Below are 56,674 nucleotides of genomic sequence, written 5' to 3' on the forward strand. Positions count from 1 at the left end.
CCGGCAACCATGCCCAGGGCGTCGCCCTGGCGGCCCGCGAGCTGGGCGTGAAAGCGACCATCGTGATGCCGCGCACCACGCCGGAGCTGAAAGTGCAGGGCGTGCGTGCCCGCGGCGGCAAGGTGGTGCTGCATGGCGACGCCTTCCCCGAAGCCCTGGCCCACTCGCTGAAGCTGGTGGAAGAGAAGGGCTACGTCTACATCCACCCCTACGATGATCCGGAAGTGATCGCCGGCCAGGGCACCGTGGCGATGGAAATCCTTCGCCAGCACCCTGGACGCCTGGACGCCATCTTCGTGCCGGTGGGTGGTGGCGGCCTGGTCGCGGGCATCGCCGCCTTCGTCAAATACCTGCGCCCCGAGGTGAAGGTAATCGGCGTCGAGCCTGACGATTCCAACTGCCTGCAGGCCGCCATGGCCGCGGGCGAGCGCGTGGTGCTGGGGCAGGTCGGACTGTTCGCCGACGGCGTTGCCGTGGCGCAGATCGGCCAGCACACCTTCGATATCTGCAAGCAACATGTGGATGAAGTGATCACCGTCAGCACCGACGAAATCTGTGCGGCGATCAAGGATATCTACGACGACACCCGCTCCATCACCGAACCTGCCGGCGCCCTCGCCGTGGCCGGGATCAAGAAGTACGTCGAGCGCGAAGGCGTGCGCGACCATACCCTGGTGGCCATCGACTCCGGCGCCAACATCAACTTCGACCGCCTGCGCCACGTCGCCGAGCGTGCCGAGCTGGGGGAGAAGCGCGAGGCGATCATCGCGGTGACCATCCCGGAGCGCCCGGGCAGCTTCAAGGCCTTCTGCGAGGCCATCGGCAAGCGCCAGATCACCGAGTTCAACTACCGCTACAACACCGACGCCGAAGCGCACATCTTCGTCGGCGTGCAGACCCACCCGGAAACCGACCCGCGCGCGGTCCTGGTGGAAAACCTGCGCAGCCAGGGCTTCCCGGTGCTGGACCTCACCGATAACGAATTGGCCAAGCTGCATATCCGTCACATGGTTGGCGGCCACGCAGTGCGCATCAGCGATGAAATGGTATTCCGTTTCGAATTCCCCGAACGTCCGGGAGCGCTGTTCAACTTCCTCAACAAGCTCGGCGGCCGCTGGAACATCACCATGTTCCACTACCGCAACCACGGCGCCGCCGATGGCCGCGTCGTCGCCGGCCTCCAGGTGCCGGCCGAGGAGCGCGCGCTGGTACATGCCGCCCTCGACGAGATCGGCTATCCCTACTGGGACGAAAGCGACAACCCGGCGTACCAGCTCTTCCTGGGCTGACGCAGGCCGGGGCGCTGGATCGGGCGGCTGCTAGGCTTGGACTCAGCCGCCCCCGCAGACAAGGACCTGCTTCATGGAAAACTACCTCGTATTCCGCATCCTCCACGGCCTGGCCACCCTGCTGTTCTTCGGCGGGCTGGCAGGGCTGGCGTGGTACGGCTGGCGCAATTTCCGTTCCGGCGATGCCGCGCTGATCGGCCCCAGCCTGCGGCGCATCCTGCTGATCGGCGTGCCGCTGCTGATTCTCGTCGCCGTGTCGCTGCCGATCAGCGGCTGGTGGATGGTGAACCTCGCTGGCCTGCCGCTGGGCCAGACCTGGCTCCTCGGCGGAGCCATCCTCTACCTGTTCGGTTGCATTGCCTGGTTGCTGCTGTTCCGCCGTGTCGGGCGACTGCGGGAGCAGGCACTGGTCGAGGGCGGACCGGCTTCCGCGCCTGTTCGCCGCAGCCTCAAGTTCGGTGGCGCTTATGGTCTCGTCGGCCTGCTGCTATTTCTTTCCGTGCTGGCGCTGATGCTGGCCAAACCGCTCTGATGCGGCGTCTGCACCAGGCATGACCCTCTATTTCCTGTTCAAGACAGTCCATGGCCTGCTGGCCGCTGTGCTTTTGGGCGCGGCGCTGGCCGGGCTGTTCTTTGCCCGCCGGGCCTGGAAAGAGGCTGATCCGCAGCAGATGGCGGCCACCTTCGCCTCTTTGGTGAGGCTGGAATGCTGGTTGATCGCAAGTTCCGCCGTGCTGCTGCCCTTGAGTGGTCTGGCGCTGGCGAAGGTCGGCGGTTGGCCGTTGGGACAGCGTTGGCTGTTGTGGAGTGTAGGAATCTACCTGCTGGCAGCGCTCTGCTGGCTGCCTTTGCTCTGGCTGCAGCTGCGCATCCGTAATCTGGCGCGCCAGGCGTTTCGGGATGGCACGGCGCTAGCGCCGCAGGTGGCCAGCCATGTGGCTGCACGCACCTGGCTGGCGGTTATCGCACTGGTCTTGCTGGCGGTGGTGTACGCGCTGATGGTGATCAAACCGCTCTGACAGCGTGGTCGAAGCGCACTCAGCGCAGGGTAATCACAGGCCAGCCGCGTTGCAGGGCTTCGGCCCGCAGTTTCAGATCGGGGTCCACTGCCACCGGATGGCTCACTTGCTCGAGCAGCGGCAGATCGTTCAGCGAATCGCTATAGAAGCTGCTGCCCTCGAGGCTGAAGCCGGTTTCCTCCAGCCAGCGCGCCAGGCGCGTTACCTTGCCTTCGCGGAAGCAGGGGACATCGGTGGTGCGGCCGGTGTAGCGGCCATCGGCCATTTCACATTCGGTGGCCAGCAGGGTTTCGACGCCCAGACGTTTGGCGATCGGCGCGGTGACGAAGCGATTGGTGGCGGTGATGATCAGCAGCTTGTCGCCGGCGGCGCGGTGCTCGGCCAGCAGGGCTTCGGCCTTCGGCAGGATGATCGGTTCGACGCAGTCGCGCATGAACTCGCGGTGCCACTGGTCGAGCTGCACCATTTCGGTGCGGCTGAGGATCTCCAGGCTGAAGTTCAGGTAGTCCTGGATGTTCAGTCGACCGGCCAGGTAGTCCTGATAGAACTCGTCGTTGCGCGCCTTGTAGGCGATCCCGTCAAGGATGCCGCGTTCGCACAGGTAGTCGCCCCAGGCGTGATCGCTATCGCCGGCCAGCAGGGTGTTGTCGAGGTCGAAAAGAGCCAAACGCACGTCGTTTTTCCTTGCATCGAGGCTTCGAAGGGCGGCCAGAATAGCCGCTTTGAGCGGAGCTGCCCATCGCGAGAAAGGCTCGCATTGCTGCGTTTAAGGCCTTTATGGAACAATGCCGAAACATGCGTTTGCGAGGTTGAGTGCCGTGATCGATTCCGATGGTTTTCGCCCGAATGTCGGCATCATTCTCGCCAATGATGTCGGGCAGGTGCTTTGGGCCCGGCGTATCAATCAGGATGCCTGGCAGTTCCCGCAGGGTGGTATCAATCCACGCGAGACGCCCGAAGAGGCACTTTTCCGGGAGTTGAACGAAGAAGTCGGCCTGGAAGAGCGGGATGTGAAGATTCTTGCCTGCACTCGCGGCTGGTTGCGCTATCGTCTGCCGCAGCGCCTTGTGCGTACCAATAGCCAGCCGCTGTGCATTGGACAGAAGCAGAAGTGGTTCCTGCTGCGTTTGCAGTCGGACGAGAACAAGGTACGGATGGACCTGACCGGCAAGCCCGAATTCGACGGCTGGCGCTGGGTCAGTTACTGGTACCCGTTGGGCCAGGTGGTGACCTTCAAGCGTGAAGTCTATCGCCGGGCCCTCAAGGAACTAGCACCGCGCCTCCTGGCGCAAGACTGACCCGGAGAAAGGCTGACTAGCCATGCTCAACACGCTGCGCAAGATCGTCCAGGAAGTGAACGCCGCCAAGGATCTGAAGGCGGCGTTGGCGATCATCGTGCAGCGGGTCAAGGAGGCCATGGGCAGCCAGGTCTGCTCGGTCTACCTGCTGGACCCGGAGTCCAACCGGTTCGTGCTCATGGCCACCGAAGGCCTGAACAAGCGCTCCATCGGCAAGGTCAGCATGGCCCCCAACGAAGGCCTGGTAGGCCTGGTGGGCACCCGCGAGGAACCGCTGAACCTCGAACACGCCGCCGATCACCCCCGTTACCGCTACTTCGCCGAGACCGGTGAAGAGCGATTCGCCTCCTTCCTCGGTGCCCCGATCATCCACCACCGTCGGGTGATGGGCGTACTGGTGGTGCAGCAAAAGGAGCGCCGTCAGTTCGACGAGGGCGAGGAAGCCTTCCTCGTCACCATGAGCGCGCAACTCGCGGGCGTAATCGCCCATGCCGAGGCGACCGGCTCCATTCGCGGTCTGGGCCGCCAGGGCAAGGGAATCCAGGAAACCAAGTTCGTCGGTGTGCCGGGCGCCCCCGGTGCCGCGGTGGGTACTGCAGTGGTGGTGCTGCCGCCGGCCGATCTGGACGTGGTGCCCGATCGCACGGTCGATGACATCGAGGCCGAAGTAGAACGCTTCAAGCAGGCCCTGGAAGCGGTGCGCGAAGACATGCGCCGGCTCTCCAGCAAGCTAGAAACCCAACTGCGCCCCGAAGAGCGTGCCCTCTTCGATGTGTACTTGATGATGCTCGACGACGCCTCCATCGGTATGGAGGTCAAGCGCGTGATCCGCACCGGCCAGTGGGCCCAGGGTGCGTTGCGCCAGGTCGTGCTGGAGCACGTCACCCGCTTCGAACTGATGGACGACGCCTACCTGCGCGAACGCGCCTCCGACGTGAAGGATCTCGGTCGTCGCCTGCTCGCCTACCTGCAGGAAGAGCGCAAGCAGAACCTCGTCTACCAGGAAAACACCATCCTCGTCAGCGAGGAGCTGTCCCCGGCGATGCTCGGCGAGGTGCCTGAAGGCAAGCTCGTTGGCCTGGTTTCGGTACTCGGCTCGGGCAACTCCCACGTCGCCATCCTCGCGCGTGCCATGGGCATCCCGACGGTGATGGGCGTGGTCGACCTGCCATATTCCAAGGTCGACGGCATCGAGCTGATCGTCGACGGTTACCACGGCGAAGTCTTCACCAACCCCTCGGCGCAACTGCGCAAGCAGTACAGCGAAGTGGTGGAAGAGGAACGCCAGCTGGTCAAGGGGCTGGACGCACTGCGCAGCCTGCCCTGCGAGACCCTGGACGGCCAACGCATGCCGCTCTGGGTGAACACCGGCCTGCTCGCTGACGTGACCCGCGCCCAGGAGCGCGGCGCCGAGGGCGTCGGCCTGTATCGCACCGAAGTGCCGTTCATGATCAACGAGCGCTTCCCCAGCGAAAAAGAGCAGCTCGCCATCTACCGCGAGCAGCTCGCCGCCTTCCATCCGCTGCCGGTGACCATGCGCACGCTGGATATCGGTGGCGACAAGGCGCTGTCGTATTTCCCGATCAAGGAAAGCAACCCCTTCCTCGGCTGGCGCGGCATCCGCGTCACCCTCGACCACCCGGAGATCTTCCTGGTCCAGGTGCGCGCCATGCTCAAGGCCAGTGAGGGCCTGGACAACCTGCGTATCCTGCTGCCGATGATTTCCGGCACCCACGAGCTGGAAGAGGCGCTGCACCTGATCCATCGCGCCTGGGGCGAGGTGCGTGACGAAGGCGTGGACATCCCCATGCCGCCGGTAGGGGTGATGATCGAGATCCCCGCTGCCGTCTACCAGACCAAGGAGCTGTCGCGCCAGGTGGACTTCCTCTCGGTGGGGTCCAACGACCTCACCCAGTACCTGCTGGCGGTGGACCGCAACAACCCGCGCGTGGCGGACCTTTACGACTACCTGCACCCGGCGGTGCTGCAAGCGCTGAAGAAAGTGGTGGACGACGCCCACGCCGAAGGCAAGCCGGTGAGCATCTGCGGCGAGATGGCGGGTGATCCCGCTGCTGCCGTACTGCTGCTGGCCATGGGCTTCGACAGCTTGTCGATGAACGCCACCAACCTGCCCAAGGTGAAGTGGTTGCTGCGCCAGGTCACCATGACGAAAGCCAGGGAGCTCCTGGACCAGCTGCTTGCCATCGACAACCCGCAGGTTATCCACAGCTCGCTGCATCTCGCCCTGCGCAACCTGGGTCTCGGCCGGGTGATCAATCCGGCGGCGACCATCCAGGCCTGAGGCTGGAAGCAAGTTTTGTAACGCCCGGGTAGCGCCCGGGCGTAGCGGTCTCAATCGGGTTTCGGCCCGCAGGAAGCTTATGGACAAGCTTGCGCCCCTCGACCATTGCTACGGCACCACCCTCGAAGAAGTCGAGCGCACGCTGCGCTTCGCCCTGGACATCGTCAGTGACGGTATCTGGGACTGGAACATCCGCACCAATCACGTCAAGCGCAGCCCCGGCTGGTACTCCATGCTCGGCTACGCGCTGGATAGCCTGCCGGAAGACGTCGATACCTGGAAATCGGTGATCCATCCCGGCGATATCGAGCGGGTGATGCGCAACTTCCAGGCTTACCTGGACGGCGAAAGCCTGATCTATGCCGAGGACTACCGCTGCCGCTGCCGCGACGGCAGTTACCTGTGGATCAGCGACCATGGCCGTTTCGTCGAGTTCGACGAGGCCGGCACGCCGACGCGGATGATCGGCGCGCACCGCAATATCCACCAGCGCAAGATGGCCAGCCTCGAATTGCAGCGAAAGAACGAGGAGCTGCTGGCCCTCAATCGCAAGCTGGAGGCGCTGGTGGACGCCCGCACCGAGGCCCTGCGCCAGGCCAACGAGGCGCTGGCCCAGCAGGTTGCAAGCGCGATGCGCCTCAGCGAGACCGACCCGCTGACCCAGGTTTCCAACCGCCGCCATTTCGAGCGCAACCTGCACAGCGAGTGGCAGCGCTTCCAGCGTCATGGGCATGTGACGTCGCTGTTGATGTTCGATCTCGATCATTTCAAGCGCATCAATGACAGCCACGGCCACCAGATCGGTGATCGTGCCCTCGTGGCTGTCAGCCGCACCGTCCGTGCGGCGCTCAGGGATGAGGATTGCTTCGCCCGTTGGGGCGGCGAGGAATTCATCGCCCTGCTGCCGGAGACCGGGCAGGACGCCGCCTTGCAGCTGGCAGAGCGTTTGCGCCTGGTGGTCCCCCAGGCCGATCCCGGCCTGCCACTGGGGTTGACGGCCAGTTTCTCTGTGGCGGGAATGCAGGCTGGCGAAGGGGTCGAGTCCCTGCTCAAACGCCTGGACGACGGCCTCTATCGTGCCAAGCAGCGACGCAACTGCATCGAAGCCTGCTGATCCTCGCGTCCCCTGAAATGAAAAGCCCGCCGAATGGCGGGCTTTTTTATGCAGCGGCTTCAGGCCTGGAAAATGATCCTGCCGTCCACCAGCGTGTAGCGGACCTTGCCGGGCAGGCAGTGACCGATGAAGGGGCAGTTGTCGCCTTTGGACTTCCAGGTTTCACCGGCCAGGGTCGATGCCTGCGGGTCGAACAGCACCAGATCCGCGGGTGCGCCGACGGCCAGGCGACCAGCGGGCAGGCGCAGGGCGCGAGCCGGGCCGGCGGTGAGGCGGGCGAGCAGGGTCGGCAGGTCGAGCAGGCCGTCCTGGACCAGAGTCATGGCCAGCGGAAGCAGCAACTCCACGCTGCTGATGCCGGGCTCGGTAGCGCCGAAGGGCGCGAGCTTGGCATCGGGCTCGTGGGGCTGATGGTGGCTGGAAATAGCCGAGATCACGCCGCTTTTCACAGCTTCGCGCAGGCCGTCGCGGTCGGCGCGGGTGCGCAGCGGCGGTTGCACGTGGTAGAGGCTGGAGAAGTCGATCAGCGCCGCGTCGGTGAGGATCAACTGGTACATGGCCACGTCAGCGGTAACCGGCAAGCCACGGGCCTGGGCCTGGGCAATCAGCTCGGCGCCACGGGCGCTGGTGATCTGGCTGAAGTGGGCGCGCACGCCGCTCTGCTCGACCAGCAGCAGGTCACGGGCGAGCGCCACGGTCTCGGCAGTCTCCGGAATACCGGCCAGGCCGAGGAAGCTGGCGGTCGGGCCTTCGTGGGCCAGTCCGCCTTCGGCCAGAGATGCATCCTGAGAGTGGAAGACCACGGTCAGGTCGAAGGTGGCGGCATATTCCAGGGAGCGGCGCTGCACGCGGTTGCTGGCGAAGCTGGCGAGGCCATTGCCGAAGGCCACGCAGCCCACGTCGCGCAGGGCGACCAGCTCGGACAGCTGCTCACCGGCCAGGCCCTTGGTCAGGGCGCCGATGGGGAAGACCTTGGCATGACCGGCTTCCTGGGCGCGATCGAGGATCAGCTCGGCCACGGCCGGTGTATCCAGGATCGGGCGGGTCAGGGGCGGGCAGCAGAGGCTGGTGACGCCACCGCTCACGGCGGCGAGGGTCTCGCTGGCGATATTGCCCTTGCGGCTGTAGCCGGGTTCGCGCAGGGCGACGGACAGGTCCACCAGACCGGGTGCGGCCACCAGGCCCTTGGCATCGAGGGTCTTGTCCGCTTCGAAGCCGGCCGGTGCCTTGCCGATGGCAGCGACCTTGCCACTTTCGAGGAAGAGATCGGTGACCTGGTCCTGGCCGCTGGCCGGGTCGATCAGTCGGGCACCGAGGATATGGGTACGCATCAGTTCAGCTCCTCGGCTTCCTGGTTCAGTTGGCGTTGCGCGGTCTGGCCGCTCATGGCCATTGAGAGCACCGCCATGCGCACGGCGATGCCGTAGGTGACCTGGTTGAGGATCACCGACTGCGCACCGTCGGCCACCGCGGACTCGATTTCAACGCCACGGTTGATCGGCCCCGGGTGCATGACGATTGCATCCGGCTTGGCCAGTGTCAGGCGCTGGGAATTCAGGCCGTAGAGCTTGTAGAACTCGCCCTCGCTGGGCAGCAGGCCGCCCTGCATGCGTTCGCGTTGCAGGCGCAGCATGATTACTACGTCCACATCCTTGAGGCCTTCGGCGAGGTCGGTGTAGACCTTCACGCCGTACTGCTCGACGCCCACCGGAATCAGGGTCTTCGGCCCGATCACGCGAATGTCCGGGCAGCCCAGGGTGCGCAGGGCAAGCATGTTCGAGCGGGCCACGCGCGAGTGCAGGATGTCGCCGACGATGGCTACCGAGAGGTTCTCGAAGCTGCCTTTGTGGCGGCGAATGGTGAGCATGTCGAGCATGCCCTGGGTCGGGTGCGCATGGCGGCCGTCACCGCCGTTGATGATGGCCACGTCGGGGCAGACGTGCTCGGCGATGAAGTGGGCCGCGCCGGAATCGGCATGGCGCACCACGAACATGTCGGCGGCCATCGCCTCCAGGTTGCGCAAGGTGTCGAACAGCGTCTCGCCCTTGCTGGTGGAGGAGGTGGAAACGTTGAGGGTGATGACGTCGGCGGACAGGCGCTGGGCCGCCAGCTCGAAGGTCGTGCGGGTGCGGGTGGAGTTCTCGAAGAACACGTTGCACACCGTCTTGCCGCGCAGCAGCGGGACTTTCTTCACGGCGCGGGCGCCGACTTCGAGGAAGGAGTCGGCGGTGTCGAGGATTTCCGTCAGCAGCTCGCGGGGCAGACCGTCGAGCGAGAGGAAGTGGCGCAGCTGGCCCTGGTCGTTGAGCTGCAGCGGGCGCTTGGCGTCTGTCGGCATGGGGCAGGCCCTGAAAAGTTACGGGAAATCGGGAGGTCAGGCGGGTGAAGCGAGGTCCTGACGCTCGAGGGTGAGCGGCGCGGGGCCGAGCAATTTTACCCGTTCCGTGGCGCCCAGGGACAGGGTTGCACCGACCACGTCCGGACGGATCGGCAGCTCGCGGGCATTGAGGTCGAGCAGGCACACCAACGTCACGCTGGCAGGGCGGCCGTAGTCGAAGAGCTCGTTGAGCGCTGCACGTACGGTGCGGCCGCTCATGAGCACGTCATCGATCAGTACCAGATGCTGGCCCTCGACCTCGAAGGGCAGCTCGGAAGGGCGCACCTGCGGGTGCAGCCCGCTCTGGGTGAAGTCGTCGCGATAGAAGGACACGTCCAGGGTACCCATCGGGCTCGACACGCCCAGTTGCTCCAGCAAGGCCTGGGCGACCCACACGCCGCCGGTACGAATGCCGATGTAGCGGGGCTCGTCGATCTTGCGGGACTTCAGGTGAGCTTTCAGGTCGCTGGCCATCCTCGGCAGCAGTTCGGCGGGGTTGGGCAGGGTCATCGGCGGTCCTCGCGTTCTGGAGTCAGGAAGTTGCGGAGTTTTCGGCCAGCCAGCCTTCCAGCAGCAGCGCAGCGGCCAGGGCATCCACCGGACGCTCGCGGTAGCCGTCGCGCTGACCCTGGGCCAGTCGCTGGCCCTTGGCCTCGAAGGTGGTCAGGCGCTCGTCGTGGGTGAATACCGGCAGGTTGAAGCGGCCGTTCAGGCGCCGGGCGAATTTCTCCGCTCGCGCGCTCATGTCGCTGGGCGTGCCGTCCATGTTCAGCGGCAGGCCAACGACGATGGCATCGGGCTGCCATTCGCGGATCAGGGCTTCGACCTGCTGCCAGTCCGGTACGCCGTTCTGGGCTTTGAGGATTTTCAGCTCACGGGCCTGGCCGGTGACCGCCTGGCCGACGGCCACGCCGATCTGTCGGGTGCCATAGTCAAAGCCGAGCAGCAGGCGCAGGGGTTTCGAGTCGGCCATCAGGCGTGCCCGGCCTGGGCGGTGAGCAGGCTGAGGTTCACCCCCAGTCGCTTTGCGGCGGCCGCCAGGCGCTGCTCGGACGGCGTGTCGAAGAGAATGGCGAGGTCGGCCGGGCAGGTCAGCCAGGCATTGTCGCTGAGTTCGGTTTCCAGCTGGCCGGCGTCCCATCCGGCATAGCCGAGTGCGACCAGGCTCTTCTGCGGGCCACCACCATCGGCGATGGCGAAGAGCACGTCCTGGGAGGTGGAGAGCGCGAGCTCGCCGAGTTCCAGGGTGGCCTGGAAGCTGTGGCCGCTCGGATGCAAGACGAAGCCGCGGTCGGTCTGTACCGGGCCGCCGGCGAAGATAGGCAGCCCCTGGCAGCGCGCCGGCGGGGTGAACTCCGGACGCAACTGCTCGAGTACGTCGCTCAGGCTGAGGCCGTTGGGGCGGTTGATTACCAGGCCCATCGCCCCCTGCTCGTTGTGCTCCACCAGGTAGGTGACGGTCTGGGCGAAGTTCGGATCGGCCATGTGTGGCATGGCGATCAGGAAGTGGTGCTTGAGGTAGCTCGGTGCGCTTTTCATGTCGGCTAGTTTCAGGCTTAAGACGGCAGGCTTCAAGCGGCAAGACTGAGGCATGAGCGCCTGTGTCGCGGGGCGCTGAATAGAAGCCTAGAGCCTAGACGGAGTTGCCGCTCTCAATTGCTCGACAGGCGGTCGCCGCGTTCGAAGCGCCAGGTACGAATGATTTCCAGGCGGTCGATGTCCGCCAGGTCGCCGGTGAAGGGCGCGAAGGGTGCGGCGAGGCGCACGATGCGCATGGCGCCCTGGTCCAGTACCTGCTGGCCGGACGATTCGAGCACCTGGACTTCGTAGAGGGTACCGTCGCGGTTGATCGACACCAGCAGTCGCAGGTTGCCGTAGATGCGCTGGCGGCGGGCTTCTTCCGGATAGTTGAGGTTGCCGACGCGCTCGATCTTCTTGCGCCACTCCTCCTTGTACCAGGCGCCCTTGTCGCGCATGGTCGAGGCCGCGTTCAGGCGGTGGATGCGCGGGCGCTTGGCATAGAGCTGGCGCTCTTTGTCCAGTTCCGCTTCGAGGCTGGCGATTTCAGCGGAGAGCTGTGAGCTGTCGAAGGCCGGAGCCGGCGTGCTGTCAGGCTGCGGCTTGGTTTGCTCGCGCTTGACCGTGGTTTTCTGCTGTTGGGGGCTCTTGGTTGCCACCGCGGCCTTCGGCGCTTCTTTCTTCGGTGCCTGGGGTGGCGCGGCAGGTGGAGTCGCCTTGCGGATTTCCTTGTCCTGGAAGGGGGCCTTCTCAGTGGTCTTGGGCTTGGCCTTGTGCTCCAGCGTCCCGCTGCCTTGCTGGTTGGCTTGGGCGAGGAAGTCGGCCTTCTTCGGCTTCTCCTCGCTCTTGAAGGTGGCGAGGGTGATTTCCAGGGTCTTGCTGATCTGCTCAGGGTCGGCAACGGTAAAGCCGACGCCAAGGATCAGCGCGACGTGCAACACGGCGGCGAGGAACAGGGTAAAGCCCAGCCGATCCGCCGGGCGGACGCCGGCGGACAGTTCGGTGGCGGTATTCAAGGCTGCGTTCATCGACAGTCAGCTGGCTTCAGATAGCGGCGCAGTCTGCCGAGCGTCCGCATAAAAGTCTATGAAGCACTCCGCGCCTCGAGCTTGTCGGCGATCGCATCCATCAAACGTTCGCCGATGCGTGTGCCATAGGCGTTGTCGATCTCCCGAATGCAGGTGGGGCTGGTGACGTTGATCTCCGTGAGGTGCTCGCCGATCACGTCCAGGCCGACGAACAGCAGGCCTTTCTCCCGCAGGGTCGGGCCGACGGCGGCAGCGATTTCACGGTCGCGGTCGGTCAGTGGGCGTGCCTCGCCACGACCGCCGGCGGCCAGGTTGCCACGGGTCTCGCCGGCAGCCGGGATGCGCGCCAGGCAGTAAGGCACCGGCTCGCCGTCGATCATCAGGATGCGCTTGTCGCCGTCCTTGATCGCCGGCAGGTAGCCCTGCGCCATGATCTGCTGGCTGCCGTGAGCGGTCAGGGTCTCCAGGATCACCGAGAGATTCGGGTCGCCGGCGCGGTGACGGAAAATCGAGGAACCGCCCATACCGTCCAGGGGTTTGAGAATGATGTCACGCTGTTCTTCGGCAAACTCGCGCAGAATGTCAGCTCGTCGGCTGACCACGGTTGGCGGCGTGTAATCGGGGAACAGGGTGGCGAAGAACTTCTCGTTGCAGTCGCGAAGGCTCTGCGGGCGGTTCACCACCAGCACGCCGGCACGTTCGGCTTGTTCCAGCAGGTAGGTGGAGTAGACGAACTCGTTGTCGAAGGGCGGATCCTTGCGCATCAGGATCACGTCCAGCTCGGCCAGCGGGGTATCGGCCTCGGCCTCCAGCTCGAACCAGTGCGCGGGATCGAGGAAGACTTTCAGCGGGCGCATGCGCGCGCGAGCTTCACCGTTTTTCTGGTATAGGTCCTGCTGCTCCATATAGAACAGGGACCAGCCGCGCTCCTGGGCGGCCAGCAGCATGGCCAGGGAGCTGTCCTTCTTGAAGGAGATTTGCGCAATGGGGTCCATGACGATCCCGAGGCGAACGCTCATGGGGGGTCTCCGCAACAGGTTTCAAGGGGCGCGCCAAGGCTGGCGGGCCGGTTTGGATAAGGCGCTCAGGGTGGCGCCGGCATTGATTGCGGTCAAGGGAAAAACCTTCCTCCCGGGGGGAGGCGGGGCAGATGCGGACGCCGTGTAGCTTGCGTCTGGAGACTGTGCTAAAAATGCCCGACGATTGGGTCGCAGCCCGTCGGTTGTAGGGCCTCAGGCACATATATAAAGCAGAATAACGACTCACCGAGGCGATGGTAGGGCGAACATGGAACAGCATTCCGACGGTTTGAAGGTCATGGTGATCGACGATTCGAAAACGATTCGTCGTACAGCCGAGACTCTGCTCAAGAAAGTGGGGTGTGAGGTCATCACCGCAGTTGATGGCTTCGACGCCCTGGCCAAGATCGCCGATTCCCACCCGAACATCATCTTCGTCGACATCATGATGCCGCGCCTGGACGGTTATCAGACCTGCGCCCTGATCAAGAACAACAGTGCTTTCAAATCCACCCCGGTGATCATGCTGTCCTCCAAGGACGGCCTGTTCGACAAGGCCAAGGGTCGCATCGTCGGTTCCGATCAGTACCTCACCAAGCCTTTCAGCAAGGAAGAGCTGCTCGGCGCGATCAAGACTCACGTCCCCGATTTCACCCCGGTGGAGCAAGCCTCCTGAAGTCCGGCCTGATGGCCGGTGAAGCCTTTCCGTATGGGGAACACCATGGCTCGTATTCTGATTGTTGATGACTCGCCTACCGAGATGTACAAGCTGACCGCCATGCTCGAGAAGCACGGTCACCAGGTACTCAAGGCCGAGAATGGCGCCGATGGCGTGGCCCTGGCCCGCCAGGAGAAGCCGGATGCCGTCCTGATGGACATCGTGATGCCCGGCCTCAATGGCTTCCAGGCGACCCGTCAGCTGACCAAGGACGCCGAAACCAGCCACATCCCGGTGATTATCGTCACTACCAAGGACCAGGAGACCGACAAGGTCTGGGGCAAGCGTCAGGGCGCCAAGGATTACCTGACCAAACCGATTGAAGAAGACACCCTGATCAAGACCCTGAGCGCAGTACTGGCCGGCTGAATGCCGCGGCGGTCCCTGCAACATAATTATTAGAAACAGGCCAAGGCCGGTCGCCATGTCGGATTCGCAATCTCCCTTCCAGCTCCTGTTCGAGATCGACCAGCGCTGTCGCGCGCTGGCGGCGGGCCTGCCTGCGCAACAGCAGGTGGTGCAGAGCTGGAGCGGCATCGGTTTCCGCATGGGCGAGCGCCTGTTCGTCGCGCCCATGGGTGAGGTCAGCGAAGTGCTGCACGAGCCTCGCCACACCTCGCTCCCCGGCGTGAAAACCTGGGTCAAGGGCGTCTCCAACGTGCGCGGACGCCTGTTGCCGGTCATGGACCTGTGCGGCTTCTTCGGCAGCGAGCTGTCGCCCTTGCGCAAGCAGCGTCGGGTCCTGGTGGTGGACCACCAGGAGATCTTCGCCGGGCTGATCGTCGACGAAGTCTTCGGTATGCAGCATTTCCTGGTGGACTCCTTCAGCGAGGAGTTGCCTCCCCTGGAGGCCAGTATCCAGCCCTTCATCCACGGTGTTTTCCATCGCGAGCAGCCCTGGCTGGTGTTCAGCCCGCACGCACTCGCACAGCACCAGGAGTTCCTCGAGGTGGCTGGCTAGGTTCTACGCAGGGCGCCTGGCGTCCTGTACCGGTTCCCGAGGCAGAACCCCGGGGGCCGTGACTTCAAGGTTGGGCCGGCTTTGCCGGCCCTTTGGCGTTACATGGGAATAAAGTGGTTGGTCCAGGCGGGGGCCCGATAATGAAAAGACTAAACGCAGGCAATCTGTTTTCAGGGGTGCGCAGTACGTCGCTGATCGCGGGACTCTTCGTGGTCCTGATCATTGCCATCGTGCTGCTGTTCGCGAACTTCGCGTACCTCAACACCCAGGCGAACTACGACAAGGAATACATCAGCCACGCCGGTGAACTGCGCGTGCTGTCCCAGCGTATCGCCAAGAACTCCACCGAAGCCGCGGCGGGCAAGGCCGAAGCCTTCGCCCTGTTGAAGGACGCGCGCAACGACTTCGAGCAGCGCTGGAACTTCCTGGTCAAGGGCGACGCCTCTACCGGCCTGCCTGCCGCCCCCGTCGCCGTGAAAGGCGAAGTGGATACGGTGCAGAAGGACTGGGACAGCCTGCGCAAGAACGCCGACGCCATCCTGGCCAGCGAGCAGACCGTACTTTCCCTGCACCAGGTAGCCGCCACCCTCGCCGAAACCATTCCGCAGCTGCAGGTCGAGTACGAGGAAGTCGTGGACATCCTCCTCGAAAGCGGGGCGCCCGCCAGCCAGGTTTCCGTGGCCCAGCGCCAGTCGCTGCTGGCAGAACGTATCCTGGGCTCGGTGAACAAGGTACTGGCCGGTGACGAAGACTCGGTACAGGCCGCCGACATGTTCGGCCGCGACGCCAGCCTGTTCGGCCGCGTGCTGAACGCCATGCTCGAAGGCAACGCCGCAATGGATATCTCCAAGGTGACCAACACCGAGGCGCTGGAGCGCCTGCAGGAGATTTCCGAACTCTTCGAATTCGTTTCCGGTTCGGTGGACGAGATCCTCGAAACCTCCCCGGAACTGTTCCAGGTCCGTGAATCCGCCAACACCATCTTCACCGGTTCCCAGACCCTGCTGGACAAGGCCTCCGCCCTGACCACCGGCTTCGAGAACCTGGCCAACGGCCGTGGCCTGAATACCCTGGCCGGCTACGTGCTGGGTGCCCTCGCCCTGGGCGCGATCATCCTCATCGGCCTGGTGATGGTACAGAGCACCCGCAGCCGACTGGCTGAAACCGCCGCGAAGAACGAACGTAACCAGGCGGCGATTCTGCGTCTGCTCGACGAAATCGCCGACCTCGCCGACGGTGACCTGACCGTGGCCGCGACCGTGACCGAAGACTTCACCGGTGCGATCGCGGACTCCATCAACTACTCCATCGACCAGCTCCGCGAGCTGGTGGAAACCATCAACCTGACCGCTGTGCAGGTGGCCGCCGCCGCCCAGGAAACCCAGGCCACCGCCATGCACTTGGCCGAGGCTTCCGAGCACCAGGCCCAGGAAATCGCCGGCGCCTCCGCTGCGATCAACGAAATGGCCGTGTCCATTGACCAGGTATCGGCGAACGCCTCCGAGTCCTCGGCGGTAGCGGAACGTTCCGTAGCCATCGCCAACAAGGGCAACGAAGTGGTGCACAACACCATCACCGGCATGGACAACATCCGTGAGCAGATCCAGGACACCTCGAAGCGGATCAAACGCCTCGGTGAGTCGTCCCAGGAGATCGGTGACATCGTAAGCCTGATTAACGACATCGCCGACCAGACCAACATCCTCGCCCTTAACGCCGCGATCCAGGCGTCCATGGCGGGCGATGCGGGCCGTGGCTTCGCCGTGGTAGCGGACGAGGTACAGCGACTCGCAGAACGCTCCTCCGCTGCGACCAAGCAGATCGAGGCGCTGGTGAAGACCATTCAGACCGACACCAACGAAGCGGTTATCTCCATGGAGCAGACCACCTCCGAAGTGGTCCGTGGTGCCCGCCTGGCACAGGACGCCGGTGTGGCCCTGGAAGAGATCGAGAAGGTATCCAAGACCCTCGCCGCGCTCATCCAGAACATCTCCAACGCCGCTCGTCAGCAAGCGTCCTCCGCTGGCCATATCTCCAACACCATGAACGTGATTCAGGAGATCACCTCGCAGACCTCCGCCGGTACCACCGCCACCGCGAAGAGCATCGGCAACCTGGCGAAGATGGCGAGCGAGATGCGCAAGTCGGTTTCCGGCTTCAAGCTGCCGGAAACTCAGGACATAGCCTGATCAGGGGAGGCGCCGCGGCCTGAGGTCGCGGCACGACGGCCATGAATCAAGGGCACGACAGCATGCAGCCAGGCGGCGTCTGGGCCTTGAAACCCCTGGCCGACATGACGACAGCGGAATTCCACGACTGGCAGAAGCTACTCGAGGAGCGTACCGGCGTGGTGGTCAGCGACCAGCGCCGGTCATTCCTCCAGGCCAATCTCAGTGCGCGCATGCGCGAACTGGGGGTTCAGGACTACGCCAGCTATTACCGCCAGGTCACTGACGGGCCGCGTGGTGCGGTGGAATGGTCGACCCTGCTGGACCGCCTGACGGTGCAGGAGACCCGTTTCTTCCGCCATCCGGCGTCCTTCGAACTGCTCGCGGATTACCTGCGCGGGCGCATCGAAGGCGGTCTGGCCAGGCCCCTGGAAATCTGGAGCGTGGGTTGCTCCAGCGGCGAAGAACCCTATTCCCTGGCCATGGTGGCGGCCGATGCACTGGGTGAGACGGAACAGCCGGATTACTTCGGCGTCACCGGCACCGATATCAGCCTCAACGCCCTGGCCAAGGCCCGTGAAGGGCTGTATGGCGCCCGGCGCCTGGAGCAACTGGAACAGGCGCTCACCGCGCGTTATTTCCAGGCCCAGGACGATGGCCGCTACAAGATAGTGCCGAGCCTGGCCGCACGGGTGTGCTGCGCACGGCTCAATGTGCTGGAGCTGGCCAAGGCGCCAATGTCCGGCATGGACGTAATTTTCTGTCAGAACCTGTTGATCTACTTCCGCCGCTGGCGCCGCCGGGAAATCCTCAATCGCCTGGCCGAACGCCTGGCGCCGGGAGGCCTGATGGTGTTGGGCGTAGGCGAAGTAGTAGGTTGGCAACATCCGGACCTCGAGCCGGTGGCCAATGAACAGGTTCTGGCATTCACCCGGAAGGGATAGCAGACGGCTATGACTGATCGGCACGACTACGTTGCCCTCGAGTGGGTAAAGGGCGAGATCGCGGAAACCCTGAAGCAGGCGCGGCAGGCCCTGGAGGATTTCGTCGAAAATCCCCAGGACCCGACGCGCATGCGTTTCTGCCTGACCTATATCCATCAGGTCCAGGGCACGCTGCAGATGGTCGAGTTCTACGGCGCGGCCCTGCTCGCCGAAGAAATGGAGCGTCTTGCCCAGGCCCTGATGGAAGGCCGCGCGGCCAACCGGGGCGAGGCCCTGGAAGTGCTGATGCAGGCCATCCTGCAGCTGCCGCCCTACCTGGATCGAATCCAGAGTGCCCGTCGTGACCTGCCGATGGTCCTGCTGCCGCTGCTCAACGACCTGCGTGCCGCCCGTGGCGACAACCTGCTGTCGGAAACCAGCCTGTTCGCACCTGACCTGTCCAGCGTGCTCCCGGCGCTGTCGATGGACACCCTGGCGCGCATGCGTACAGCCGATCTGCCGGTGCTGCTGCGCAAGCTGCGGCAGATGTTGCAGACCGCACTGGTCGGTGTGATCCGTAACCAGGACCTGGCCGCCAACCTCGGCTACATGGCGCGGGTCTTTGCGCGCCTCGAATCCCTCTGCCAGGACGCGCCGCTCGGCCCACTCTGGCAGATCGCCTCCGGCCTGGTGGAAGGCCTGGCCAATGGCTCCGTGGTCAACGGCTCCTCGGTGCGCAATCTGCTGCGCCAGGTGGACAAGGAGCTCAAGCGCCTGCTCGAAGAAGGCGCTGACGGCTTCAACCAGGCCGCCCCGGAAGACCTGGTGAAGAACCTGCTGTTCTACGTCGCCAAGGCGCCGGCCCAGTCGCCGCGTATCCGTGCCCTGAAGGAACGCTATCGCCTCGACGAGGCCCTGCCCGACACCGCCGTGGTAGACGAGGAGCGCGCCCGCCTTGCCGGCCCTGACCGCGATGCCATGCGCTCGGTGGTCACCGCCCTCTGCGAGGAACTGGTGCGGGTCAAGGACAGCCTCGACCTCTTCGTCCGCAGCGACCGCAGTGGCGTGACCGAACTGGATTCCCTGCTGCCGCCGCTCAAGCAGATCGCCGACACCCTGGCAGTGCTGGGCTTCGGTCAACCGCGCAAGGTCATCCTCGACCAGATCGATGTCATCCACGGCCTGTCGCTCGGCCAGCGTGACCCCAGCGATGCTGTGCTGATGGACGTTGCCGGCGCGTTGCTCTACGTCGAAGCCACCCTGGCCGGCATGGTCGGCCCGGCAGACGATGGCGCGGCGGAAGAAAGCCACCTGCCCACCACCGACGTGGCGCAGATTCACCAATTGGTGATCAAGGAGGCGCGCAACGGCCTGGAACAGGCCAAGGACGCCATCATCGAGTTCATCGCGTCGCAGTGGAACCACGAGCACCTGGCCCGCGTGCCAGAGCTGCTGACCCAGGCCCGAGGCGGCCTGGCGATGATCCCGCTGCCGCGCGCCGCTTCCCTGCTGCAAGCCTGCAACCGCTACATCCAGGAACAGCTGCTAGCCCGCAAGGCCGTGCCCAACTGGCAGAGCCTGGACACCCTGGCCGACGCCATCACCAGCGTCGAGTACTACCTCGAACGCCTCTCGGAAGACCATGCCGCCCAAGGCGACCTGATCCTCGATGTGGCCGAGGAAAGCCTGGAATCCCTGGGTTATCCGCTGAAAGAAAAGCCCTCCATCCTCGATCGGGTGGATGAGGACGAGGCCCCTGCGCCCCTGGCCAATCCGCTTCAGGAAATCGAAGTACTGGCGGCCGAAGAGTCGGAACTGCATCAGCACCTCGATCCGGAAGACGAGCCGGAAGCGGTGATGCCTGAGGCATTCGCATTCGAACCGGCCATCGATGGCGCCACCCTCGAACAGGATGTTGCCCGCGAAGCGCTTGGCGATGCCGCCACGCCGGCCGCTGAGAGTGAGCTGCTGGTTTCCGATGACAACTGGAGCCTGGGTGAACTGGAGGCCGAACCGGCCGCCGAAAGCATCGATTTCAGTCTGGATGCCCCGCTGGAGCTGGCTGTCGCCGAAGTGCCGGTCGCTGTGAGCGAACTGGCTGTCGCGGAAGACAGCTGGAGCCTGGACGATCTGGAGTTCGAGCCGCTTGCCGAAGGTATCGACCTCGGCTTGGACAAACCGCTGGAGCCGGTGGCCGCTGTTGCTGAGACTCCAGTCGCCGAGAGCGAGCTGTTGGTCTCCGATGACAACTGGAGCCTGGGTGAGCTGGAAGTCGAACCCGCTGCCGAAGTCATCGATCTGAGCCTGGATGCTCCCCTGGAGCTCGCGTCCATTGCCGAGGTACCGGTCGCCGAGAGCGAGTCGCTGCTTGCCGAAAGCGATTGGAGCCTGGATGAGCTGGAAGCCGAGCAGTCGGCTGAAACCATCGAACTCAGCCTGGAGCCCGAAGCCACTGCGAGCCTGGAGCTGGAACCGTCGTTGCTGCAGGACGACGGAGCCCTGCCGAGCCTCGATCTGGCCGAGCTGGACAGCCTGCCCGCCCTGGCCGAAGAGTCGCTGGCGACGGAAGGCGAACTGCTCGACCTCAGTCTCGACACGCCGCTGGAATTCGACGAGAACCAGCCGTTGCCGAGTTTCGACCTCGCCGACCTCGAAGAACTGCCACCGGCCCTGCCAGGCGATCAACCGGCGCTCGACATGCCGCAAGCCGGCCTCGAAGCGCTGCCGAGCCTGGACTTCGACGAGCTTGACGCACTGCCCGGCGCCGAACCGGTGGCCGAGCTGGAAGCGATGAACCTGGAGGACCTTCCGGCACCGCTGGAGTGGGACGAAGCCGCCCTCGCCGAACTCGGCCTGCCGGAGGTAGAACTACCCAGCGCACCGCTGGAAGCGCCGGTGCAAGCGCCCGCCGTTGAGCGGCCGCTGTCGCTGGCGGAAGTCATGGCAGCGCCCGTGCCCGCCTTCAATCCGCCGGCCCGCGAGGTGCCGCCGAGCCTGTTGCCGCCGCCCGCCGACGAAGAGCCGGTGGACGACGAACTGCAGGAAGTCTTTATCGAAGAAGCCGGCGAAGTGCTGGAAACCCTGGCCGAATACATGCCGCGCTGGCGTGCCGACAGCAATGATCGCGACGCCCTGGGTGAAGTGCGCCGTGCCTTCCACACCCTCAAGGGCAGTGGTCGCATGGTGCGCGCCCTGGTCATCGGTGAACTGTCCTGGTCGGTGGAGAACCTGCTCAACCGCGTGCTGGATCGCAGCATCGAGACCAGCGAGCCCGTCTACCAAGTGGTTCAGGATGTGGTCGACCTCCTGCCCGCCCTGGTCGAGGACTACGCTGGCAAGGCGCAGCGTCAGCGCGATGACGTCGATCAGTTGGCCGCCACGGCCCACGCCCTGGCCAAGGGGCAGCCGCTCCCAAAATCTGAAGCCCCGGGTTCAGAGCAGGCCATCGAGCCCGTGGGCGAGCTGCATGCTCCGGTCATCACCGAGTCCGGCGAGGCGCTGGACCCGCAACTGCTGGAAATCTTCCGCAACGAGGCGGAATTGCACCTGGAAACCCTCGCCGGCTTCATCAAGGCCTGCGATAACGAGCTACCGCAGACGGTCAACGATGACCTCCAGCGCGCCCTGCACACCCTCAAGGGCAGCGCGCACATGGCGGGCATCCTGCCGATCGCCGAGATCGCCACGCCGCTGGAAAAACTGGCCAAGGAATACAAGACCAACCTGCTCAGCATCGACCTCTCCGAGGCCGAACTGCTGCGCGAGGCGCTGAACCTGTTGCGTCAGGGCGTGGCACAGCTCGACAGCACGCCGCTGGCGGCGATTCCAGGCACCCATGAGCTGCTGGAACGCATCCAGAAGCTGCATCAGGACCGCCTGGTCGCGGCCAACGCCGCGCGCCGTGACGACAAGGGCGAGATGCGCGATCCGCAGATGATCTCTCTGTTCCTCGCGGAAGGCATGGACATCCTGCTCGACGCCGAAGACTTGCTGCGGCGTTGGCGCGAGCACCCCGCCCAGCGCCAGGAACTGGGCGCCCTGCTGGAAGAACTGAGTACGCTCGGCCGGGGTGCCGAAATGGCCGAGCTGCCGCAGATCGAAGAACTCTGCGAAGCCCTGCTGGACGTGTACGGTGCCGTCGACGAAGGCAGCCTGCCGGTCAGCGAGCGCTTCTTCAGCGAAGCCGACGCCGCCCATGAGGCCCTGATCGGCATGATGGACCAGGTCGCTGCCGCACTGGAGGTCACGCCACAGCCGGAGCGCGCCGAGGCCTTGCGCAACCTGATGCAGGAGCTGGTCGACCCGACGGCCCTGGCGCTGCTGGAGCCCGGGATTCCCGATCTGGAAATCGAAGAGCTTGACGCGGACGCCATCGATTGGACCCGCGTTGACGACATCCCGCCGCTGCCCGAGATGGTGGAACAGCCACTCGCCCTGCAGGAAGTGGCATTGCCCGAGCTGGCATCCTTCGACCCCGAAGAAGTGCCCGCGGCAGCACCGCTGGATGAAGTCCCGGCCGCCCTGGACGAAGAGATGGTGTCGATCTTCCTCGAAGAGGCGGTGGACATCCTCGATAGTGCTGGTAAGGCGCTGGAACGCTGGCTCGTCGAGCCAGGCAACAACCCGGCCCTGCTGGCCCTGCAGCGTGACCTGCACACCCTCAAGGGCGGTGCGCGCATGGCCGAGATTCGCCCCATCGGCGATCTCGCCCATGAGCTGGAATCCCTCTACGAAGGCCTGGTGGATCGCCGCTACAGCCATTCGCCGCGTCTCGCCGGCCTGTTGCAGAAGAGCCACGACTGCCTCGCCTCGCTGCTGGAACAGCTCCAGGCGCGCCGCGTGCTGACCGATCCGTTGCAGTTGATCCAGGACATTCGCGGCTTCCGCCAGGGTGGTGCACAGAGTCTGTCCGCCGCCGTGGTGCAGCCACTGCCAGAGCCCGAAGCCTTCGATGAATTGGCCTTCGACGACGAAGATGTCGCGAATCCAGGCGAGCCTTTGGCAGCTGCCAACGAGGAACTGGAAGACTCGGAGCTGGACGTCGCCACAGAGGTCCTGGGCGAAACGTCCCTGGCCGAGTTGCTGGAGATGCGTGTAGCTGAAGAGCCGGCCGCCTACAGCGCGCCGCAGCCCTTCGACAACGACCAGGACCCGGAGCTGGTGGAAATCTTCCTCGAGGAAGGTTTCGACATCCTCGACAGCGCCGGTGCCGCCCTGCAGCGCTGGACCGAAGACCCGGACAACAGCCTTGAAATCGAGTCCCTGCAACGGGACCTGCACACCCTCAAGGGCGGTGCGCGGATGGCCGAGATCGGCCCCATCGGCGACCTCGCCCATGAACTGGAATTCCTCTACGAAGGCCTTTGCGGCGGCCGCTTGCGTGCCAGCCCGGCCTTGTTCGGCCTGTTGCAGGCTTGCCAGGACCGTCTCAGCGAAATGCTCGATGCGGTGCGCGCTCGCCGCGCATTGCCGGACGGCCAGGCGCTGATCGACGCCATCCAGCTCTGGCGCGCCAATCCCAGCGAACAACTGAGCATGCCCAGCGCCGTGCACCTGCAGCCTGCCGCCGCGGATGACCTGGAGGCCGTGGCCGAGGCGGATATCCTCGATATCTTCCTGGAAGAGGCCGACGACCTGCTGGAGGCCATGGAAACCGCTATTGGCCGCTGGGAAGAGGCGCGCGAAGACGGCGCCCATGTGGAAGAACTGCTGCGCGTGCTGCACACCCTCAAGGGCGGCGCGCGACTGGCCGGACAGAGACGCCTCGGCGACCTCACCCACGATCTCGAACAGCACCTGGTCGAGGCCCAGCAGCAGGGCGCGCCCTGGCCGGAAAGCCTGTTCCTCGACGTGCAGTCCGGTTACGAGGGCCTGCAGGCCGAGCTGGAAGAGCTGCGCCAGCAACTCGATCAGAGCATTGCCGAAGACCTGGCCCCGGCGCCTGCGCCGAGCCAGCCGGAAGTCCCGCAATTGGCCACGCCCATCGTCGCGGCCAGCGTCCAGCCACTGGTGGTGGGTGAAGAGCGCGTGTTGCCGTTCGTGCACCGAGCGCGCGAAGCCGCCCAGGAGGCCGCCGCCCGCCGCGCGCCGCAGGAGCTGGTGAAGGTGCCTGCGGAGCTGCTCGAAGGGCTGGTCAACCTCGCCGGTGAAACCTCCATCTTCCGCGGCCGTGTGGAACAGCAGGTCAGCGACTTCAGTTTCACCCTGAGCGAGATGGAATCCACCATCGAGCGGGTGCGCGACCAGTTGCGCCGTCTCGATACCGAGACCCAGGCGCAGATCCTCAGCCGCTACCAGGCCGAAGCCGAGCGCGCCGGCTACGAAGATTTCGACCCGCTGGAAATGGACCGTCACTCGCAGCTGCAACAGCTGTCGCGAGCGCTGTTCGAGTCCGCGTCCGACTTGCTCGACCTCAAGGAAACGCTGGCGGCGAAGAACCGCGACGCGGAAACCCTGCTGCTGCAACAAGCGCGCGTGAACACCGAGCTGCAGGAAGGCCTGATGCGTACGCGCATGGTGCCCTTCGATCGCCTCGTACCGCGCCTGCGCCGAATTGTCCGGCAGGTGGCCAGCGAGCTCGACAAACAGGTGGAATTCGTCGTCGGCAACGCTGAAGGCGAGATGGATCGCACCGTGCTGGAACGCATGGTGGCGCCGCTGGAGCACATGCTGCGCAACGCGGTCGACCACGGCGTCGAGAATGCCGAAGCGCGCCGCGCCGCCGGCAAGCCGGAGAGCGGCACCATCCGCCTGAACCTCGGCCGCGAAGGTGGCGATATCGTCCTGACCCTGGCCGACGACGGTGCCGGCATCAAGCTGGAGGCCGTGCGCCGCAAGGCGATCGAGCGCGGCATGATGGACGTCGAGTCCGACTTGTCGGACCACGAGGTACTGCAGTTCATCCTCGAACCGGGCTTCTCCACCGCCGACAAGGTCACCCAGATTTCCGGCCGTGGCGTCGGCATGGACGTGGTGCACTCCGAAGTGAAGCAACTCGGCGGCACCATGAGCATCGACTCGACGCCGGGCGAGGGCAGCCGCTTCCTCATCCGCCTGCCGTTCACCGTGTCGGTGAACCGCGCGCTGATGGTGCTTTCCGGCGAAGACCTCTATGCCATTCCGCTGAACACCATCGAAGGCATCGTGCGGGTTTCGCCCTACGAGCTGGAAACCTACTACCAGCCCGACGCGCCGCGTTTCGAATATGCCGGGCAAAACTACGAACTGAAGTATCTGGGTGACCTGCTGGCCAACGGTCAGCAACCCAAGCTGGTGGGCCAGAGCCTGCCGCTGCCGGTGATCCTGGTGCGCTCTTCCGAGCACGCCGTGGCCGTGCAGGTGGACGCCCTGGTGGGCTCCCGCGAGATCGTGGTGAAGAGCCTCGGCCCGCAGTTCGCCGGCGTCCACGGTATCTCCGGCGCCACCATCCTCGGTGACGGCCGCGTGGTGGTGATCCTGGACCTGCTGGCGACCATCCGTACGCGTCACGCGCACCTGGTGCAGCCGCAGCTGCGTTCGGCGAGCGCCAACCTGCTGCCGGCGGAGGTGGACCTGGAGCGTCCGCCGCTGGTGATGGTGGTGGACGACTCGGTGACCGTACGCAAGGTCACCAGCCGCCTGCTGGAGCGCAACGGCATGAACGTGCTCACCGCCAAGGACGGGGTGGATGCCATCGCCCTGCTGCAGGAGCAGCGCCCGGACATCATGCTGCTGGACATCGAGATGCCGCGCATGGACGGCTTCGAAGTGGCGACCCTGATCCGCCACGACGAACGCCTGAAGGACCTGCCGATCATCATGATCACCTCGCGTACCGGCGAGAAGCACCGCGAGCGAGCCATGGCCATCGGCGTCAATGACTACCTCGGCAAGCCCTACCAGGAATCGCTGCTGCTCGAATCCATCCAGCATCTGGTCAAACGGACATGACAGAGAAGACTTCCGCACGGATCGCCGTGCTCGCCGACACCTCACTGCAGCGCCATGTGCTGCAGCAGGCGCTGACCGGCAATGGCTACCAGGTCGTGCTCAACAGCGATCCTGCCCGCCTCGACGACGAAGCTCTGGGCGCCTGCGAGGCTGACCTGTGGCTGGTGGACCTGGCCCTGTCCGAGGATTCGCCCCTCGTGGACAGCCTGCTGGAGCATGCCAGTGCGCCCGTCCTGTTCGGCGAAGGTCACGCGCCGGAGCGCCATTCCGAGCATTACCCGCGTTGGGAGCGGCGCCTGTTCGGCAAGCTGAAGAAACTCGTTGGCGACCCGGCCGTTGCGGTGGGGCCGAGCCTGGAGACCCTGTTGGCGGATGCCCAGCGTCCGGCGCGCCTGGAACTGCCCAGGGCGCTGGCCGATACCCCGCTGGTGGCGGGCGAGCCTGCGCGCCAAGTCTGGCTGCTGGCCGCTTCCCTGGGCGGGCCGGCAGCGGTCAAGGCGTTCCTCGACGCTCTGCCCGGTGGCCTGCCCATCGGCTTCATCTATGCCCAGCACATCGACCCCAGCTTCGAGGGCGCGTTGCCCCAGGCGGTGGGGCGCCACAGCCAGTGGCACGTCAACCAGGTCCGCCATGCCGACGCTGTGCGCTGCGGTGAGGTCGTCGTGGTGCCCATCAGCCGTGAGCTGAACTTCAGCGAAGACGGCCAGATGCAGGTGAGCGAGCGCCCCTGGCCAGAGCCCTACAGCCCATCCATCGACCAGGCCATGCTCAACCTGGCCCAGCACTACGGTGCCCAGTGCGGTGTGATCGCCTTCAGCGGCATGGGGAGCGATGGCAGCGCCGCCGCTGCCTACCTGCGCCGACAAGGTGGCCTGATCTGGACCCAGAGTGCCGAAAGCTGCGCCTGTTCGAGCATGCCCGACAGTCTGCGCGAAGGCGGTTACAGCAGTTTCAGCGGTGAACCGCGAGAGCTGGCGGCGAAGCTGGTCGAACATCTGGCCGCACAGTGCAGCTAACCCAGGAATTTCCATGAGCCAAGCCGTTACCACCCAGAACAGCTCCGCCAGCCTTACCGGGCTTCTGCTGCCCCTGTCCGACCGTACCCTGCTGGTGCCCAACGTGGCGCTGGCCGAACTCATTCCCTATCGCGCACCCCAGGCAACGCCGGGACTGCCGGCCTGGCTGCTGGGCCAGGTGGCGTGGCGCGACCTGCGCCTGCCGTTGCTGTCCTTCGAGGCGGCCGCCGGTGGTGAGGCGAAGGTGGGTTCCGGTGCCCGGGTGGCGGTGCTCAATGCCCTCGGCGGTCGCCCGCACGTGAAGTTCATCGCCCTGCTGCTGCAAGGCATTCCCCGCTCGCTGAAGCTCGAAGAAGACCTCCGCCGCGCCAATGCGCCACTGGCGGCCCTGGAGCTGGACTCGGTGCAACTCGGCACTGATGTGGCGAAGATCCCCGACCTCGTGGCCTTGGAGCAGATGCTGGCGGATGCCGGTTTGATCTGAGCACCGTAGGTTGGTCCGAGCGCAGCGAGGCCCAACGTTTCTCCGGTTATTCCGCTCGTTGGGCTTCGCGTAGCTCAGCCCAACCTACGCCGGTACATCGGTCTAGAAATCGCCCCAGAGTTGCTGTGCCACGCTGAGCGCCACCACCGGCGCCGTTTCGGTGCGCAGCACCCGTGGCCCCAACCGTGCAGCGTGGAACCCCGCCGCTTTCGCGTATTCGACCTCCGCTTCGGAGAGGCCGCCCTCGGGGCCGATCAGGAAGGCCAGCGTCTCCGGCCTGGCATGGCTCGCAAGGGGCTCGGCCACCGGATGCAGGACCAGCTTGAGATCCGCCTGAACGTCGCGCTGCCAATCGACCAGCGTGACCGGCGCGTGAATCACCGGCAGCACCGAACGCCCACATTGCTCGCAGGCGCTGATCGCAATCTGCCGCCAGTGCGCGAGGCGCTTGTCGGCGCGTTCGTCCTTCAGACGCACTTCACAACGTTCGCTGACGATGGGGCTGATCTCGGCTACGCCCAGTTCGGTGGCCTTCTGGATCGCCCAGTCCATGCGCTCGCCGCGTGACAGGCCCTGGCCCAGGTGAATCCGCAGGGGCGATTCGGCCATGCCGGCGAAGGACTCGCGCAGCTCGACCCGCACTGCCTTCTTGCCCACTTCGATCAGTTCGCCGAGGTACTCCTGGCCGGAGCCGTCAAACAGTTGCACGGCATCGCCTGCGGCATGACGCAACACACGACCGATGTAGTGGGCCTGGGCTTCGGGCAGCTCATGCTGGCCAAGGGAGAGCGGGGCATCGATGAAGAAGCGGGAAAGGCGCATGGGCGTTCGGGCAGAGGTGGGACAGGCGCGCAGTTTAAGGCCTGGCGCGCCGTCCGTGTTACTTGTCAGCCCGGGTCGCGGTGATTCGGATGCAGGTCCGCCGTCACCGACACGCTCACCGAGTCGCGTGTAGCGATGTCGATGCCTTCGCTGGCCACCTCGGCAAGGAAGTCGATCTGCTCTTCGGTGATCACGTAGGGCGGCAGGAAATACACCACGTTGCCCAGCGGACGCAGCAGGGCGCCGCGCTCCAGCGCGTGCTGGAAGACCTTCAGGCCGCGGCGTTCCTGCCAGGGGTAGGGCGTCTTGCTGGCCTTGTCCTGAACCATCTCGACGGCCAGAACCATGCCGGTCTGGCGCACTTCGGCCACATGGGGGTGATCCGCCAGATGTGCGGTTGCGGTCGCCATGCGCATGGCCAGCTTGCGGTTGGCCTCGATCACTTTGTCCTGCTCGAAGATATCCAGGGTCGCCAGGGCGGCAGCGCAGGCCAGCGGGTTGCCGGTGTAGGTGTGCGAGTGGAGGAACGCGCGCAGAGTCTGGTAGTCGTCGTAGAAGCCCCGGTAGACGGTTTCGGAGGTGAGTACGGCGGCCATGGGCAGGTAGCCGCCGGTGAGCGCCTTGGACAGCACCAGGAAGTCCGGGGCGATGCCGGCCTGCTCGCAGGCGAACATAGTGCCGGTGCGACCGAAACCGACGGCGATCTCGTCGTGGATCAGGTGCACGCCATAGCGGTCGCAGGCCTCGCGCAGCAGCTTGAGGTAGACCGGGTGATACATGCGCATGCCGCCGGCGCCCTGGATCAGCGGCTCGACGATGACAGCGGCGACCTCCTCATGGTGCTCGGCCAGGGTGCGTTCCATATGGGCGAACATGGCGCGGGAATGTTCTTCCCAGCACATGCCCTCGGGACGCAGGTAGCAATCCGGGCTAGGCACCTTGAGGGTGTCCAGCAGCAGCGACTTGTAGGTCTCGGTGAAGAGGGCGACATCGCCCACCGACATGGCCGCCACGGTTTCGCCGTGGTAGCTGTTGGTCAGGGTGACGAAGCGCTTCTTGCGTTCCAGCCCCTGATTGCGCCAGAAATGGTAGCTCATTTTCAGCGCCACTTCGATGCCGGAGGAGCCGTTGTCGGCATAGAACACCCGGTCAAGGCCCTTCGGGGTGATCTTCACCAGGCGCTCGGACAGTTCGATCACCGGCTGGTGGCTGAAGCCGGCGAGGATCACGTGTTCCAGCTGGTCCACTTGATCCTTGATGCGCTGATTGATGCGCGGATTGGCGTGGCCGAAGACGTTCACCCACCAGGAACTGACGGCGTCCAGGTAGCGTTTGCCCTCGAAGTCCTCCAGCCAGACGCCTTCGCCGCGGCGGATCGGTACCACCGGCAGGCGTTCGTGATCTTTCATCTGGGTGCAGGGGTGCCAGAGCACAGCGAGGTCGCGTTGCATCCAGTCGGCATTGAGGCCCATGAGTCGTTCTCCTGTAGCGATCGGCGAAGCCTATGCAATGCCTCCGCCCTGGACAAGCAGGACGCTGCCTGCCGGCCTCAAGGCACGTCTGTTCCGGCCGGCAGGGCTGGCGTATCCTGCGCGCCAATTCAGAACGACACTGTTTTACCGGGGGAGATTTTCATGCCAGCAGCCTGGCGCGCCTTGGCGCTGATCGTATTGGGAGGGCTGAGCGCGACGGCGCTGGCCAAGGACAAGCAGCCGACGGCCATCGTCATCGGTGGCGGCATGGCGGGCCTGACCTCGGCCTACGAGCTGCAGCAGAAAGGCTGGCAGGTCACCGTGCTGGAGGCCAAGCCGGGCATCGGCGGGCGTTCCGGCCTTGCCGCCAGTGAGTGGGTCGGCAGCGCCAAGCTGCAACCGAGCCTGTATCGCTACCTGGACCAGTTCAAGCTGAAGGCCGTGCCTGCACCGGATTACGTGCGCACGCCGGGCTATCTGGTGAACGGTCGCTACTTCTCCGAAGCCGACCTGTTCAAGGAGGCGCCCAGCACCGTCGAAGGCCTGAAGCGTTTCGACAAGAGCCTGGATGACCTGGCGGCTTCCATCGACGACCCGATGAAGCCGCTGGCCAACCACACGCTGCAGACCCTCGACTCCATCAGCGTGGCGCGCTGGCTGGAAAAACTGAACCTGGCGCCGACGGCCAAGGCCCTGGTGGATCAGCGCATCCGCTCGCGCTATGACGAACCGTCGCGCCTGTCGTTGCTCTACCTCGCCCAGCAGGCGCGCGTCTACCGTGGCCTGCCGGATACCGAGATGCGCGCCGCGCGCCTGCCCGGCGGCAGCCAGGGCCTGGCGCAGGCCATGGCCAAGCAGATCAAGACCATCAAGACCAATGCCCGCGTTTCCGCGATCGTGCAGGAGAAGGATGGCGTCACCGTGAAGGTCGGCGGCACCGGCTACAAGGCCGATTACGTCGTGCTCGCGGTGCCGCTGCCGGCGCTGGGCAAGATCAGCATGTCGCCGTCTCTCTCGGCGCTGCAGCTGCGCGCCCTGAAGGACATTAACTACGGCTGGCGCGACCAGATGCTGCTGCAGTTCAAAAAACCGGTCTGGGGCAAGAGCCGCCTTTCCGGCGAAGTCTATAGCGATCAGGGACTGGGCATGCTCTGGGTCGAGCCGGCCCTCAAGGGCGGCGCCAACCTGCTGATCAACCTGTCCGGCGACAACGCCCGCCTCATGCAGGCTTTCGGCGACCGGCAGATGGTCGACCAGGTGCTGATCCGCTTCGACAAGCACTTCCCGGGTGCACGCGAACAGTTCAAGGGCTTCGAGCTGCGTCGCTACGGCAAGGACGCATTGGCTGGCGGCGCGTACCTGGCCTATGGCCCGGGCGAAATCAGCCTGTACTGGCGCATGTGGGAGCAGCCCCTGGGCCGCGTGGTATTCGCCGGCGAACACACCGATGCGCTGTATCCGGGCACCCTCGAAGGCGCCCTGCGCAGCGGTCAGCGCGCCGCCAGCCAGGTGGCTGACCTCAAGGCCGGCAAGGCTGTTGGCCCCGTCGAAGCTGTGGCCGAAGCCAAACCCGCAGCGAAGCCCAAGGCGGCCGCCACGGAAGAGAAGAAGGGCTTTTTCTCCCGCCTGCTCAACTGAGTTGCCTCCTCGGCGGCGGGTCTTCCCCGCCGCCGATCCCCTCTGCCGCGCCGTTCGGCTGCGGCTGACGAACTTTCAGCCCGTTCCTTCGACAAAATTCCGCAAAGATCTGTTCGTTATAAAGATCGTATTACTCGATATTTCAAAGCGAAATTTTCCGCTTTAATTCGATAGATTTGTCGCTAGGCTAAATCACTCGCGTTTACCCAGCCTGTGTTTCCAAGGATTCATTTCATGCAATGGCGTAATTCCCCGTCCCGCTTCGGCCTGGTGAGTATTCTTCTGCATTGGGGGGTGGCTATCGTCTTCGTCGGCCTGTTCGCCCTGGGCCTGTGGATGGTCGGTCTGAACTACTACAGCAGCTGGTACAAGACCGCTCCGGACCTCCACAAGAGCATCGGCATCCTGCTGTTCCTGGTGATGGCCGCGCGCCTCGCCTGGCGCTTCATCAGCCCGCCGCCGCCGGCGCTTCCCAACCATGGGCCGATGACCCGCCTGGGGTCCAAGGTCGGTCACCTGGTCCTTTATCTCGGCCTCTTCGCCCTGATGATTTCCGGCTACCTGATCTCCACCGCCGAAGGTCGCGGCATTGCCGTGTTCGGTCTGTTCGAGGTACCGGCCACCCTGACCGCCATCCCCGACCAGGAAGATGTCGCCGGTGCCATCCACGAATACCTCGCCTGGGGCCTGCTGATTTTCGCCGGCATCCATGCCCTTGCCGCCTTCAAGCACCATTTCATCGACCGCGACGCGACCCTGACCCGTATGCTCGGCCGCGCCGCCAAATAACGCTGCAACTCAACAAGGAGATTCACCGATGCTGAAGAAAACCTTCGCTGCCCTGACCCTCGGTGCCGCACTGTTCGCCGGCCAGGCCATGGCCGCCGACTACGTGATCGACAAGGAAGGCCAGCACGCCTTCGTCAACTTCAAGATCGGCCACCTGGGCTACAGCTACATCTTCGGGACCTTCAAGGATTTCGACGGCAGCTTCAGCTTCGACGAAAAGAACCCGGAGGCCAGCAAGATCAAGGTCACCCTGAAGACCGCCAGCGTTGATACCAACCACGCCGAGCGTGACAAGCACATCAAGAGCGGCGACTTCCTGAACGTCAGCAAGAATCCCACCGCCACCTTCGAGTCCACCTCGGTCAAGTCCACTGGCCAGGGTACTGCCGACGTGACCGGCAACCTGACCCTCAACGGCGTGACCAAGCCGGTGGTGATCAAGGCCAAGTTCGTTGGCCAGGGCGACGACCCGTGGGGCGGCTACCGCGCCGGCTTCGAAGGCGCCACCACCATCAAGCTGAAAGACTTCGCCATCCAGAAGGACCTCGGCCCGGCCTCCCAGGAAGCCCAGCTGATCATCTCCTTCGAGGGCGTGCGTTCCTGATCGCGCTTTCCCGCAGTACCAGAACGCCGGCCCAGTGCCGGCGTTTTGCTGTCCGGACCTGCATCGCGAATGAAATCGCTCCTACAGGGCATGCAGACCCCGGAAATGAAAATGTCGACGCTGAGCCAGTGTTTTCATGGGCTTGTAGTCGCTGCATCGCGCAGGGACTGCATGATCCGAAAACGAAAACGCCGGCACTAGGCCGGCGTTTTCATGAGCAGGTGAAACTCAACGATTGCGGGTCAGCAAGGCTGGCTTCTCGCCGCGTGGGCGGTTGGTCTGTTGCAGTTCGTCCAACTGCTCCGGCGTCGGAAAACGGTCGGCGCGGGACTCTTTCATGATGATCTTCGGTGCCGGCTTGTTGGCACGGGGATCCTGAACAGCTGGCTCGTCGCGACCACGGGATACCAGTTGATCTTCACCACGGCGCTGGCCGCTGCCGCGAGTCTTGTTGGCGGGCTTGCCCTGGCGCTGCTGGCCTTGTTTCTGGCCTTGCTTCTGACCTTGTTTTTGGCCCGGCTTCTGGCTGCTTCCCTGACCGCTGCCCTGACCGCCACCACCTTGGCGACGGCCCTGGTTTTCACCCTGGCCCTGCTGCCCACGCCCCTGGCCGCTGCGGCCTTGGGATTGGCCTTGACCCTGGCGCTGACCTTGAGGCTGGCCCTGGCCCTGGCCGCCACGGCGCTGGTTGCGACCCTGGTTCTGGCCTTTGGGCGGGTAGGGGCTGACGTAGTCGGCGCGATTGCCGAAGTTGTCCACGTCGTCGTCGAGGAACTCTTCCGGATCACGCTCAGGTGCCGGCTGCGGCGGGCGCTGCGGGCGAGCCTGCTTGGGTTGCTGCGACTGTTGGGCGTCGGCGACCTGCTGGTCCTGGCCCTGTTCCTGCCCCTTGCCTTTGCCACGACGGCGGTTGCGGCTCTTGCGAGGTTTGGCTTCGCCGCCCTCACCGGCTTCCTTGGCTTCAACTGGGCCTTGGGGCGCTTGCTGCTGCGGTTTGCCTTCGCGCTTGGGTTTGTCGGCGCGCGGCTGACGCTCGGGGCGTGGCGGACGGGCATCAGGACGCTCGGCTTCGACGGTAGCCGGATCGAAGCCCTGGGTATCGCCGGCCGGGATCTTCTGCTTGGTCAGGCGCTCGATGGCCTTCAGCAGTTTCTCTTCATCCGGAGCGACCAGGGAGATGGCTTCACCACTGCGGCCGGCACGGCCGGTACGGCCGATGCGGTGCACGTAGTCTTCCTCGACGTTGGGCAGCTCGAAGTTGACCACATGGGGCAACTGGTCGATGTCCAGGCCGCGGGCGGCGATGTCGGTCGCCACCAGGATGCGCACGTCGTTGGCCTTGAAGTCGGCCAGGGCCTTGGTGCGGGCGTTCTGGCTCTTGTTGCCGTGGATCGCCGCAGCGGGCAGGCCGTGCTTGGTCAGGTACTCCGCCAGGCGGTTGGCGCCGTGCTTGGTGCGGGTGAAGACCAGTACCTGTTCCCAGGCACCGACGGTGATCAGGTGTGCCAGCAGGGCGCGCTTGTGGCTGGCCGGCAGGTGGAACACGCGCTGCTCGATGCGCTCCACCGTGGTGTTTGGCGGGGTCACTTCAATGCGTTCGGGGTCGTGCAGCAGCTTGTTGGCAAGGTCGACGATGTCTTTCGAGAAGGTCGCCGAGAACAGCAGGTTCTGGCGCTTGGCGGGCAGCTTGGCGAGGACCTTCTTCACATCGTGGATGAAGCCCATGTCGAGCATCCGGTCGGCTTCGTCGAGCACCAGGATCTCTACATGGGAGAGATCGATGGCGCCCTGGCCAACCAGGTCGAGCAGGCGGCCGGGGCAGGCCACCAGGATGTCCACGCCCTTGGAAACGGCCTGGATCTGCGGGTTCATGCCGACGCCGCCGAAGATGCAGGTGCTCACCAGGTGCAGGTCACGGGCATAGAGCTTGAAGCTGTCATGCACCTGGGCCGCGAGTTCGCGGGTCGGGGTCAGGACCAGCACGCGCGTCTGGCGCGGGCCATGTCGCTGGGACTTGTCAGGGTGTCCGTTGGGGAACAGGCGCTCGAGAATCGGCAGCGCGAAACCGGCAGTCTTGCCGGTGCCAGTCTGGGCAGCGACCATCAGGTCGCGGCCCTGCAACACGGCGGGAATCGCCCGCTGTTGCACGGGAGTGGGCTGGGCGTAGCCGGCGGCTTCGACAGCGCCGACCAATGCCTCGGAGAGACCGAGGGAAGCAAAGGACATGGGAAATCCTGTGTAGTTCTAGGGGCTGGCCCGAAAGGGTGATCTTGTCTGGCTCGAATCGCAGCGATGGCTCGCGATCCCGACCGGTCCTGCTGGCTCTAGGGTGGCTCAGCATCCGGGCGTATGCCTGACGGAGCGCCGAGTATAACAGCTCCTCGCGAATGTACAGCCCTCGCGGCGCTCAACGGTTGCTGGAGATTTCACGGCCCGGTTCACGATAACGGGCCACCAGCTGCGCGTACGCCGGCTCCTGCTTGAAGCGCCTGAGCGCTTCGCCGAAAGGCGCGGCGAGGCTTTCCAGCTGTGGTTGGCGGCGGAAGGCGAGATACAGGCGGTCGCGACCGATCACGCGTTGATGATTGGCGATCTGCGCTTGCAGCCCCATCTGGTGAACCAGGAACTGCCCGGCGCGGCGATCGTTGACGACGAGGTCGACGCGGTCACGCACCAGCTTGCCGAGGTTGGCCTCGTGCGTCGGCGCCGGCTCGCGGATGAACAGTGGCGAGGTGCGAAAGGCCTTGTCGGCGTACCAGTAGCCGGGGGAGACGCCGATCTTCAGGCCCCGCAGATCGGCCAGGCGCTGGAATGGATAGGGCCGTTGCCGCGCATAGAAGAGTACGAATTCCACTTCCGAGAGCGGTTCCGCAGGGAAGGCCATCTGCGATTCGCGCTCCTGCTTGTGGAAGATGTCCAGAACCGCGTCGGCCTGCCCGCTTTCCAGCTCCACCAGGCAACGCTTCCAGGGCATCAGGCTCCACTGGACCTCGATGCCCATGCGCTGGAAAACGATGACGCTGGCTTCGTAGTCCAGGCCGCGCAGTTGGCCATCCTCTTCGAAAATGTAGGGTGCCCAGGGCTCGCTGACGATGCGCAGGGGCTCGGCCTGGACGGCTGAACCGAGGCACGCGAGCAGGGCGAAGAGGAGGATGTTGAATGGTGGCATGTGGCCAGATTACGTGGCCGCACGCGCAATGGGTAGTAAGCCGAAGGTCAAAGCATCGAAGGTGTGACCGCCGTCGCCTCTACAGCGATGGCGCAGGCGGTCGCGCCTGCCGGCACTTGTTGTGGGAGCGCACTTCTGTAGGAGCGAGCTTGCTCGCGAAAGGCCGTGCTCGGGGCTGTTCGCGAGCAAGCTCGCTCCTACACGGCTACACGGCTACACGGCTACACGGCTACACGGCTACACGGATGCGGAAAAGAAAAAGGCCGGGACAATGCCCGGCCTTTTCGTCTTCTACGGCGAACTCAACGCGGCAGGTTGAGGTTCTTCCAGATTGCCAGGCTCGGTTCAGCCTGGTTCAGGGTGTAGAAGTGCAGGCCGGGGGCGCCGCCCTGGAGGAGCTGTTCGCACATCTCGGTGATCACCTGCTCACCGAAGGCCTGGATGCTCTGCACGTCATCGGCATAGGCCTCCAGTTGCTTGCGGATCCAGCGCGGGATTTCCGCGCCGCAGGCGTCGGAGAAGCGGGCCAGCTTGCTGTAGTTGGTGATCGGCATGATGCCCGGTACCACGGGGATATCCACACCCAGCTTGCGTACGCGCTCGACGAAGTAGAAGTAGCTGTCGGCGTTGAAGAAGTACTGGGTGATCGCGCTGCTGGCGCCGGCCTTGACCTTGCGCACGAAGTTGGCGAGGTCGGCCTCGTAGCTGCGCGCCTGGGGATGGACTTCCGGGTAGGCGGCGACTTCGACGTGGAAGTGGTCACCAGTTTCCGCGCGGATGAATTCCACCAGTTCGTTGGCGAAACGCAGCTCGCCGCTGGCCACGCCCATGCCCGACGGCAGGTCGCCGCGCAGGGCGACGATGCGCTGGATGCCGGCGTCCTTGTAGTGGGCCAGCAGGGCGCGCAGTTCGGCCTTGCTGTCACCGACGCAGGACAGGTGCGGCGCGGTGGGCACCTTCACCTCGCCATCCAGCTGCAGCACGGTCTGCAGGGTACGGTCGCGGGTGGAGCCGCCGGCACCGTAGGTGCAGGAGAAGAAATCCGGCTGGTAGCTGGCCAGGGTGCGGGCGGTGGCCATCAGTTTTTCGTGCCCGGCTTCGGTCTTGGCGGGGAAGAACTCGAAGCTGTAACGGCGTTCTTGGGACATGGGTCTTTCCAGGCTCGGGAGCAAGAGACGGAGGGCGCGCCCTCCGCCAGGCTGAAAACGGGGGTGAACGGGACGCGCCCGTCCACCCGGACCATCAGTAGCGGTAGGTGTCCGGCTTGAACGGGCCTTCCACGGTCACGCCGATGTAGTCGGCCTGCTGCTTGGTCAGCTGGGTGACCACGCCGCCGAAGCCCTTGACCATTTCCAGGGCCACTTCTTCGTCCAGTTTCTTCGGCAGTACTTCCACAGTCAGGCGCTCGGCTTTCTTCTCGGCGGAGAGGTCAGCGAACTTCTGCTCGAACAGGAAGATCTGCGCCAGCACCTGGTTGGCGAAGGAGCCGTCCATGATGCGGCTCGGGTGGCCGGTGGCGTTGCCCAGGTTCACCAGGCGGCCTTCGGCCAGCAGGATCAGGTAGTCATCGTTGGCCGGATCGAAGGTGCCAGCACCGGTGCGGTGGATCTTGTGCACCTGCGGCTTCACTTCTTCCCAGGCCCAGGTCTTGCGCATGAAGGCGGTGTCGATCTCGTTGTCGAAGTGGCCGATGTTGCAGACCACGGCGCGCTTCTTCAGGGCCTTGAGCATGCCGGCGTCGCAGACGTTGACGTTGCCGGTGGTGGTGACGATCAGGTCGATCTTGCCCAGCAGCGCGGCGTCGACACTGGCTTCGGTGCCGTCGTTGATGCCGTTCTTGTAGGGGGAGACCAGCTCGAAACCGTCCATGCAGGCCTGCATGGCGCAGATCGGGTCTACTTCGGAAACCTTGACGATCATGCCTTCCTGACGCAGGGACTGGGCGGAGCCCTTGCCCACGTCGCCGTAGCCGATCACCAGGGCCTGCTTGCCCGACAGCAGGTGGTCGGTGCCGCGCTTGATGGCGTCGTTCAGGCTGTGGCGGCAGCCGTACTTGTTGTCGTTCTTGCTCTTGGTCACGGCGTCGTTGACGTTGATCGCCGGGACTTTCAGGGTGCCGGCCTTGAGCATGTCGAGCAGGCGGTGCACACCGGTGGTGGTTTCTTCGGTGACGCCGTGGATGCGCTCGAGCATCTGCGGGTATTTCTTGTGCAGGATTTCGGTCAGGTCACCGCCATCGTCCAGCACCATGTTGGCGTCCCACGGCTGGCCGTCCTTGAGGATGGTCTGCTCGATGCACCACTCGTACTCCTGCTCGGTCTCGCCTTTCCAGGCGAACACCGGGATGCCGGCGGCGGCGATGGCAGCAGCGGCCTGATCCTGGGTGGAGAAGATGTTGCAGGACGACCAGCGCACTTCGGCGCCCAGGGCGGTCAGGGTCTCGATCAGCACGCCGGTCTGGATGGTCATGTGGATGCAACCGAGGATCTTCGCGCCTTTCAGCGGTTGCTGGCCGGCGTACTTGCGACGCAGACCCATCAGGGCCGGCATTTCGGATTCGGCGATGATCAGCTCGCGGCGGCCCCAGGCGGCCAGGGAAATGTCGGCGACCTTGTAGTCGTTGAAATCGGCAGGCGTCATGACAGCGCTCATGCGTGAGTCTCCATTCGTAGTGTGCGAATGGGCGCCGTTGATGCGTTTTGAAAACGCCCCTTCCGAGCCTGACAGGCGGAACCTGAGTCGAAACAGGTACCACTTGCTGCAGCGCCCCTCGGATGGGTGGCGGGAACGACCGGACTGTGCCGGCCGTTTGAAACTTGCGGATTATAGCGACGTCGATGGGCAAGCCCAAGGTTTTCCGTCGCCTGGGCGAGCACCTATCGTGTCCATTGAAAGCCTTGGCGCGACAAGCCTCGGCGGGGCGTCCATGATTCATTCCATCTCACACAAGGAGGACGCCGTATGAACTTCCATACGCGCAAATGGATCAAGCCCGAAGACCTCAACCCCAACGGCACGCTGTTCGGCGGCAGTCTGTTGAAGTGGATCGATGAGGAAGCGGCCATCTACGCCATCATCCAGCTCGGCAACCAGCGCGTGGTCACCAAATTCATTTCCGAGATCAATTTCGTCAGTTCTGCACGCCAGAGCGACATCATCGAACTGGGCATCACTGCCACCGAGTTCGGCCGTACCTCGCTCACCATGTGCTGCGAAGTGCGCAACAAGATCACCCGCAAGAGCATCCTGACCATCGACAAGATGGTCTTCGTCAACATTGGCGAAGATGGCCTGCCCGCGCCCCATGGCAAGCGGGAAATCACCTATATCAAGGACCAGTTCAAGGAATAGGCCGCGCCAGGGGCACAGGTGAAGGGGCGGGGCAGATCGTCGCCTCATTTCGTCTGATTGCCGTGGTCAGTTTTCCAGGGCCTTTTGCGCCGCAGCCAGCTCCGCACGCGCCTCTTCCAGCTTGGCCTGGCGTTTGGCGATCTTCTCCGGATCGCCCTTGGCCTGGGCTTCGCGCAGGTCGGCTTCGCGCTGGCGGACTTCGGCCTCATATCCGGCAACCTTCGCTTCTCGCTCCTGACGCAGGCCAGCTTCGGTGCAGTTGGCCTTCACCTCCGCCAGGGCCTTTTCCAGCCCGGTCTGCTGGGCGGCATTGCCCTGGGCCTTGGCGACTTCGATGCGTTGTTCGATGGCCTGACGCTTGGCGGCGCAACCCGTTTCGGCGGCGAGGAGGGGCTGGGCCAACAGGGCACCGGCGACCAGGGCGAACGGAAGGGAAAGACGTCGCTTCATCGGTTTTCTCCTTGATTGCGAAAGCCCTGATTGTGGCGGGAAATGCGCGCCGGTGCGGGGCGGAGCTGCAATTCCATGATCTGCGACAAACTGTCGCCAGGCTTGGTATTTGCCGGACAGGTGGGGATACTGTCGCCCGCCTTCAGCCTTACCCGTGATTTTGTCGATGAAAGCCAAGAAGCTTCTGATCCTTGCCGCCGCCTGTCTGGGCCTTGCTGCCTGTGGTGGCGTGGACCCCAATTCGCCACTGGGCAAGCGCCAGGCGATCTTCAAGGAAATGCTGCGCACCAGCGAAGACCTCGGTGGCATGTTGCGCGGTCGCATCAGCTTCGACGAGCAGCGTTTCGCCACGGGAGCGACCAAGCTCGACCAGCTGTCCCGCGAGCCTTGGCAGCATTTCCCGCAGGTCCAGGAAGGTGACGCCGACAGCGCCGCCCGTGACGAGGTCTGGCAGCGCCAGGAGCGCTTCAAGGCACTGGTACGCGAACTCGAGGCCAGCACCGGCCAGCTCGCGAGCGCCGCCCAGGCCCGTCCGGTTACCGCCCAGGGCGTCGCTCCGCTGGTACAGAAGGTGGAAGACAGCTGCGAGGCCTGCCACAAGGAGTTCCGCGCCTATTGAGGTGCGGAAAATCCATCCACCCCGGCCGCACCAAGACGCTCCGCCAGCGCTAGCACTTCGGTGTCCTGGAAGAAGGCCGCCAGTTGCCTGGCCTTGCCCGGTCCGACGCCTGCCAGTTCCTGCCATTGCGCAGGCGTCCTGACTGCCAGCGCCGCCCAGTCCCCTTCCGGTTTCCAGGCGCCCATGGCCGGCAACCCCAGTGCGCTCAGCCACTGCCTGAAAGGCCGCCCCCTCGCTTGCCCGAAGGTCTCCACCAAGGCGGCCGCGCGTATTGCGCCGATGCCCGGTCGGGCCTCAAGGGCGGCAGCATCGAGATCAAGCCAGCCCAGCAGTCCATCCAGTTCCAGGCGCGCCCAGGTGCCGCGCCCCAGTCCGGTCAAACCAAGGCCCTTGGGGCCGCCGAGCCACTCCAGGCGCGAGAGGAATTGCTCGCGGCAACCGGGTTCCGGGCGAAAGCAGCTGAGTGCGTGATAACGGCCTGGCTGTGGCGCTTCCATCAGCGGACGTTCGCTGGCGCGCAGCACCACGGATTCCAGCCGTGGGATGGTGAGCCCGGCCAGCGCGATGGCGACCTGGTCGCCGGGACGAATGTCCAGTTCGTGCCAGCGCTTGAGTGAGCCGAGGCCCACGCGCTGGATTCGCCGGCCATCCAGTTCCACCGGCGACAGGCTCAGCAGCGGCGTAACCCGGCCGGTCCGCCCTACCTTGAATTCCACTGAGCGCACGTCCGCCAGGGCCTTGGCGAACGGGTATTTCCAGGCCACGGCCCAGCTCGGCGGTTCCGGCTTCCAGCGCTGCGCCGCAGGCCGCGTGCCCTGGCGAATGACGATGCCGTCGCTGGCGAACGGCAGTGGCGAGCGGTACCAGCGTTCGCGCCAGGCGGCGATATCTTCGGCATGTGTGACGGGACGGGTCAGCGCCTCGGCATCGGCGAAGCCCATGGCCTTGAGGCCTTGCAGTCGCCTGTCCATCTGCACCGGGCCATCCGGCCAGTCCCAGACGAAGAGACCGATACCGCCGGCATCGTCCTCGGCCAGCGTGCGTCGATTCAGCAGCCCGGCCACTTTGCCGCGTGCGCCCTGGCCGCCGCGTTCCGCCTGCACATGACCGTCCAGCCGCCAGTACAGTTCGCCCTGCAGCACGGCGTCGCCAGTGTCGATCAGCCTTTCGGGAATGGCGGCAATGCGCCGGGCCTGGTGCGTCCAGTCCTGCCCCTGACTGCCATCGCCGCGGCTGATGGCCCGAACCAGGCGACCGTCGCGATAGCTCAAGGTAACGGCGACTCCATCCACCTTCGGCTGGACCCAGAGATTGCGTCGTTGGCCCATCCAGCGGCGCAGGTCGTCGATGTCTTGCAGCTTGTCGAGGCCCGTCTGGGCGACCGGGTGGCGGGTCTTGCCGGAGCTACCCGCGAGGGGATGACGCACCGGTGAGGTCGCGCCGGGAAAGCACTCGCTCAAGCGTGCCAGGCGGGCGCGGGCCTGGTCGTAGAGCTCATCCTCTACCGGTGAACGACCCTCGCTGTGGTAGGCGAAATCCCAATCGGCGATCCGGCCTGCGAGGGATGCCAGTTCGGCTTGGGCGCGGTCGCGTTGCCAATCAGGGCAGGCATCGGCCAGGGCGAGGCCGGGGAGTAGGGCGAGAAAGGATGTCCAGGATTTCACGGCGAGCCTCCATGCTCACAGGGGAGGCGGCCAGTCTAGGAGTGGCGCTTGTCAGCGGGCGCTGAATCACGTGTCCGTTCGGGCGCAGCAGGTTGTGGGGATTCTGAGTCGTGGCGATGACCCAACAAAAAGCCCCGCACGAGGCGGGGCTTTCTGCAGATCGGTCAGGGCTTAGATGCCGGCGGCAATGCGCAGGGCTTCGGCCTTGTCGGTCTTTTCCCAGGTGAACGCGGTGAAGGTGTCTTCGCCGTAGCTCATCTCGTAGGGATTGCGGCCGAAGTGGCCGTAGGCCGCGGTCGGCTGGTACATCGGGTGCAGCAGGTCGAGCATCTTGGTGATCGCGTACGGACGCAGGTCGAAGTGCTCGCGGACCAGTTGGACGATCTTGTCGTCGCTGATCTTGCCGGTGCCGAAGGTGTTGATCGAGATGGAGGTCGGCAGGGCCACGCCGATGGCGTAGGACACCTGGATCTCGCAACGCTCGGCCAGGCCGGCGGCGACGATGTTCTTGGCAACGTAGCGGCCGGCGTAGGCAGCGGAACGGTCAACCTTGGACGGGTCCTTGCCGGAAAACGCGCCGCCACCGTGACGGGCCATGCCGCCGTAGGAGTCGACGATGATCTTGCGACCGGTCAGGCCGCAGTCGCCCACCGGGCCGCCGATCACGAAGTTACCGGTCGGGTTGATGTGGAACTGGGTGTCCTTGTGCAGCAGCTCGGCCGGCAGCACGTGCTTGACGATCAGCTCCATCACGCCTTCGCGCAGGTCGGAGTACTTCACGTCGGGGTTGTGCTGGGTGGACAGCACGATGGCGTCGATGCCGACCACCTTGCCGTTCTCGTAGCGGCAGGTGACCTGGGACTTGGCGTCCGGGCGCAGCCACGGCAGCAGGCCGGACTTGCGGGCTTCGGCCTGGCGCTCCACCAGACGGTGGGAGAAGCAGATCGGAGCGGGCATCAGCACGTCGGTTTCGTTGCTGGCGTAGCCGAACATCAGGCCCTGGTCACCGGCGCCCTGGTCTTCCGGCTTGGAGCGGTCAACACCCTGGTTGATGTCCGGGGACTGCTTGCCAATGATGTTCAGGATGCCGCAGGTGGCGCCGTCGAAGCCGACGTCGGAGCTGTCGTAGCCGATGTCGATGATGACCTTGCGCACCAGCTCTTCCAGGTCGACCCAGGCGGAGGTGGTGACTTCACCGGCGATGATTGCAACGCCGGTCTTGACTAGGGTTTCGCAGGCAACGCGGGCGTGCTTGTCCTGGGAGATGATGGCGTCGAGGACGGCATCGGAAATCTGGTCGGCAATCTTGTCCGGATGGCCTTCGGACACGGATTCGGAGGTAAACAGGGAGTATTCGCTCATCTATCGGTTTTCCTATTCGTTACCGGTGGGTGAGTTCGCTTCGTGAATCCGGTTTGGCGAAGTGCCTTACCTGAATCTGAAAGCCGTTTCGCAAGCCAATGTAGAGGCTCTCGCCGGGCGTGAGCCCCGCGGCATTGGCCCAACGGGCCAGGTCGTCCTGTTCGAAGCCCAACCATAGATCGCCGCAGGCCTCCCTGGCCCAACTCTGGTTGTGGCTGCACAACTCGGTCACCAGCAGCGCGCCGCCTGGCAGTACGCGCTGGGCCAACTGTTTCATCGCATCGGCCGGCGCTGCGAAATGGTGCAGAACCATGTTCAGCACCACGCAGTCGGCGGCCGCCTGCTCGTCATTCAGGGCATCGGTCAGTCGCAGGTCGACGTTGCCGAGGCCTTCTTCGTTACAGCGCATGCGCGCCAGTTCCAGCATGGCCGGACTGTTGTCCAGCGCCGTGACCTGGCTGAAGCGTCGTGCCAGGTCCGGCAGGAAGCCCCCATCGCCGGGGCCGACCTCCAGTGCAGTGGCAGCGGACTCGAAGCTCAGCGCGTCGAGCAGTGCCAGCACGCTGTCACGGTATTGCGGCAATCCTGCGATGAGGTCTTGCTGCGCCTGGAATTTTTCCGCCGCACGGGCGAAGTAGTCGCGGCTGACCGCTTCGCGCTGGGCGTGCACTTCGGCAATGCGTCCGGCGATATCGGCCGGCAGCTCCAGCTCGTCCACTTCAGCCAGCAGGGCCGCGTGCAACATGCCGCCGAACCGCTCGTTCTGCGCCAGGGCGCGGCGGTAGAAGATCGCGTTGCCTTCGCGCCGGGTTGCCACCAGGCCTGCCTGGGACAGCACCTTGAGGTGATGGCTCATGCCTGACTGGCCGGTGGCGAAGATCTGCGCCAGTTCCAGCACGCCGAACGAGTCGTTGGCCAGTACCCGCAGCACGTTCAGACGCAGCGGATCGCCGCCGGCCTTGCACAGGGCGGCCAGCTCGTCGCTGTCGTCATGGCGGATCTGGGGTACGCGCAGGCTCATAGGGAGGGCAGTCTAGCCCCCGACCCCCGGGGTCGCAATGCCAATATCAAAAAGTTTTGATATTGGCTGATCGGCGGTTGGCCGGGTCCTTCGCGTGGTCGGCCGGTGAAACTGCGACCATCTGTGATTGCCCGCGACCTGCCGGCTGGGCGAAAATAGCGGCCTTTTTTCGATTAGCCGTCTATTCAGACCTGCAGGAGATAAGCGATGCCCAGCCGTCGTGAGCGTGCCAATGCCATTCGTGCCCTGAGCATGGATGCTGTGCAGAAAGCCAACAGCGGCCACCCCGGCGCCCCCATGGGAATGGCCGATATCGCCGAAGTGCTCTGGCGGGATTACCTGCAGCACAACCCGAACAACCCCGAATGGCCCAACCGCGACCGCTTCGTGCTGTCCAACGGCCACGGCTCGATGCTGAACTACTCGCTGCTGCACCTGACTGGCTACGACCTCAACATCGAAGACCTGAAGAACTTCCGTCAGCTCGGCAGCCGCACCCCCGGCCACCCGGAATACGGCTATACCGCCGGCATCGAGACCACCACGGGTCCGCTGGGCCAGGGCATCGCCAACGCCGTTGGCTTCGCCATTGCCGAAAAGACCCTGGCGGCCCAGTTCAACCGTGAAGGCCACAACGTCGTCGATCACAATACCTACGTGTTCCTCGGCGATGGCTGCATGATGGAAGGCATTTCCCACGAAGTCTGCGCACTGGCCGGCACCCTCGGCCTGGGCAAGCTCGTCGCCTTCTACGATGACAACGGCATCTCCATCGACGGCGAAGTCCACGGCTGGTTCACCGACGATACCCCGAAGCGCTTCGAAGCCTACGGCTGGCAGGTGATCCGCAACGTCGACGGCCATGACGCCGACGAGATCAAGACCGCCATCGAGACCGCGCGCAAATCCAGCGACCGTCCGACCCTGATCTGCTGCAAGACCGTGATCGGCTTCGGTTCGCCGAACAAGCAAGGCAAGGAAGAGTGCCACGGCGCCCCGCTGGGCAACGACGAGATCGCCCTGACCCGCGCTGCCCTGGGCTGGAACCACGCACCCTTCGAAGTCCCGGCCGACATCTACGCCGAGTGGGACGCCAAGGCCGCCGGCGCCTCCCGCGAGGCCGAGTGGAACGAGCGTTTCGCCGCCTACGCCGCCGCCCACCCGGAACTGGCCGCTGAGTTCCAGCGCCGCATCAAGGGCCAGCTGCCGGCTGACTTCTCCGCCAAGGCCGATGCCTACATCGCGGAAGTCGCCGCCAAGGGCGAAACCATCGCCAGCCGCAAGGCCAGCCAGAACGCCCTGAACGCCTTCGGCCCGCTGCTGCCGGAATTCCTCGGCGGTTCGGCTGACCTGGCCGGCTCCAACCTGACCCTGTGGAAGGGCTGCAAGGGTGTGTCCGCCGAGGATGCCTCCGGCAACTACCTGTTCTACGGCGTGCGCGAGTTCGGCATGAGCGCCATCATGAACGGCATCGCCCTGCACGGCGGCTTCATTCCCTACGGCGCAACCTTCCTGGTGTTCATGGAATACGCCTGCAACGCCGTGCGCATGGCCGCGCTGATGAAGAAGCGCGTGCTCTTCGTCTACACCCACGACTCGATCGGTCTGGGCGAAGACGGCCCGACCCACCAGCCGGTGGAGCAGCTGGCCAGCCTGCGCTGCACCCCGAACCTGAACACCTGGCGTCCGGCCGACGCGGTGGAATCCGCCGTGGCCTGGAAAGCTTCCGTCGAGCGCAACGACGGCCCGAGCGCGCTGATCTTCTCCCGCCAGAACCTGCCCCACCAGGCTCGTGATGCCGTCCAGGTGGCGAACATCGCCCGTGGTGGCTACGTGCTGAAGGACAGCGACGGCGAACCCGAGCTGATTCTGATCGCCACCGGCTCCGAAGTGGGCCTGGCTGTCCAGGCTTACGACGCCCTGACTGCTGCCGGCCGCAAGGTGCGCGTAGTGTCCATGCCGTCCACCAGCCTGTTCGATCAGCAGGACGCCGCTTACAAGCAGGCCGTACTGCCGGTACAGGTTGGCGCGCGCATTGCCATCGAAGCTGCCCACGCGGACTTCTGGTACAAGTACGTCGGCCTGGAAGGCCGCGTGATCGGCATGACCACCTTCGGTGAGTCGGCGCCGGCCGCTGCCCTGTTCGAGCACTTCGGCTTCACCGTCGACAACATCGTCGGCACCGCCGAAGAACTGCTGGACGTCTGACCCGTCCGTAGGAGCGGGCTCTGTTCTCGAAGCAAAAAGCTTCGCGAGCAAGCTCGCTCCTACAGGGTTTCTTCTTCCCTTCCGGCCCTGCGAGCGCACCATGCCAAGCAACCGCCCCTTCAAAGTCGCCCTCAACGGCTACGGCCGCATTGGCCGTTGCGTGCTGCGCGCGCTCCATGAGCGCAGTGGCGGGGCGAGCTTCGAGATCGTCGCGCTGAACGACCTGGCCGATCAGGCCAGCATCGAATACCTGACCCGCTTCGACTCCACCCACGGCCGCTTCCCTGGCGAAGTGCGGGTGGACGGCGATTGCCTGCACATCAACGGCGACTGCGTGAAGGTGCTGCGCCACGCCGAGCCGGAGGGCATCGACTGGGCCGCCCTGGGCGTGGACCTGGTGCTGGAGTGCTCCGGCCAGTACACCCACCGCCAGCAGGCCGAGCGTTTCCTGGCTGCCGGCGCGCCACGTGTGCTGCTGTCCCAGCCGATGTCGACCGAGTCGGACATCGACGCCACCATCGTCTTCGGCGTCAACCAGGACAGCCTGACCGGCACCGAGAAACTGGTGTCCAACGCGTCCTGCACCACCAACTGCGGTGTGCCTCTGCTGAAACTTCTCAACGAGTCCGTGGGTCTGGAATACGTCTCCATTACCACCATCCACTCGGCGATGAACGACCAGCCCGTGATCGACGCCTACCACCACGAAGACCTGCGCCGCACCCGCTCCGCCTTCCAGTCAGTGATCCCGGTATCCACCGGCCTCGCCCGTGGTATCGAGCGCCTGCTGCCCGAACTCACCGGGCGTATCCAGGCCAAGGCGATCCGCGTGCCGACGGTGAATGTGTCCTGCCTGGACATCACCCTGCAGACCGCTCGTGACACCTCGGCCGACGAGATCAACCGCGTACTCCGCGAAGCCGCCGAAAGCGGCCCGCTGAAGGGGCTGCTGGCCTACACCGAGCTGCCCCACGCCAGCTGCGATTTCAATCACGATCCCCATTCCGCCATCGTCGACGGCAGCCAGACCCGCGTGTCCGGCCCGCGCCTGGTCAACCTGCTGGCCTGGTTCGACAACGAATGGGGCTTCGCCAACCGTATGCTCGACACCGCAGACCACTATCTGCGCGTTTCCGCTGCTTCTCGTTAACTACCAGCCCCCGTGAAGGACTGACCCCATGACCGTGTTGAAAATGACCGACCTCGACCTCCAGGGTAAGCGCGTGCTGATCCGTGAGGATCTCAACGTGCCGGTGAAGGACGGCGTCGTGAAGAGCGATGCGCGCATCCTCGCTTCCCTGCCGACCATCAAGCTGGCACTGGAGAAAGGCGCGGCGGTAATGGTCTGCTCCCACCTGGGCCGTCCCACCGAGGGCGAGTTCTCCGAAGAGAACAGCCTCAAGCCGGTGGCCGACTACCTGAGCAAGGCCCTGGGCCGCGAAGTGCCGCTGGTGGCCGACTACCTGGGCGGCGTCGACGTTGCCCCTGGCCAGGTCGTGCTGTTCGAGAACGTGCGGTTCAACAAGGGCGAGAAAAAGAACGCCGACGAGCTGGCCCAGCAGTACGCCGCCCTGTGCGACGTCTTCGTGATGGACGCCTTCGGCACCGCCCACCGCGCCGAGGGTTCCACCCACGGCGTGGCCAAGTTCGCCAAGGTCGCCGCTGCCGGCCCGCTGCTGGCTGCTGAGCTGGATGCGTTGGGCAAGGCCCTGGGCAACCCGGCCCGCCCGATGGCCGCCATCGTTGCCGGCTCCAAGGTTTCCACCAAGCTCGACGTGCTGAACTCGCTGTCGCAGCTCTGCGACCAGCTGATCGTCGGTGGCGGCATCGCCAACACCTTCCTCGCGGCTGCCGGCTACAAAGTGGGCAAGTCCCTGTACGAAGCCGACCTGGTGGACACCGCCAAGGCCATCGCCGCCAAAGTCAGCGTGCCGCTGCCGGTGGACGTGGTGGTCGCCAAGGAGTTCGCTGAAAGCGCCGCTGCCACCGTCAAGGCAATCGCCGACGTGGCCGACGACGACATGATCCTGGATATCGGCCCGCAGACCGCTGCCCAGTTCGCCGAGCTGCTGAAGTCCTCGAAGACCATCCTCTGGAACGGTCCGGTGGGCGTGTTCGAATTCGACCAGTTCGGCAACGGCACCAAGGTCCTGGCCCAGGCCATCGCCGAAAGCCCGGCCTTCTCAATCGCTGGTGGTGGCGACACCCTGGCGGCAATCGACAAGTACGGCGTGAACGAGCAGATCTCCTACATCTCCACCGGTGGTGGTGCTTTCCTCGAGTTCGTCGAGGGTAAAGTGCTGCCGGCCGTAGAAGTGCTGGAACAGCGCGCGAAGTAAAAGCCCTAAACCATGGCAGGCCCCCGTGGTCCCTTGATAGGGAACGCAAAGAGGAGAGCCTGCCATGCGCTACGCTGCGATTCTGTTGATTCTCAGTGCTGGGCTTTGGGGTTGTGCCGGTAGCAAGCCGTCCAGCACCTGTGACGTAATGAGCCCGCCCCAGGTGATAGTCCCGAGCAATCAGGATGACCAGCGGGTGGAGGCGCAGGCCAGTGGCGACCCCACTGTGAGTAACGAAGGACAACAGCACTGCCCATGACGGAGCGGTGCGCGGATGGTCGGAGCCATCCCCCAAGGAGACGTGGATGAAAGGATGGTTCGCCCTCGCGGGCTTGGCGCTCCTGGCCGGTTGCGCCGGCCAGCAGGCCCCCAGCGACGATTGGACCCGCTGGGTGTGCGACAGCCAGACCGAAGTGCTCTGGCGCTTCAGCGATGCGAACCAGGAGAGCGTTGACCTGCGCCTGGGCGGCGGCGATATCGTCCACCGCCTCAAGCGGGAACCCTCGGGCTCCGGCGCGCTCTACACCGACGGCAACCTCGCCTTCCACACCAAGGGTGATGAAGGCCTGGTCTACTGGGCGGCTACCGACGATCTGATCGGTCGTGGCTGCAAGGCGCCGTGATTCGATTTTGATTTTCCCGGGGGCGGGCGCATGACCGCTCCTCCCCGGGACCTTGAACCCGGCCTGCCCCTGCGGCAGGCTTTGTAATTTGACAGCCCACCCAATCGGGAGACTGAAACACCATGGCACTCATCAGCATGCGCCAGATGCTGGATCACGCCGCCGAATTCGGCTACGGCGTACCGGCTTTCAACGTCAACAACCTGGAACAGATGCGCGCCATCATGGAAGCGGCCGACAAGACCGATTCCCCGGTGATCGTGCAGGCCTCCGCGGGTGCTCGCAAATATGCTGGCGCACCCTTCCTGCGCCACCTGATCCTGGCTGCCATCGAAGAATTCCCGCACATCCCGGTGTGCATGCACCAGGACCACGGCACCAGCCCCGACGTTTGCCAGCGCTCCATCCAACTGGGCTTCTCCTCCGTGATGATGGACGGCTCCCTGCGTGAAGACGGCAAGACCCCGTCCGATTACGACTACAACGTCCGCGTCACCCAGCAGACCGTTGCCTTCGCCCACGCCTGCGGCGTGTCCGTGGAAGGCGAGCTGGGCTGCCTGGGCTCCCTGGAAACCGGCCAGGCTGGCGAGGAAGACGGCGTTGGCGCCGAAGGCATCCTGGACCACAGCCAGATGCTGACCGATCCGGAAGAGGCCGCCGACTTCGTCAAGAAGACCCAGGTGGACGCCCTGGCCATCGCCATCGGCACCAGCCACGGCGCCTACAAGTTCACCAAGCCGCCGACCGGTGACATCCTCGCCATCGACCGCATCAAGGAAATCCACAAGCGCATCCCCAACACCCACCTGGTGATGCACGGTTCTTCCTCCGTTCCGCAGGACTGGCTGGCGATCATCAACGAGTTCGGCGGCGACATTAAGGAAACCTACGGTGTGCCGGTCGAGGAAATCGTCGAAGGCATCAAGTACGGCGTGCGCAAGGTGAACATCGACACCGACCTGCGCCTGGCTTCCACCGGTGCTATCCGCAGCTTCCTGGCCAAGAACCCGGCCGAGTTCGACCCGCGCAAATACTTCGCCAAGACCGTCGAAGCCATGCGTGACATCTGCATCGCCCGTTACGAAGCCTTCGGCACCGCCGGCAACGCCTCCAAGATCAAACCGATCTCCCTGGAAGGCATGTTCGCGCGCTACGCCAAGGGCGAGCTGGCCGCCAAGGTCAACTGATCCCTTAGCGTTTTACGAGGAGCCCCGCACTGCGGGGCTCTTTCGTATCCGGCAACAGGAGTTTCCGATGAGACTGCCCCTGATGATGGGCTTTGCCCTGCTGCTCGCAGGATGTGCCGGCCAGCCACCGGTGGCCCCCGTGCCGCCGCCCGAGCCGGTATCCAGCGATCCGCAGCAGTGCCTGGATCGCACTGACTGCACCACCAAGACTTCGCGCACGCTGATGTTCGCCTTCGACTACGCCGAAGTCGGCGGCGCCCTGGTGCAACGCAAGGGCGTCTGGCTGTTCACCCCGACTGCGGCCAAACCGTCCGGCTGGCCGTCGTTGAAAATCCGGCTGGCTGACCCGCCGACCGGACGCTTCGAGTTCGCCAGCCAATGCCCGGCCGGAGACTGCAGAATCAGCGAGGGGGACTTGCTGAGGGTGTATCGCAGCTATCTGGCGGGCGATCCGTGCGTTTTGACGGATGCGAAGGTTCTGGCGCGGTGCCTTGAGTCCGCCACCCTCTCCCCCGGCCCCTCTCCCTGAAGAGGAGAGGGGTGACTCGCGCCTGCAGCTTCTGCTTCTGCCGGCACACGCGGCGTGGATTGAGGGCAGGCATTCAATCCTGGCACGGTTGAGTTCCCCTCGCCCTTCAGGGAGAGGGGTTAGGGGAGAGGGTGAGCCTGTTGCTCAAGGCGCCCGATGCTCGATCTTCAAGCTGTAGAAAGTCGCCGCGCCCGCTTCCGTCTCATACCCTTCGTTGTCCTGCGCATACACCCCAGCCTTGAAGTACAGCGACTTCGGCGCCCACGCCGTGGAGAGTTGCTGGCTCCACAGGCTGCCATTGACCATGACGCTGAGCAGGCCATTCGGCGACAGGTCGATCACATAGCTGAAGCGCTGGTTCAGCGGGATGCCGCTGAGCAGCGGGATCACCGTGCTGGTTTCCTCGGTCGGTGAGTTGCGCACCTTGGCAACGATGTTCGCGGTCTGCGTCTTGGTCTTGAACTGGTACTCCAGCTTGAGCAGTGGGCTGCTGCTGCCATAGGCATGGATCTGGCCGATCACCAGCTTGCCGGTGGAAGGCACCTGGCTGACGGCGAGGTTGGCACTGAGCAGGTTGTCGGCGCTGGGGTAGGTCCAGTTACGCAGCTTGCCGTCGGCATAGGTTTCGCGCAGCTCGCTGCGTGGGTAGGTCGCATTGGCCGTGGTGGTGCCATTGACCGGTACCCAGAAGCGGATGGTGGTGCTGTCATTCTGGAAGTAATAGTCACGGTAGCCACCCACCAGCAGGGGTGTCTCGATGGTGACGGCAGGCACGCCTACGGGCAGGGTCAGGTTCCAGGTGGAGAGGTCGATCATGACGGAGTTCTCGAAAGGAACTTCCGGTCGGGCGCTGTGAATCCACGTCGCACAGGTGCAGGACGGCGTTCCGGCCAAAGTCGCTCGAACCAAAAGTGAAAGTTGCAGGTAGCAGTTGCCTGCCGTTTCGTCCGAAGGCGTTTGGGCCGTCTCGCGACCGCTTTATACGAAGGCGCTGGCGCGTTGTCAGTTACCGATGGTCGGCATATTGGCGTCAAAATTACGTCTAAATCGAGGTTGGCCAGTATTGCGATATTGCCTTTATGGGGATGGCCGGAAGCGGCCGGAAATGACCGGCCTTGATGGATAAGGAAATTTTCCCCTCAGCCGCGCCGGTTTTTTGAAAGGCTCTGGCTCGGTGCTATCAGCGATGCGCGTGGCGCAGTCGAGCGGGAATTTGCTCGAAGCTTGAACTGCGTCGCAAAGCACCGGGGAACTTTTCGAGGTCCGGTCGACTTGTCTGGAAGGCGCTCGCCGAACGCTGTGCTCGGGTAGACTGTCGCGCCTCCCATTCCCACCTGCTTTGTCATGACCAGTCTCAAGTACCTCCGCGGCTACCCGGCCCACCTCCAGGAACAAGTGGCGCAGATGATGGCCGCCGGCCGCCTCGCTGAGTACCTGGAGCGCCGCTACCCGGGCCGCCACGACGTGCAGAGCGACAAGGCGTTGTACAACTACGCGATGACGCTCAAGCAGGAGCATCTGCGCAACGCTCCGGCACCGGACAAGGTGCTCTACGACAACAAGCTCGATGTGGTGCACAAGGCGCTTGGGCTTAACACCGCGATTTCGCGAGTGCAGGGCGGCAAGCTCAAGGCGAAGAAGGAAATCCGCGTCGCCTCGTTGTTCAAGGAAGCGGCCCCGGAGTTCCTGCAGATGATCCTGGTCCACGAACTGGCGCACCTGAAAGAGCGCGATCACACCAAGGCCTTCTACCAGCTCTGCGAGCACATGCTGCCGGGCTACCACCAGCTGGAGTTCGACCTGCGCGTGTACCTCACCTGGCGAGAACTGCCGGGCTGAGCGCAGCGCCGGCTGCTAGGCTGTGAAGTAGCAGCAGACCGAGGCCCGCGGACATGCGTCCGAGTTTCCGCACCCTCTGCGTCATTCTCTGGGTGCTGGGCCTGGTCCCCTTCGCCAATGGCCGCGAATTGCTCGCGGTCGGTACTGAATTCCCCGGTCTCTATGTTCTCGATGCCAAAGGAGTCCCCAGCGGCTTGGGCATCGATGTGATGCGCGCGATCGCCAAGGACCTGGGCGATCAGGTGCGCTTCGAAAGCTACCCTTGGGCCCGCGCCCAGAAGCTCGTGGAAGAGGGGCGCGCCGATGTGCTGATCGGCCCTTACCGCACGGCCGCGCGGGAGTTGCGCTTCCAGTTCGCCGAACCCGGTTTCTATCGCGACAGCGTGGTGTTCTACGCGCGCAGTGACTCGCCGGTGACCTGGGACGGCACCCTGGCCAGCCTGAAGGGGAAACGCATCGCGATCATTCACGGTTGGATCTATGGTGAGCGCTTCGAGGCCATGCGCGGCCAGCTCGATCAGCACGTAACGCCCTCGGTGGAATTGGCGTTCAGGCTTCTGATGGCGGGCCGGGCCGATCTCGTCGCCAGCAACGAACGGGATTCCCGTCCGCGCATCGACGAGCTGGGTATCGACGCTCAGGTGCGCAAGCTCACGCCGGTGATCGATACCCAGGTCGGTTACTTCGCGCTGCCCAGGGGTGAATCCCACCGACAACTGCGTGACGATATCGGTCGCGTGCTGAAGAAGATGCGTGCCGATGGTCGGCTGAAGAAGCTCGCCAAGCCTTACGGCGTGCCACTCCCCTGAGCAATCTGTCCGATTGCAGACGTTTTCCCATGGGCGCCGTGATGGCGTGTGGCTACACTGCGCCCACAAAAAAAGGGGAGAACCGTGTTGAGCGCAGCAGAGTCGGATTACTCGATCTACCGCAAGGTGGTCACGCAGCTGATGAATGGCGAAGAACAACTGCCCAGCCTGCCGATGATCACCCTGGACATCCGCCGCGCCCTGGCCGACCCGAACGTCTCCGTCGCCCGGTTGAAGCAGGTCATCAGCAAGGACCCGGCGCTCAGCGCACTGCTGATGAAGCATGCCTCCAGCATCATGTTCCGTTCCAGCGCGCCACCGCGGACGCTGGAGGATGTGATTCGCCTGCTCGGCTTGCAGGAGGTGGACCGCATCACCCTGATCCACAGCCTGAAAAGCCTCTTCACCCTCCACAGCGCCGCCCACAAGCAGCTGTTCATCGGCGTCTGGGGACGCCTCACGCGCCACGCGGCGATCAGCGCGGTACTTGCCCGCCCCCTGGGCTTCACCTCGCCGGACCATGCAATGCTGGCCAGCCTGCTCTGCGATGTCGGCGATCTGGCGGTGCTCTCCGCTTTCAAGGACGCCAGCCAGGTCCCGAGCCCGGAGGTCTACACACGTCTCTGCCAGGAATACGGCCAGTCCCTGAGTGTGATCGTGCTGAAGAAATGGGCCGTGGATCAGAGCTACATCGACGTCGTGCGCAGCGTCAGGCAGTGGGACGCCGACACGGGCGGCCGGCTCGGCCTGGTCGATCTGGTCAACCTGGGGCTCTTCCATGCCCTGCGCGACGACGGCCGACCGGCGCGCTTGCCAGCCATCGAACAACTGGCCGCCTATCGCAAGCTGGCGCCTCCGCTGAATGCCCTGGACGCCGACGGCGGCCTGGCCCTGGTGTCCGCCCATCAGGATGCGATCCAGCGCATGGCCAGCCTGCTGCGCTAAAGGGCGCACCTATACTCTGGCGTACCGCTCCGCCGGGGTGAGCCATGCGCCGACTCTCGTTGCTGTGCCTCAGTTTGTGCCTGTGCTGGGCCAGCACCGTCGCGGCCGCCGAGCAATGGCGGGTGGCGGTGGCCGAAGTGCCCGGATTGGCCGAGGCGGATGGCAGCGGCCCCCTGCTGGACCTGGTTCGCGCCCTCGACCAACAACTTCCGGACATCGACTTCGACCTGCAGATCATCCCATTCGCCCGCACCTTTCACCTGCTGCAGAACGGTGAGTGCGAATTCCAGGTGCCCTTTCTCGGCAACCTGCCACGTCTGCCGGCTGGATTGCGCTACGGCTCGGGCCAGCTCTGGGAGGTGCGCTTCGGCCTGTTCACGCGGCGCGCCAACAGCCTGAACGTGGCCCAACTGCTCGACCCGGCCCATGTCCTCAGCGCCGAGCGATTGGCCGCCAGCGGCCTCGATGCCGGGCAACAGGCACAGTTGCAGCCCCTGCTGGGGTACAGCTGGCGCGTCGATGAACTGCAGGAACAGCTCGCCTCGCCGGTCGTGACACCGGCCCTGCGCAGCCTGGCGTTTCCTTACCAGGTCGAGACGGATCGTGCCCATGCGCCCTGGCTGGGTTTTCCGGCGCTGTCCGGCAACAGCATCGAGGGCAGCCTGCAGAAGCTGGTGCGCGGGCGCATCGACGGCTACGTCTTCGCCGTGAACGAGACGGAACACGAAATCGATCGCCTGGGCCTGCGTGAACAACTGCGTGCCCAGGACTTCGGTCTCTATCCTGTGCGCTGGCTGGTGCCGGACAACCCGCGTGGCAAGTACGTGGACAAGCGACTGGCCGAAGGCTTGCGCAAGCTCCAGGCACAATCCGGCTTCCAGGGTCTGCAAGCGCCGTTGAACAAGCCTTCTCGCGACTGGAAGCCCTGGCCCTGACGGACGCGCAACATCGGGTCGAACTCGTGTCCGGCGTTCAGACTTTCCAGAAGGGTTTGAGGGCCTCTTCCAGCGCTTGTTCGCGGGTCAGTCCGATGTCCCGCAGGGCGTGGTCATCCAGCTCAAGCAGCTTGTGGCGCGTGTGCAGGCGCATCCAGAAACGGTCCCAGCGGTTGCCCGACAGGGCCGGTGCCAGGGATACAGGCGTGCGCTGCTCCTGTTCCAGTTCCCGTGCGTGGAGAGTCAGGCGTACATCGCTCAGGCCGTTCATCATTGCGTTCCTCATGCCCTGTGGTGGATCGGGGTGGGAACATGATGACCGTCGGGAATTTCTCAATACAGATTCACGATCTGTATATTTTCTTCATACAGATTGCGTGGTTTTCTATCTGAATCCTTGGTTCAGCACCCATCTGTAATGGTCCTGCTGTGTGTTCGCTCCGATTCGGGAGACTGTCATGAAGCTCTACATCAAGCTGGCCGAAACCCTCGGTGAACGCATCGAACAGGGCTATTACCGCCCCGGCGACCGCCTGCCGTCGGTACGCGCCCTGAGCCTGGAGCACGGCGTGAGCCTGAGCACGGTGCAGCAGGCCTACCGGATTCTCGAGGACGGTGGCTTGGCCGAACCCAGGCCGAAGTCCGGCTACTTCGTCCCGCCACGTCGGCAGACACCCGCGTTGCCGGCGATGAGCCGGGCGCCGCAGCGGCCGGTGGATGTCTCGCAGTGGAACGACGTGCTCGACCTGATCAAGCGCAGCGCCAAGGACAACGTCCTGCAGCTCGGCCGTGGCATGCCGGACATCACCAGTCCGACCTTGAAACCGTTGCTGCGCAGCCTCGGCCAGATCAGCCGGCGCCAGGACGGCAGCGGCCTCTACTACGACAGCATCTACGGCACCGAAGCGTTGCGCGAACAGGTGGCGCGCCTGGCGCTGGATTCCGGCTGCCAGATCCCCGCCAGCGATATCGTCATCACCACCGGATGCCATGAAGCGCTGTCGGTGGCGATCCGCTCCACCTGCGAGCCGGGGGACATCGTCGCGGTGGATTCGCCGAGCTTCCACGGCGCCATGCAGACCTTGAAGGGCTTCGGCATGAAGGCCCTGGAACTGCCCACGGACCCGCTCAACGGC

At 64.7% G+C, this 56,674-nt stretch carries 51 protein-coding genes and 1 riboswitch (2 of these 52 only partly in view); of the genes, 31 read left to right on the top strand and 20 right to left on the bottom strand.

Annotated elements, in window-relative coordinates:
- The 3 genes from ilvA to E8E95_RS03755 form a co-directional block, all read left to right on the top strand.
- A protein-coding gene (ilvA, locus tag E8E95_RS03745) for a threonine ammonia-lyase, biosynthetic (protein WP_280348206.1) crosses the window boundary here: on the top strand, positions 1-1,289 show its 3' portion. The gene continues 226 nt to the left of window position 1, outside the view; only the last 1,289 of its 1,515 coding nucleotides appear in the window; its start codon lies off the left edge, out of view; it ends in the stop codon at positions 1,287-1,289.
- A 73-nt stretch (positions 1,290-1,362) separates the two neighbouring features.
- Positions 1,363-1,821: a DUF2269 family protein gene (locus tag E8E95_RS03750; protein ID WP_280348207.1), complete on the top strand. Its 459-nt coding sequence runs from the start codon at positions 1,363-1,365 to the stop codon at positions 1,819-1,821.
- 19 nt (positions 1,822-1,840) lie between these two features.
- Positions 1,841-2,308, top strand: coding sequence for a DUF2269 family protein (locus E8E95_RS03755; protein ID WP_280348209.1), 468 nt, complete (start codon positions 1,841-1,843; stop codon positions 2,306-2,308).
- A 19-nt stretch (positions 2,309-2,327) separates the two neighbouring features.
- Here E8E95_RS03755 and E8E95_RS03760 read toward each other — a convergent pair whose 3' ends face one another.
- The gene (locus tag E8E95_RS03760; RefSeq protein WP_280348211.1) at positions 2,328-2,981 is read right to left on the bottom strand and encodes an HAD family hydrolase; all 654 of its coding nucleotides are present in this window, start codon (positions 2,979-2,981) and stop codon (positions 2,328-2,330) included.
- A 145-nt stretch (positions 2,982-3,126) separates the two neighbouring features.
- Between E8E95_RS03760 and E8E95_RS03765 the strand changes: the two genes are divergently transcribed.
- The 3 genes from E8E95_RS03765 (at position 3,127) to E8E95_RS03775 (ending at position 7,022) form a co-directional block, all read left to right on the top strand.
- Positions 3,127-3,606 carry an RNA pyrophosphohydrolase gene (locus E8E95_RS03765; protein ID WP_077524243.1) on the top strand — a complete coding sequence of 160 codons (480 nt, stop codon included), beginning with the start codon at positions 3,127-3,129 and terminating at the stop codon, positions 3,604-3,606.
- 22 nt (positions 3,607-3,628) lie between these two features.
- Positions 3,629-5,908 (top strand): phosphoenolpyruvate--protein phosphotransferase, encoded by a 2,280-nt coding sequence (gene ptsP, locus E8E95_RS03770; protein WP_179058488.1) that lies wholly within the window; start codon positions 3,629-3,631, stop codon positions 5,906-5,908.
- 79 nt (positions 5,909-5,987) lie between these two features.
- Positions 5,988-7,022 (top strand): sensor domain-containing diguanylate cyclase, encoded by a 1,035-nt coding sequence (locus tag E8E95_RS03775; RefSeq protein ID WP_280348214.1) that lies wholly within the window; start codon positions 5,988-5,990, stop codon positions 7,020-7,022.
- Positions 7,023-7,081: 59 nt separating this feature from the next.
- Here the strand turns inward: E8E95_RS03775 and E8E95_RS03780 are convergent, their stop codons facing one another.
- The 7 genes from E8E95_RS03780 to gshB all read right to left on the bottom strand — a co-directional run bounded on the left by E8E95_RS03780 (position 7,082) and on the right by gshB (position 12,964).
- Positions 7,082-8,353 (bottom strand): dihydroorotase, encoded by a 1,272-nt coding sequence (locus E8E95_RS03780; RefSeq protein WP_280348216.1) that lies wholly within the window; start codon positions 8,351-8,353, stop codon positions 7,082-7,084.
- Positions 8,353-9,360: an aspartate carbamoyltransferase catalytic subunit gene (locus E8E95_RS03785; RefSeq protein WP_280348218.1), complete on the bottom strand. Its 1,008-nt coding sequence runs from the start codon at positions 9,358-9,360 to the stop codon at positions 8,353-8,355. The genes E8E95_RS03780 and E8E95_RS03785 overlap by 1 nt, the downstream gene beginning before the upstream one ends.
- Positions 9,361-9,396: 36 nt before the next feature.
- Entirely contained in the window at positions 9,397-9,909 is a 513-nt protein-coding gene (gene pyrR, locus E8E95_RS03790) for a bifunctional pyr operon transcriptional regulator/uracil phosphoribosyltransferase PyrR (protein WP_179058484.1), read from the bottom strand.
- Between the two features lie 22 nt (positions 9,910-9,931).
- Positions 9,932-10,372 (bottom strand): Holliday junction resolvase RuvX, encoded by a 441-nt coding sequence (gene ruvX, locus E8E95_RS03795; RefSeq protein ID WP_280348220.1) that lies wholly within the window; start codon positions 10,370-10,372, stop codon positions 9,932-9,934.
- Positions 10,372-10,938 (bottom strand): YqgE/AlgH family protein, encoded by a 567-nt coding sequence (locus E8E95_RS03800; RefSeq protein ID WP_280348222.1) that lies wholly within the window; start codon positions 10,936-10,938, stop codon positions 10,372-10,374. Before E8E95_RS03800 ends, ruvX begins: the two co-directional genes overlap by 1 nt.
- 113 nt (positions 10,939-11,051) lie before the next feature.
- Positions 11,052-11,945 carry an energy transducer TonB gene (locus E8E95_RS03805; RefSeq protein WP_179058481.1) on the bottom strand — a complete coding sequence of 298 codons (894 nt, stop codon included), beginning with the start codon at positions 11,943-11,945 and terminating at the stop codon, positions 11,052-11,054.
- 56 nt (positions 11,946-12,001) lie between these two features.
- Positions 12,002-12,964: a glutathione synthase gene (gene gshB / locus E8E95_RS03810; RefSeq protein ID WP_280348224.1), complete on the bottom strand. Its 963-nt coding sequence runs from the start codon at positions 12,962-12,964 to the stop codon at positions 12,002-12,004.
- 268 nt (positions 12,965-13,232) lie between these two features.
- Between gshB and pilG the strand changes: the two genes are divergently transcribed.
- The 8 genes from pilG (at position 13,233) to E8E95_RS03850 (ending at position 27,163) form a co-directional block, all read left to right on the top strand.
- The gene (pilG, locus tag E8E95_RS03815; RefSeq protein ID WP_077524193.1) at positions 13,233-13,640 is read left to right on the top strand and encodes a twitching motility response regulator PilG; all 408 of its coding nucleotides are present in this window, start codon (positions 13,233-13,235) and stop codon (positions 13,638-13,640) included.
- Between the two features lie 45 nt (positions 13,641-13,685).
- Entirely contained in the window at positions 13,686-14,051 is a 366-nt protein-coding gene (gene pilH, locus E8E95_RS03820) for a twitching motility response regulator PilH (RefSeq protein WP_077524194.1), read from the top strand.
- A 55-nt stretch (positions 14,052-14,106) separates the two neighbouring features.
- On the top strand, positions 14,107-14,643 hold the full coding sequence (locus E8E95_RS03825; protein WP_179058479.1) for a chemotaxis protein CheW: 537 nt from the start codon (positions 14,107-14,109) through the stop codon (positions 14,641-14,643).
- A gap of 140 nt (positions 14,644-14,783) precedes the next feature.
- Complete coding sequence (locus tag E8E95_RS03830; protein ID WP_280348228.1) at positions 14,784-16,832, top strand: methyl-accepting chemotaxis protein; 2,049 nt, start codon at positions 14,784-14,786, stop codon at positions 16,830-16,832.
- A 62-nt stretch (positions 16,833-16,894) separates the two neighbouring features.
- Positions 16,895-17,755 (top strand): protein-glutamate O-methyltransferase, encoded by an 861-nt coding sequence (locus tag E8E95_RS03835; protein ID WP_280348312.1) that lies wholly within the window; start codon positions 16,895-16,897, stop codon positions 17,753-17,755.
- 9 nt (positions 17,756-17,764) lie between these two features.
- The gene (locus E8E95_RS03840; RefSeq protein WP_280348230.1) at positions 17,765-25,663 is read left to right on the top strand and encodes an Hpt domain-containing protein; all 7,899 of its coding nucleotides are present in this window, start codon (positions 17,765-17,767) and stop codon (positions 25,661-25,663) included.
- The gene (locus tag E8E95_RS03845) at positions 25,660-26,679 is read left to right on the top strand and encodes a chemotaxis protein CheB (protein ID WP_077524198.1); all 1,020 of its coding nucleotides are present in this window, start codon (positions 25,660-25,662) and stop codon (positions 26,677-26,679) included. The genes E8E95_RS03840 and E8E95_RS03845 overlap by 4 nt, the downstream gene beginning before the upstream one ends.
- 13 nt (positions 26,680-26,692) lie before the next feature.
- Positions 26,693-27,163 carry a chemotaxis protein CheW gene (locus tag E8E95_RS03850; RefSeq protein WP_280348232.1) on the top strand — a complete coding sequence of 157 codons (471 nt, stop codon included), beginning with the start codon at positions 26,693-26,695 and terminating at the stop codon, positions 27,161-27,163.
- 102 nt (positions 27,164-27,265) lie between these two features.
- Here the strand turns inward: E8E95_RS03850 and E8E95_RS03855 are convergent, their stop codons facing one another.
- Positions 27,266-27,985, bottom strand: coding sequence for a 16S rRNA (uracil(1498)-N(3))-methyltransferase (locus E8E95_RS03855; protein WP_280348234.1), 720 nt, complete (start codon positions 27,983-27,985; stop codon positions 27,266-27,268).
- Positions 27,986-28,050: 65 nt separating this feature from the next.
- Positions 28,051-29,457 carry an adenosylmethionine--8-amino-7-oxononanoate transaminase gene (locus E8E95_RS03860; RefSeq protein WP_280348236.1) on the bottom strand — a complete coding sequence of 469 codons (1,407 nt, stop codon included), beginning with the start codon at positions 29,455-29,457 and terminating at the stop codon, positions 28,051-28,053.
- Positions 29,458-29,619: 162 nt separating this feature from the next.
- On the opposite strand from E8E95_RS03860, the gene E8E95_RS03865 reads away from it, so the two are divergent.
- From E8E95_RS03865 to E8E95_RS03875, 3 genes are all read left to right on the top strand, one after another.
- Positions 29,620-31,095, top strand: a complete 1,476-nt coding sequence (locus E8E95_RS03865; RefSeq protein WP_280348238.1) for a flavin monoamine oxidase family protein — start codon at positions 29,620-29,622, stop codon at positions 31,093-31,095.
- A gap of 234 nt (positions 31,096-31,329) precedes the next feature.
- Entirely contained in the window at positions 31,330-31,884 is a 555-nt protein-coding gene (locus tag E8E95_RS03870) for a cytochrome b (protein ID WP_280348240.1), read from the top strand.
- 28 nt (positions 31,885-31,912) lie between these two features.
- On the top strand, positions 31,913-32,488 hold the full coding sequence (locus E8E95_RS03875) for a YceI family protein (RefSeq protein ID WP_280348241.1): 576 nt from the start codon (positions 31,913-31,915) through the stop codon (positions 32,486-32,488).
- 228 nt (positions 32,489-32,716) lie between these two features.
- Here E8E95_RS03875 and E8E95_RS03880 read toward each other — a convergent pair whose 3' ends face one another.
- The 4 genes from E8E95_RS03880 to ahcY all read right to left on the bottom strand — a co-directional run bounded on the left by E8E95_RS03880 (position 32,717) and on the right by ahcY (position 38,309).
- Positions 32,717-34,714 carry a DEAD/DEAH box helicase gene (locus E8E95_RS03880; RefSeq protein WP_280348243.1) on the bottom strand — a complete coding sequence of 666 codons (1,998 nt, stop codon included), beginning with the start codon at positions 34,712-34,714 and terminating at the stop codon, positions 32,717-32,719.
- 181 nt (positions 34,715-34,895) lie between these two features.
- On the bottom strand, positions 34,896-35,657 hold the full coding sequence (locus E8E95_RS03885; RefSeq protein WP_280348244.1) for a transporter substrate-binding domain-containing protein: 762 nt from the start codon (positions 35,655-35,657) through the stop codon (positions 34,896-34,898).
- Between the two features lie 302 nt (positions 35,658-35,959).
- Entirely contained in the window at positions 35,960-36,805 is an 846-nt protein-coding gene (gene metF / locus E8E95_RS03890; protein ID WP_280348246.1) for a methylenetetrahydrofolate reductase [NAD(P)H], read from the bottom strand.
- A 94-nt stretch (positions 36,806-36,899) separates the two neighbouring features.
- Entirely contained in the window at positions 36,900-38,309 is a 1,410-nt protein-coding gene (ahcY, locus tag E8E95_RS03895; RefSeq protein ID WP_280348248.1) for an adenosylhomocysteinase, read from the bottom strand.
- Between the two features lie 22 nt (positions 38,310-38,331).
- Positions 38,332-38,435: riboswitch (S-adenosyl-L-homocysteine riboswitch) on the bottom strand.
- A 183-nt stretch (positions 38,436-38,618) separates the two neighbouring features.
- On the opposite strand from ahcY, the gene E8E95_RS03900 reads away from it, so the two are divergent.
- Positions 38,619-39,008, top strand: a complete 390-nt coding sequence (locus E8E95_RS03900) for a hotdog domain-containing protein (protein ID WP_179058466.1) — start codon at positions 38,619-38,621, stop codon at positions 39,006-39,008.
- Positions 39,009-39,074: 66 nt separating this feature from the next.
- On the opposite strand, the gene E8E95_RS03905 is transcribed toward E8E95_RS03900, so the two are convergent.
- The gene (locus E8E95_RS03905) at positions 39,075-39,458 is read right to left on the bottom strand and encodes a DUF1090 domain-containing protein (protein ID WP_280348250.1); all 384 of its coding nucleotides are present in this window, start codon (positions 39,456-39,458) and stop codon (positions 39,075-39,077) included.
- A 166-nt stretch (positions 39,459-39,624) separates the two neighbouring features.
- Between E8E95_RS03905 and E8E95_RS03910 the strand changes: the two genes are divergently transcribed.
- On the top strand, positions 39,625-40,077 hold the full coding sequence (locus E8E95_RS03910; protein WP_280348252.1) for a cytochrome c: 453 nt from the start codon (positions 39,625-39,627) through the stop codon (positions 40,075-40,077).
- Here the strand turns inward: E8E95_RS03910 and ligB are convergent.
- The 3 genes from ligB to E8E95_RS03925 all read right to left on the bottom strand — a co-directional run bounded on the left by ligB (position 40,071) and on the right by E8E95_RS03925 (position 44,124).
- Positions 40,071-41,741 (bottom strand): NAD-dependent DNA ligase LigB, encoded by a 1,671-nt coding sequence (ligB, locus tag E8E95_RS03915; RefSeq protein WP_280348254.1) that lies wholly within the window; start codon positions 41,739-41,741, stop codon positions 40,071-40,073. The two genes, E8E95_RS03910 and ligB, sit on opposite strands and share 7 nt — an antisense overlap.
- Positions 41,742-41,912: 171 nt before the next feature.
- Positions 41,913-43,103 (bottom strand): methionine adenosyltransferase, encoded by a 1,191-nt coding sequence (gene metK, locus E8E95_RS03920; protein WP_280348256.1) that lies wholly within the window; start codon positions 43,101-43,103, stop codon positions 41,913-41,915.
- A gap of 19 nt (positions 43,104-43,122) precedes the next feature.
- Positions 43,123-44,124 carry a metalloregulator ArsR/SmtB family transcription factor gene (locus tag E8E95_RS03925; protein WP_280348258.1) on the bottom strand — a complete coding sequence of 334 codons (1,002 nt, stop codon included), beginning with the start codon at positions 44,122-44,124 and terminating at the stop codon, positions 43,123-43,125.
- Positions 44,125-44,331: 207 nt separating this feature from the next.
- On the opposite strand from E8E95_RS03925, the gene tkt reads away from it, so the two are divergent.
- The 7 genes from tkt (at position 44,332) to E8E95_RS03960 (ending at position 51,010) form a co-directional block, all read left to right on the top strand.
- A complete protein-coding gene (tkt, locus tag E8E95_RS03930; protein WP_280348260.1) occupies positions 44,332-46,332 on the top strand; it encodes a transketolase in 2,001 nt (666 codons plus the stop codon).
- Positions 46,333-46,432: 100 nt separating this feature from the next.
- Positions 46,433-47,482: an erythrose-4-phosphate dehydrogenase gene (gene epd, locus E8E95_RS03935; protein ID WP_077524215.1), complete on the top strand. Its 1,050-nt coding sequence runs from the start codon at positions 46,433-46,435 to the stop codon at positions 47,480-47,482.
- Between the two features lie 28 nt (positions 47,483-47,510).
- The gene (locus E8E95_RS03940) at positions 47,511-48,671 is read left to right on the top strand and encodes a phosphoglycerate kinase (protein WP_280348263.1); all 1,161 of its coding nucleotides are present in this window, start codon (positions 47,511-47,513) and stop codon (positions 48,669-48,671) included.
- A gap of 64 nt (positions 48,672-48,735) precedes the next feature.
- On the top strand, positions 48,736-48,930 hold the full coding sequence (locus E8E95_RS03945; RefSeq protein WP_179058458.1) for a hypothetical protein: 195 nt from the start codon (positions 48,736-48,738) through the stop codon (positions 48,928-48,930).
- A gap of 46 nt (positions 48,931-48,976) precedes the next feature.
- A complete protein-coding gene (locus E8E95_RS03950; RefSeq protein WP_280348266.1) occupies positions 48,977-49,294 on the top strand; it encodes an MliC family protein in 318 nt (105 codons plus the stop codon).
- Positions 49,295-49,416: 122 nt separating this feature from the next.
- Positions 49,417-50,481 (top strand): class II fructose-bisphosphate aldolase, encoded by a 1,065-nt coding sequence (fba, locus tag E8E95_RS03955; protein ID WP_077524219.1) that lies wholly within the window; start codon positions 49,417-49,419, stop codon positions 50,479-50,481.
- Between the two features lie 67 nt (positions 50,482-50,548).
- On the top strand, positions 50,549-51,010 hold the full coding sequence (locus tag E8E95_RS03960) for a hypothetical protein (protein WP_280348268.1): 462 nt from the start codon (positions 50,549-50,551) through the stop codon (positions 51,008-51,010).
- A gap of 144 nt (positions 51,011-51,154) precedes the next feature.
- Here the strand turns inward: E8E95_RS03960 and E8E95_RS03965 are convergent, their stop codons facing one another.
- Entirely contained in the window at positions 51,155-51,826 is a 672-nt protein-coding gene (locus E8E95_RS03965; RefSeq protein WP_280348270.1) for a polysaccharide lyase family 7 protein, read from the bottom strand.
- A gap of 528 nt (positions 51,827-52,354) precedes the next feature.
- Here E8E95_RS03965 and E8E95_RS03970 point away from each other — a divergent pair.
- From E8E95_RS03970 to E8E95_RS03985, 4 genes are all read left to right on the top strand, one after another.
- Positions 52,355-52,849 carry a M48 family metallopeptidase gene (locus tag E8E95_RS03970; protein ID WP_280348272.1) on the top strand — a complete coding sequence of 165 codons (495 nt, stop codon included), beginning with the start codon at positions 52,355-52,357 and terminating at the stop codon, positions 52,847-52,849.
- A 53-nt stretch (positions 52,850-52,902) separates the two neighbouring features.
- Positions 52,903-53,658: a transporter substrate-binding domain-containing protein gene (locus E8E95_RS03975; RefSeq protein ID WP_280348274.1), complete on the top strand. Its 756-nt coding sequence runs from the start codon at positions 52,903-52,905 to the stop codon at positions 53,656-53,658.
- Between the two features lie 84 nt (positions 53,659-53,742).
- Entirely contained in the window at positions 53,743-54,603 is an 861-nt protein-coding gene (locus tag E8E95_RS03980) for an HDOD domain-containing protein (protein ID WP_280348276.1), read from the top strand.
- Positions 54,604-54,647: 44 nt separating this feature from the next.
- Positions 54,648-55,538: a hypothetical protein gene (locus E8E95_RS03985; protein WP_280348278.1), complete on the top strand. Its 891-nt coding sequence runs from the start codon at positions 54,648-54,650 to the stop codon at positions 55,536-55,538.
- Between the two features lie 37 nt (positions 55,539-55,575).
- Here the strand turns inward: E8E95_RS03985 and E8E95_RS03990 are convergent, their stop codons facing one another.
- Entirely contained in the window at positions 55,576-55,809 is a 234-nt protein-coding gene (locus E8E95_RS03990) for a DUF1127 domain-containing protein (RefSeq protein WP_280348280.1), read from the bottom strand.
- Between the two features lie 187 nt (positions 55,810-55,996).
- On the opposite strand from E8E95_RS03990, the gene E8E95_RS03995 reads away from it, so the two are divergent.
- On the top strand, positions 55,997-56,674 hold the 5' end (the start) of the coding sequence (locus tag E8E95_RS03995; protein ID WP_280348282.1) for a PLP-dependent aminotransferase family protein. It continues 738 nt past the right edge of the window; 678 of the gene's 1,416 nt are visible here — the first part of the coding sequence; its start codon is at positions 55,997-55,999; its stop codon lies off the right edge, out of view.

Origin of the sequence: Pseudomonas sp. BN414, from assembly GCF_029871275.1 — a bacterium.
In the GTDB taxonomy this organism is placed as follows: domain Bacteria; phylum Pseudomonadota; class Gammaproteobacteria; order Pseudomonadales; family Pseudomonadaceae; genus Metapseudomonas; species Metapseudomonas resinovorans_C.

Coding starts and splice junctions, on each gene's coding strand:
- E8E95_RS03750 (WP_280348207.1), top strand. CDS start 1,363: ATGGAAAACTACCTCGTATTCCGCATCCTCCACGGCCTGGCCACCCTG.
- E8E95_RS03755 (WP_280348209.1), top strand. CDS start 1,841: ATGACCCTCTATTTCCTGTTCAAGACAGTCCATGGCCTGCTGGCCGCT.
- ptsP (WP_179058488.1), top strand. CDS start 3,629: ATGCTCAACACGCTGCGCAAGATCGTCCAGGAAGTGAACGCCGCCAAG.
- E8E95_RS03775 (WP_280348214.1), top strand. CDS start 5,988: ATGGACAAGCTTGCGCCCCTCGACCATTGCTACGGCACCACCCTCGAA.
- E8E95_RS03780 (WP_280348216.1), bottom strand. CDS start 8,353: ATGCGTACCCATATCCTCGGTGCCCGACTGATCGACCCGGCCAGCGGC.
- E8E95_RS03785 (WP_280348218.1), bottom strand. CDS start 9,360: ATGCCGACAGACGCCAAGCGCCCGCTGCAGCTCAACGACCAGGGCCAG.
- pyrR (WP_179058484.1), bottom strand. CDS start 9,909: ATGACCCTGCCCAACCCCGCCGAACTGCTGCCGAGGATGGCCAGCGAC.
- ruvX (WP_280348220.1), bottom strand. CDS start 10,372: ATGGCCGACTCGAAACCCCTGCGCCTGCTGCTCGGCTTTGACTATGGC.
- E8E95_RS03800 (WP_280348222.1), bottom strand. CDS start 10,938: ATGAAAAGCGCACCGAGCTACCTCAAGCACCACTTCCTGATCGCCATG.
- E8E95_RS03805 (WP_179058481.1), bottom strand. CDS start 11,945: ATGAACGCAGCCTTGAATACCGCCACCGAACTGTCCGCCGGCGTCCGC.
- gshB (WP_280348224.1), bottom strand. CDS start 12,964: ATGAGCGTTCGCCTCGGGATCGTCATGGACCCCATTGCGCAAATCTCC.
- pilG (WP_077524193.1), top strand. CDS start 13,233: ATGGAACAGCATTCCGACGGTTTGAAGGTCATGGTGATCGACGATTCG.
- pilH (WP_077524194.1), top strand. CDS start 13,686: ATGGCTCGTATTCTGATTGTTGATGACTCGCCTACCGAGATGTACAAG.
- E8E95_RS03825 (WP_179058479.1), top strand. CDS start 14,107: ATGTCGGATTCGCAATCTCCCTTCCAGCTCCTGTTCGAGATCGACCAG.
- E8E95_RS03830 (WP_280348228.1), top strand. CDS start 14,784: ATGAAAAGACTAAACGCAGGCAATCTGTTTTCAGGGGTGCGCAGTACG.
- E8E95_RS03835 (WP_280348312.1), top strand. CDS start 16,895: ATGCAGCCAGGCGGCGTCTGGGCCTTGAAACCCCTGGCCGACATGACG.
- E8E95_RS03840 (WP_280348230.1), top strand. CDS start 17,765: ATGACTGATCGGCACGACTACGTTGCCCTCGAGTGGGTAAAGGGCGAG.
- E8E95_RS03845 (WP_077524198.1), top strand. CDS start 25,660: ATGACAGAGAAGACTTCCGCACGGATCGCCGTGCTCGCCGACACCTCA.
- E8E95_RS03850 (WP_280348232.1), top strand. CDS start 26,693: ATGAGCCAAGCCGTTACCACCCAGAACAGCTCCGCCAGCCTTACCGGG.
- E8E95_RS03855 (WP_280348234.1), bottom strand. CDS start 27,985: ATGCGCCTTTCCCGCTTCTTCATCGATGCCCCGCTCTCCCTTGGCCAG.
- E8E95_RS03860 (WP_280348236.1), bottom strand. CDS start 29,457: ATGGGCCTCAATGCCGACTGGATGCAACGCGACCTCGCTGTGCTCTGG.
- E8E95_RS03865 (WP_280348238.1), top strand. CDS start 29,620: ATGCCAGCAGCCTGGCGCGCCTTGGCGCTGATCGTATTGGGAGGGCTG.
- E8E95_RS03870 (WP_280348240.1), top strand. CDS start 31,330: ATGCAATGGCGTAATTCCCCGTCCCGCTTCGGCCTGGTGAGTATTCTT.
- E8E95_RS03875 (WP_280348241.1), top strand. CDS start 31,913: ATGCTGAAGAAAACCTTCGCTGCCCTGACCCTCGGTGCCGCACTGTTC.
- E8E95_RS03880 (WP_280348243.1), bottom strand. CDS start 34,714: ATGTCCTTTGCTTCCCTCGGTCTCTCCGAGGCATTGGTCGGCGCTGTC.
- E8E95_RS03885 (WP_280348244.1), bottom strand. CDS start 35,657: ATGCCACCATTCAACATCCTCCTCTTCGCCCTGCTCGCGTGCCTCGGT.
- metF (WP_280348246.1), bottom strand. CDS start 36,805: ATGTCCCAAGAACGCCGTTACAGCTTCGAGTTCTTCCCCGCCAAGACC.
- ahcY (WP_280348248.1), bottom strand. CDS start 38,309: ATGAGCGCTGTCATGACGCCTGCCGATTTCAACGACTACAAGGTCGCC.
- E8E95_RS03900 (WP_179058466.1), top strand. CDS start 38,619: ATGAACTTCCATACGCGCAAATGGATCAAGCCCGAAGACCTCAACCCC.
- E8E95_RS03905 (WP_280348250.1), bottom strand. CDS start 39,458: ATGAAGCGACGTCTTTCCCTTCCGTTCGCCCTGGTCGCCGGTGCCCTG.
- E8E95_RS03910 (WP_280348252.1), top strand. CDS start 39,625: ATGAAAGCCAAGAAGCTTCTGATCCTTGCCGCCGCCTGTCTGGGCCTT.
- metK (WP_280348256.1), bottom strand. CDS start 43,103: ATGAGCGAATACTCCCTGTTTACCTCCGAATCCGTGTCCGAAGGCCAT.
- E8E95_RS03925 (WP_280348258.1), bottom strand. CDS start 44,124: ATGAGCCTGCGCGTACCCCAGATCCGCCATGACGACAGCGACGAGCTG.
- tkt (WP_280348260.1), top strand. CDS start 44,332: ATGCCCAGCCGTCGTGAGCGTGCCAATGCCATTCGTGCCCTGAGCATG.
- epd (WP_077524215.1), top strand. CDS start 46,433: ATGCCAAGCAACCGCCCCTTCAAAGTCGCCCTCAACGGCTACGGCCGC.
- E8E95_RS03940 (WP_280348263.1), top strand. CDS start 47,511: ATGACCGTGTTGAAAATGACCGACCTCGACCTCCAGGGTAAGCGCGTG.
- E8E95_RS03945 (WP_179058458.1), top strand. CDS start 48,736: ATGCGCTACGCTGCGATTCTGTTGATTCTCAGTGCTGGGCTTTGGGGT.
- E8E95_RS03950 (WP_280348266.1), top strand. CDS start 48,977: ATGAAAGGATGGTTCGCCCTCGCGGGCTTGGCGCTCCTGGCCGGTTGC.
- fba (WP_077524219.1), top strand. CDS start 49,417: ATGGCACTCATCAGCATGCGCCAGATGCTGGATCACGCCGCCGAATTC.
- E8E95_RS03960 (WP_280348268.1), top strand. CDS start 50,549: ATGAGACTGCCCCTGATGATGGGCTTTGCCCTGCTGCTCGCAGGATGT.
- E8E95_RS03965 (WP_280348270.1), bottom strand. CDS start 51,826: ATGATCGACCTCTCCACCTGGAACCTGACCCTGCCCGTAGGCGTGCCT.
- E8E95_RS03970 (WP_280348272.1), top strand. CDS start 52,355: ATGACCAGTCTCAAGTACCTCCGCGGCTACCCGGCCCACCTCCAGGAA.
- E8E95_RS03975 (WP_280348274.1), top strand. CDS start 52,903: ATGCGTCCGAGTTTCCGCACCCTCTGCGTCATTCTCTGGGTGCTGGGC.
- E8E95_RS03985 (WP_280348278.1), top strand. CDS start 54,648: ATGCGCCGACTCTCGTTGCTGTGCCTCAGTTTGTGCCTGTGCTGGGCC.
- E8E95_RS03990 (WP_280348280.1), bottom strand. CDS start 55,809: ATGAACGGCCTGAGCGATGTACGCCTGACTCTCCACGCACGGGAACTG.